Source organism: Bifidobacterium cuniculi, from assembly GCF_000741575.1.
GTDB lineage: Bacteria > Actinomycetota > Actinomycetes > Actinomycetales > Bifidobacteriaceae > Bifidobacterium > Bifidobacterium cuniculi.
Genome location: NZ_JGYV01000017.1, coordinates 57672 through 113413 on the forward strand (window position 1 = coordinate 57672; position 55742 = coordinate 113413).

At 66.4% G+C, this 55742-nt stretch carries 59 protein-coding genes and 5 tRNA genes (2 of these 64 cut by a window edge); 57 read left to right on the plus strand and 7 right to left on the minus strand.

Annotated elements, in window-relative coordinates; translation table 11 throughout:
- The 15 genes from pheT to BCUN_RS08440 all read left to right on the plus strand — a co-directional run.
- Positions 1–2273, plus strand: partial view of a phenylalanine--tRNA ligase subunit beta gene (gene pheT / locus BCUN_RS08370; protein WP_193345982.1) — the 3' portion only. It extends 334 nt beyond the left edge of the window; only the last 2273 of its 2607 coding nucleotides appear in the window; the start codon falls outside the window, past its left edge; it ends in the stop codon at positions 2271–2273.
- Between the two features lie 24 nt (positions 2274–2297).
- Positions 2298–3011, plus strand: a complete 714-nt coding sequence (locus tag BCUN_RS11555; RefSeq protein ID WP_152598099.1) for a DUF4190 domain-containing protein — start codon at positions 2298–2300, stop codon at positions 3009–3011.
- Positions 3012–3100: 89 nt separating this feature from the next.
- Positions 3101–4195, plus strand: a complete 1095-nt coding sequence (gene argC / locus BCUN_RS08380) for an N-acetyl-gamma-glutamyl-phosphate reductase (RefSeq protein WP_033516227.1) — start codon at positions 3101–3103, stop codon at positions 4193–4195.
- On the plus strand, positions 4192–5361 hold the full coding sequence (gene argJ / locus BCUN_RS08385; RefSeq protein WP_033516228.1) for a bifunctional glutamate N-acetyltransferase/amino-acid acetyltransferase ArgJ: 1170 nt from the start codon (positions 4192–4194) through the stop codon (positions 5359–5361). Before argC ends, argJ begins: the two co-directional genes overlap by 4 nt.
- Positions 5362–5369: 8 nt before the next feature.
- The gene (gene argB / locus BCUN_RS08390) at positions 5370–6326 is read left to right on the plus strand and encodes an acetylglutamate kinase (protein WP_033516229.1); all 957 of its coding nucleotides are present in this window, start codon (positions 5370–5372) and stop codon (positions 6324–6326) included.
- A complete protein-coding gene (locus BCUN_RS08395) occupies positions 6316–7590 on the plus strand; it encodes an acetylornithine transaminase (RefSeq protein WP_033516230.1) in 1275 nt (424 codons plus the stop codon). Before argB ends, BCUN_RS08395 begins: the two co-directional genes overlap by 11 nt.
- 55 nt (positions 7591–7645) lie before the next feature.
- The gene (gene argF, locus BCUN_RS08400) at positions 7646–8608 is read left to right on the plus strand and encodes an ornithine carbamoyltransferase (RefSeq protein WP_033516231.1); all 963 of its coding nucleotides are present in this window, start codon (positions 7646–7648) and stop codon (positions 8606–8608) included.
- A complete protein-coding gene (locus BCUN_RS08405) occupies positions 8608–9126 on the plus strand; it encodes an arginine repressor (RefSeq protein WP_033516232.1) in 519 nt (172 codons plus the stop codon). The genes argF and BCUN_RS08405 overlap by 1 nt, the downstream gene beginning before the upstream one ends.
- A gap of 126 nt (positions 9127–9252) precedes the next feature.
- Positions 9253–10491 carry an argininosuccinate synthase gene (locus BCUN_RS08410; protein ID WP_033516233.1) on the plus strand — a complete coding sequence of 413 codons (1239 nt, stop codon included), beginning with the start codon at positions 9253–9255 and terminating at the stop codon, positions 10489–10491.
- A 124-nt stretch (positions 10492–10615) separates the two neighbouring features.
- The gene (gene argH / locus BCUN_RS08415; RefSeq protein ID WP_033516234.1) at positions 10616–12133 is read left to right on the plus strand and encodes an argininosuccinate lyase; all 1518 of its coding nucleotides are present in this window, start codon (positions 10616–10618) and stop codon (positions 12131–12133) included.
- A 2-nt stretch (positions 12134–12135) separates the two neighbouring features.
- Positions 12136–12633 carry an HD domain-containing protein gene (locus BCUN_RS08420; RefSeq protein WP_033516235.1) on the plus strand — a complete coding sequence of 166 codons (498 nt, stop codon included), beginning with the start codon at positions 12136–12138 and terminating at the stop codon, positions 12631–12633.
- A 93-nt stretch (positions 12634–12726) separates the two neighbouring features.
- The gene (gene tyrS / locus BCUN_RS08425; RefSeq protein WP_033516236.1) at positions 12727–14049 is read left to right on the plus strand and encodes a tyrosine--tRNA ligase; all 1323 of its coding nucleotides are present in this window, start codon (positions 12727–12729) and stop codon (positions 14047–14049) included.
- A gap of 135 nt (positions 14050–14184) precedes the next feature.
- The gene (locus BCUN_RS08430; protein ID WP_033516237.1) at positions 14185–15762 is read left to right on the plus strand and encodes a tetratricopeptide repeat protein; all 1578 of its coding nucleotides are present in this window, start codon (positions 14185–14187) and stop codon (positions 15760–15762) included.
- An 8-nt stretch (positions 15763–15770) separates the two neighbouring features.
- Positions 15771–16799 (plus strand): HAD-IIA family hydrolase, encoded by a 1029-nt coding sequence (locus BCUN_RS08435; RefSeq protein ID WP_033516246.1) that lies wholly within the window; start codon positions 15771–15773, stop codon positions 16797–16799.
- A 27-nt stretch (positions 16800–16826) separates the two neighbouring features.
- Positions 16827–17567, plus strand: a complete 741-nt coding sequence (locus tag BCUN_RS08440) for a TlyA family RNA methyltransferase (RefSeq protein WP_033516238.1) — start codon at positions 16827–16829, stop codon at positions 17565–17567.
- 24 nt (positions 17568–17591) lie between these two features.
- Here the strand turns inward: BCUN_RS08440 and BCUN_RS08445 are convergent, their stop codons facing one another.
- Positions 17592–18242, minus strand: coding sequence for a potassium channel family protein (locus BCUN_RS08445; RefSeq protein ID WP_033516239.1), 651 nt, complete (start codon positions 18240–18242; stop codon positions 17592–17594).
- Positions 18243–18299: 57 nt separating this feature from the next.
- Complete coding sequence (locus BCUN_RS08450; RefSeq protein WP_033516240.1) at positions 18300–19763, minus strand: TrkH family potassium uptake protein; 1464 nt, start codon at positions 19761–19763, stop codon at positions 18300–18302.
- Between the two features lie 142 nt (positions 19764–19905).
- Between BCUN_RS08450 and BCUN_RS08455 the strand changes: the two genes are divergently transcribed.
- The 3 genes from BCUN_RS08455 to BCUN_RS08465 are packed head-to-tail and all read left to right on the plus strand — an operon-like array spanning position 19906 to position 23203.
- On the plus strand, positions 19906–20814 hold the full coding sequence (locus BCUN_RS08455; protein ID WP_051920963.1) for an NAD kinase: 909 nt from the start codon (positions 19906–19908) through the stop codon (positions 20812–20814).
- A gap of 14 nt (positions 20815–20828) precedes the next feature.
- Positions 20829–22541, plus strand: coding sequence for a DNA repair protein RecN (gene recN, locus BCUN_RS08460; protein ID WP_033516241.1), 1713 nt, complete (start codon positions 20829–20831; stop codon positions 22539–22541).
- Positions 22542–22546: 5 nt separating this feature from the next.
- Positions 22547–23203, plus strand: coding sequence for an HAD family hydrolase (locus tag BCUN_RS08465; RefSeq protein ID WP_033516248.1), 657 nt, complete (start codon positions 22547–22549; stop codon positions 23201–23203).
- An 81-nt stretch (positions 23204–23284) separates the two neighbouring features.
- Here BCUN_RS08465 and thrC read toward each other — a convergent pair whose 3' ends face one another.
- A complete protein-coding gene (gene thrC / locus BCUN_RS08470; protein WP_033516629.1) occupies positions 23285–24772 on the minus strand; it encodes a threonine synthase in 1488 nt (495 codons plus the stop codon).
- 139 nt (positions 24773–24911) lie between these two features.
- Here thrC and BCUN_RS08475 point away from each other — a divergent pair, with 139 nt between their 5' ends.
- The 24 genes from BCUN_RS08475 (at position 24912) to BCUN_RS08590 (ending at position 45259) form a co-directional block, all read left to right on the plus strand.
- A complete protein-coding gene (locus BCUN_RS08475) occupies positions 24912–26222 on the plus strand; it encodes a glutamate-5-semialdehyde dehydrogenase (protein ID WP_033516627.1) in 1311 nt (436 codons plus the stop codon).
- Positions 26219–26779, plus strand: coding sequence for a hypothetical protein (locus tag BCUN_RS08480; RefSeq protein WP_033516620.1), 561 nt, complete (start codon positions 26219–26221; stop codon positions 26777–26779). The genes BCUN_RS08475 and BCUN_RS08480 overlap by 4 nt, the downstream gene beginning before the upstream one ends.
- A complete protein-coding gene (nadD, locus tag BCUN_RS08485; RefSeq protein ID WP_051920964.1) occupies positions 26776–27483 on the plus strand; it encodes a nicotinate-nucleotide adenylyltransferase in 708 nt (235 codons plus the stop codon). The genes BCUN_RS08480 and nadD overlap by 4 nt, the downstream gene beginning before the upstream one ends.
- Positions 27484–27562: 79 nt before the next feature.
- Positions 27563–28582 carry a ribose-phosphate diphosphokinase gene (locus tag BCUN_RS08490; protein ID WP_033516616.1) on the plus strand — a complete coding sequence of 340 codons (1020 nt, stop codon included), beginning with the start codon at positions 27563–27565 and terminating at the stop codon, positions 28580–28582.
- A 63-nt stretch (positions 28583–28645) separates the two neighbouring features.
- Positions 28646–28716, plus strand: a tRNA-Gln gene (locus BCUN_RS08495).
- Between the two features lie 84 nt (positions 28717–28800).
- Positions 28801–30186: a bifunctional UDP-N-acetylglucosamine diphosphorylase/glucosamine-1-phosphate N-acetyltransferase GlmU gene (gene glmU, locus BCUN_RS08500; protein ID WP_033516614.1), complete on the plus strand. Its 1386-nt coding sequence runs from the start codon at positions 28801–28803 to the stop codon at positions 30184–30186.
- A gap of 1 nt (position 30187) precedes the next feature.
- The gene (rsfS, locus tag BCUN_RS08505) at positions 30188–30568 is read left to right on the plus strand and encodes a ribosome silencing factor (protein WP_033516612.1); all 381 of its coding nucleotides are present in this window, start codon (positions 30188–30190) and stop codon (positions 30566–30568) included.
- On the plus strand, positions 30565–31248 hold the full coding sequence (locus tag BCUN_RS08510; protein ID WP_051920965.1) for a histidine phosphatase family protein: 684 nt from the start codon (positions 30565–30567) through the stop codon (positions 31246–31248). The genes rsfS and BCUN_RS08510 overlap by 4 nt, the downstream gene beginning before the upstream one ends.
- Before the next feature lie 48 nt (positions 31249–31296).
- On the plus strand, positions 31297–32181 hold the full coding sequence (locus BCUN_RS08515) for a hypothetical protein (protein ID WP_033516610.1): 885 nt from the start codon (positions 31297–31299) through the stop codon (positions 32179–32181).
- Positions 32182–32260: 79 nt separating this feature from the next.
- Positions 32261–32333, plus strand: a tRNA-Ala gene (locus BCUN_RS08520).
- A gap of 48 nt (positions 32334–32381) precedes the next feature.
- A tRNA-Ala gene (locus tag BCUN_RS08525) sits at positions 32382–32454 on the plus strand.
- Positions 32455–32592: 138 nt separating this feature from the next.
- Positions 32593–32997 carry a pyridoxamine 5'-phosphate oxidase family protein gene (locus tag BCUN_RS08530; RefSeq protein WP_033516608.1) on the plus strand — a complete coding sequence of 135 codons (405 nt, stop codon included), beginning with the start codon at positions 32593–32595 and terminating at the stop codon, positions 32995–32997.
- Between the two features lie 18 nt (positions 32998–33015).
- Positions 33016–33852 carry a histidine phosphatase family protein gene (locus BCUN_RS08535; RefSeq protein WP_033516607.1) on the plus strand — a complete coding sequence of 279 codons (837 nt, stop codon included), beginning with the start codon at positions 33016–33018 and terminating at the stop codon, positions 33850–33852.
- A gap of 138 nt (positions 33853–33990) precedes the next feature.
- The gene (locus BCUN_RS08540; RefSeq protein WP_033516605.1) at positions 33991–34941 is read left to right on the plus strand and encodes a magnesium transporter CorA family protein; all 951 of its coding nucleotides are present in this window, start codon (positions 33991–33993) and stop codon (positions 34939–34941) included.
- Between the two features lie 6 nt (positions 34942–34947).
- Positions 34948–35781, plus strand: coding sequence for a transporter substrate-binding domain-containing protein (locus tag BCUN_RS08545; protein ID WP_033516603.1), 834 nt, complete (start codon positions 34948–34950; stop codon positions 35779–35781).
- 45 nt (positions 35782–35826) lie between these two features.
- Positions 35827–38796 carry a leucine--tRNA ligase gene (leuS, locus tag BCUN_RS08550; protein WP_033516601.1) on the plus strand — a complete coding sequence of 990 codons (2970 nt, stop codon included), beginning with the start codon at positions 35827–35829 and terminating at the stop codon, positions 38794–38796.
- 87 nt (positions 38797–38883) lie between these two features.
- Positions 38884–39474 (plus strand): ComEA family DNA-binding protein, encoded by a 591-nt coding sequence (locus BCUN_RS08555; protein ID WP_051920966.1) that lies wholly within the window; start codon positions 38884–38886, stop codon positions 39472–39474.
- Positions 39475–39494: 20 nt separating this feature from the next.
- On the plus strand, positions 39495–41150 hold the full coding sequence (locus tag BCUN_RS11560) for a ComEC/Rec2 family competence protein (RefSeq protein WP_051920967.1): 1656 nt from the start codon (positions 39495–39497) through the stop codon (positions 41148–41150).
- Between the two features lie 40 nt (positions 41151–41190).
- Positions 41191–42159: a DNA polymerase III subunit delta gene (holA, locus tag BCUN_RS08565; RefSeq protein WP_033516631.1), complete on the plus strand. Its 969-nt coding sequence runs from the start codon at positions 41191–41193 to the stop codon at positions 42157–42159.
- Between the two features lie 4 nt (positions 42160–42163).
- Positions 42164–42724, plus strand: coding sequence for a tRNA (adenosine(37)-N6)-threonylcarbamoyltransferase complex ATPase subunit type 1 TsaE (tsaE, locus tag BCUN_RS08570; RefSeq protein WP_033516599.1), 561 nt, complete (start codon positions 42164–42166; stop codon positions 42722–42724).
- Positions 42725–42747: 23 nt separating this feature from the next.
- The gene (gene tsaB / locus BCUN_RS08575) at positions 42748–43569 is read left to right on the plus strand and encodes a tRNA (adenosine(37)-N6)-threonylcarbamoyltransferase complex dimerization subunit type 1 TsaB (protein ID WP_033516597.1); all 822 of its coding nucleotides are present in this window, start codon (positions 42748–42750) and stop codon (positions 43567–43569) included.
- A complete protein-coding gene (gene rimI, locus BCUN_RS08580; protein WP_033516595.1) occupies positions 43566–44066 on the plus strand; it encodes a ribosomal protein S18-alanine N-acetyltransferase in 501 nt (166 codons plus the stop codon). The genes tsaB and rimI overlap by 4 nt, the downstream gene beginning before the upstream one ends.
- Entirely contained in the window at positions 44063–45109 is a 1047-nt protein-coding gene (tsaD, locus tag BCUN_RS08585) for a tRNA (adenosine(37)-N6)-threonylcarbamoyltransferase complex transferase subunit TsaD (RefSeq protein WP_033516593.1), read from the plus strand. Before rimI ends, tsaD begins: the two co-directional genes overlap by 4 nt.
- 77 nt (positions 45110–45186) lie before the next feature.
- Positions 45187–45259, plus strand: a tRNA-Asn gene (locus BCUN_RS08590).
- A 167-nt stretch (positions 45260–45426) separates the two neighbouring features.
- Here the strand turns inward: BCUN_RS08590 and BCUN_RS08595 are convergent.
- Positions 45427–46356 carry a transposase-like zinc-binding domain-containing protein gene (locus tag BCUN_RS08595; RefSeq protein ID WP_033518256.1) on the minus strand — a complete coding sequence of 310 codons (930 nt, stop codon included), beginning with the start codon at positions 46354–46356 and terminating at the stop codon, positions 45427–45429.
- 628 nt (positions 46357–46984) lie between these two features.
- Between BCUN_RS08595 and BCUN_RS08600 the strand changes: the two genes are divergently transcribed.
- A tRNA-Asn gene (locus tag BCUN_RS08600) sits at positions 46985–47057 on the plus strand.
- Here BCUN_RS08600 and BCUN_RS11950 read toward each other — a convergent pair.
- Entirely contained in the window at positions 47019–47387 is a 369-nt protein-coding gene (locus BCUN_RS11950) for a helix-turn-helix domain-containing protein (RefSeq protein ID WP_081895643.1), read from the minus strand. The genes BCUN_RS08600 and BCUN_RS11950 overlap by 39 nt on opposite strands.
- Before the next feature lie 116 nt (positions 47388–47503).
- On the opposite strand from BCUN_RS11950, the gene BCUN_RS08605 reads away from it, so the two are divergent.
- Positions 47504–47734 (plus strand): helix-turn-helix domain-containing protein, encoded by a 231-nt coding sequence (locus tag BCUN_RS08605; protein ID WP_238552360.1) that lies wholly within the window; start codon positions 47504–47506, stop codon positions 47732–47734.
- Between the two features lie 88 nt (positions 47735–47822).
- On the opposite strand, the gene BCUN_RS08610 is transcribed toward BCUN_RS08605, so the two are convergent.
- Positions 47823–48023 (minus strand): hypothetical protein, encoded by a 201-nt coding sequence (locus BCUN_RS08610; RefSeq protein WP_033518259.1) that lies wholly within the window; start codon positions 48021–48023, stop codon positions 47823–47825.
- A 603-nt stretch (positions 48024–48626) separates the two neighbouring features.
- Here BCUN_RS08610 and BCUN_RS08615 point away from each other — a divergent pair.
- From BCUN_RS08615 to BCUN_RS08620, 3 genes are all read left to right on the plus strand, one after another.
- Positions 48627–48938: a hypothetical protein gene (locus BCUN_RS08615; protein WP_033518261.1), complete on the plus strand. Its 312-nt coding sequence runs from the start codon at positions 48627–48629 to the stop codon at positions 48936–48938.
- A complete protein-coding gene (locus BCUN_RS12915; RefSeq protein ID WP_274518383.1) occupies positions 48928–49056 on the plus strand; it encodes a hypothetical protein in 129 nt (42 codons plus the stop codon). The genes BCUN_RS08615 and BCUN_RS12915 overlap by 11 nt, the downstream gene beginning before the upstream one ends.
- Before the next feature lie 232 nt (positions 49057–49288).
- Complete coding sequence (locus tag BCUN_RS08620; protein WP_152598215.1) at positions 49289–49516, plus strand: hypothetical protein; 228 nt, start codon at positions 49289–49291, stop codon at positions 49514–49516.
- A gap of 8 nt (positions 49517–49524) precedes the next feature.
- Here BCUN_RS08620 and BCUN_RS08625 read toward each other — a convergent pair whose 3' ends face one another.
- The gene (locus BCUN_RS08625; protein ID WP_051920968.1) at positions 49525–50289 is read right to left on the minus strand and encodes a GNAT family N-acetyltransferase; all 765 of its coding nucleotides are present in this window, start codon (positions 50287–50289) and stop codon (positions 49525–49527) included.
- A 35-nt stretch (positions 50290–50324) separates the two neighbouring features.
- Between BCUN_RS08625 and BCUN_RS08630 the strand changes: the two genes are divergently transcribed.
- From BCUN_RS08630 to BCUN_RS08675, 10 genes are all read left to right on the plus strand, one after another.
- Positions 50325–50513, plus strand: a complete 189-nt coding sequence (locus BCUN_RS08630) for a hypothetical protein (RefSeq protein ID WP_033518265.1) — start codon at positions 50325–50327, stop codon at positions 50511–50513.
- Positions 50510–51790, plus strand: a complete 1281-nt coding sequence (locus BCUN_RS08635) for a helix-turn-helix domain-containing protein (protein ID WP_034258595.1) — start codon at positions 50510–50512, stop codon at positions 51788–51790. The genes BCUN_RS08630 and BCUN_RS08635 overlap by 4 nt, the downstream gene beginning before the upstream one ends.
- Entirely contained in the window at positions 51787–52077 is a 291-nt protein-coding gene (locus BCUN_RS12580; protein ID WP_033518771.1) for a hypothetical protein, read from the plus strand. The genes BCUN_RS08635 and BCUN_RS12580 overlap by 4 nt, the downstream gene beginning before the upstream one ends.
- A complete protein-coding gene (locus BCUN_RS11565; protein WP_051920969.1) occupies positions 52074–53063 on the plus strand; it encodes a WhiB family transcriptional regulator in 990 nt (329 codons plus the stop codon). The genes BCUN_RS12580 and BCUN_RS11565 overlap by 4 nt, the downstream gene beginning before the upstream one ends.
- A gap of 25 nt (positions 53064–53088) precedes the next feature.
- Complete coding sequence (locus tag BCUN_RS08650; protein ID WP_034258597.1) at positions 53089–53496, plus strand: hypothetical protein; 408 nt, start codon at positions 53089–53091, stop codon at positions 53494–53496.
- Positions 53493–53948, plus strand: coding sequence for a hypothetical protein (locus tag BCUN_RS11570; protein ID WP_051920970.1), 456 nt, complete (start codon positions 53493–53495; stop codon positions 53946–53948). The genes BCUN_RS08650 and BCUN_RS11570 overlap by 4 nt, the downstream gene beginning before the upstream one ends.
- 57 nt (positions 53949–54005) lie before the next feature.
- Positions 54006–54557, plus strand: coding sequence for a hypothetical protein (locus BCUN_RS11575; protein ID WP_051920971.1), 552 nt, complete (start codon positions 54006–54008; stop codon positions 54555–54557).
- A 12-nt stretch (positions 54558–54569) separates the two neighbouring features.
- On the plus strand, positions 54570–54884 hold the full coding sequence (locus BCUN_RS08665) for a hypothetical protein (protein ID WP_033518307.1): 315 nt from the start codon (positions 54570–54572) through the stop codon (positions 54882–54884).
- On the plus strand, positions 54881–55411 hold the full coding sequence (locus BCUN_RS11580) for a hypothetical protein (RefSeq protein ID WP_051920972.1): 531 nt from the start codon (positions 54881–54883) through the stop codon (positions 55409–55411). The genes BCUN_RS08665 and BCUN_RS11580 overlap by 4 nt, the downstream gene beginning before the upstream one ends.
- Before the next feature lie 193 nt (positions 55412–55604).
- Positions 55605–55742 carry the beginning of a hypothetical protein gene (locus tag BCUN_RS08675; protein WP_033518309.1) on the plus strand. It continues 537 nt past the right edge of the window, so the window shows 138 of its 675 coding nt (coding positions 1–138); the start codon lies at positions 55605–55607; the stop codon falls past the right edge of the window.

A 55742-nucleotide genomic window follows, 5' to 3' on the forward strand; every position in this document is an offset into this window, starting at 1 on the left:
TCCTGCCCGGCGACTTCAGGATCGAGCCGCGCAAGACCTACGGGCACGTCTCCGACGGCATGTGCGCATCGGAACGCGAACTGGGACTGGGCGACAGCCACGACGGCATCATCCTGCTGGGGGACTACGGCTTCACCCCCGAGCAGGTGGAGGCCCTCAAGCCCGGCGACGACGTGATGCACCTGCTGCACCTCGACCAGCCGATCCTGGAGATCAACGTGACGCCCGACCGCGGCTACGCCTTCTCCTACCGCGGCATCGCCCGCGAATTCCACAACTCCACCGGCGCCGAGTTCACCGACCCGGTGACCGACCTCGAGTCCCGCGCGCCGCACATCGAGGACCAGGAAGCCGGCAAGGGCGACATCGAGGTGATCGTCCAGGACGACAACCCGATCCGCGGCGTGGCGGGCTGCGACCGTTACTACGCGCGTGCCCTGCATGGCTACCGCCCGGGAAGCCCGACGCCCAACTGGATGCGCCGCCGCCTCACACGCGCCGGCATGCGTTCGCTGTCGCTGCCCGTGGACGTGACCAACTACGTGATGATGGACATCGGACAGCCGATGCACGCCTACGACCTCGACAAGATCGAGGGACCCATCGTGGTGCGCCGTGCCCGCCAGGGCGAGACGCTCGTCACGCTCGACGGCAAGGAGCATGACCTCGACCCGGAGGACCTGCTCATCACCGACTCGCCCAATGGCGAGCAGGGGTCGCGCATCCTCGGCATCGCCGGCGTCATGGGCGGCCAGTACGGCGAAGTGACCGACGAGACCACGAACATCCTGCTCGAGGCCGCGCACTTCGACCAGGTGAGCATCGCACGTTCCTCGCGCCGCCACAAGATCCCCTCGGAAGCGGCACGACGCTTCGAACGCGGCGTCGACGACCAGATCCAGCCCGCGGCAGCCCAGCAGGCCGTCGACCTGCTCGTGGAGTACGGCAACGCCACCGCATCCGACACCCCGCGCGACGTGGACGACACGCAGCGGCGCAAGCACATCGTGTTCAAGGCCAGCGAAGTGGAACGCGTGGCCGGCCTGGAGCTCGACCTCAACGAGATCAGCGCCATCCTCACCGACATCGGCTGCGCCCTGGGCGGCGGCGGCAACGGCGAGCTGACCGTGGTGCCGCCAAGCTGGCGCCCCGACCTGACCGAACCGTGCGACCTGGTCGAGGAAGTCGCCAGGATCTATGGCTACGACCGCATTCCCACGCGGGTGCCCAATGCCCCCGTGACCGGTCATGTGGGCCTGACCGCCGACCAGCTGCACCAGCGCCAAGTGGCGGACGAGCTTGCCCAGTACGGCATGGTGGAAACACTGAGCTACCCCTTCGTGGGACCTGCCGACTACAAGGCCTTCTCCATCGACGCACAGCAGGTGGAACCCGTCAGCGTGGAGATCGTCAACCCGCTGGCCGCCGACCGTCCGTTCCTGCGCCGTGAGATCCTGCTCACCCTGGCACAGACCCTGCTGCGCAACGTGCACCGCGGCTTGGAGAATGTCTCCGTCTACGAGCTGGGCCATGTCTACCTGGCCGATCCCGACGCGCCGGCGATCCCGGCCCTGCCCGGCGGCGTGCTGCCGAGTGACGAGCAGCTGGCCGCCCTGGACGCCGGCCTGCCCGAGCAGCCGCTGCACGTTGCCGGCATGTTCACCGGCCTGGTCGAGGACAACGGCTGGTTGGGCGACAAGCGCCCCGCGGACTGGACCGATGCGGTCGAGGCAGTGCGCCGCATCGGCGCATGCCTGGGCGCGGACCTCACCCTCGAGCAGCCCGACGCACAGGCAGTGCCCGCGCAATGGCATCCGGGGCGCATGGCCCATGTGATGGCCGGCGAGGTGCCGGTCGGCATGGTCGGCGAACTCCACCCCCATGTGGACGACGCCCTCGGGCTGCCCCACCACACCGCTGCCTTCGAACTGGACCTGACCACCCTGTTCTCCACGCTGAGCAACAAGCCGGTGCGGGCCAAGCCGATCTCCACCTTCCCGCTGGTTAGGCAGGACCTCGCGTTCACGCTGCCGCAGGACGTCACCGCCGCGCAGCTCAAGGCAGCCATCGAGGAAGGCGCCGGCGACGTGCTCGAATCCATCGAGCTGTTCGACGTATACACAGGCGACCAGGTGGGCGAGGGCATGAAGTCCCTGGCCTACGCCGTCACCTTCCGTGCCCCCGACCGTACGCTCACGGCGCAGGACAACGAGGCGACCAGGGCGCGTATCGTGGAACGTACCGCACTCCTGGGTGCGCAACTGCGCGCCTAGGGCCGATCCGAGCGCAAAGGAACCATGATGAACGAACCGGACGAGACCCAGCCCACCCAGGCCGACGAAGGGAACCGTCCGGTCGTTCCATCGAAGGCGTCGTCCGTCCACGACACCCCGGTGGCCCGGCAGCAACCGGAGTTCGGCCAGTATGCCAAGCGCCCGTACGGCGCCATGGACTCCCAGTTCCCGGACGACTACGACCCCTATCTCTTCGGACGCCCCGATCCCGCGCCCGAGACGCCGACCGCACAGGCTCCCGCCCAAGGTGCCGCGCAGCCTTCTCCCCGGCAGCCTGATGGCAACGGGCAGCAGTGGCAGTCGGGCATGCCGCAGATGCCGTACCGCATCGAGCCCATCGATCCCGACGACCCGCAGCGCAATCCTTTCTATGGTCGTTGGGATGGCTGGGCAGTCATCTCATTCCTGATGGCCCTGTTCATCCCATGCCCGATCCTGCCGGCCGTCCTCGGCGCCATCAGCATGCGCCGCACCAAGGTGCTCCACATGAAAGGCCGCGGACTGGCGATTGCCGCCGTGGCCATCAACGTCCTGTATTCCCTGGTGGTGTTCTACTGCATGGCCAAGGGCATCACCATGGACCAACTGCTCGGGCAGATGGCCCAGTGGGCCGGCTTGCCCGATCCCTCCGCCTCACCCTCGTCCTCACCCAGCACTTCCACGCCCGGCACCACGCCGACGCCTTCCGCCAGCGGCGATGGCGCCCTGAGCGCGTGACGGTTTTCCCGGACGCCATTATGCATAGTTATGCAATGTACTGCATAATGTGTATGCTTGTGGCAACACCTGATTGACCGGGAGCCAACATGAACACATACAGCGTCGCCATTGCGGGAGCCACCGGCTATGCCGGCGGCGAAGCCATGCGCATCCTCGCCACCCATCCGAACTTCCGGGTGACCTGCGTCACCGGGCATTCCACCGTCGGCCAGCGGCTCGGGGAACTCCAGCCGCACATCACGCCCTTGGCGGACCTGGTCGTGCAGGACACCACGCCGGAGAACCTCAACGGCCACGACGTCGTCATCCTCGCGTTGCCCCATGGCGCCTCCGGTGCCCTGGCGGAGCAGCTCGACCCGGACGTGACGGTCGTCGACCTCGGCGCCGACCATCGCCTCGAGGAACGGCGGGCCTGGGACGACTACTACGGCGGCGACTTCCACGAACACTGGACCTACGGCATGCCCGAGCTCATCGTCGGACGGAATGCCGACGGTGGCTATGTGCGGCAGCGCGGACGTCTCGCCGGCGCCACGCGCATCGCAGGGCCGGGCTGCAACGTGACGGCAGTCACCTTGGCTACGCAGCCGGCCGTCGCGCAGGGCATCGTCGATCCCAAGAGCATCGTCGCCACCTTGGCCGTGGGATACTCGGGAGCCGGCAAAAGCCTCAAGCGCACCGACCTCCTGGCCTCGGAGGCATTCAACTCCGCCGTGCCCTACTCGGTCGGCGGCACCCACCGCCACATTCCCGAGATCCTGCAGAACCTGGCGCACGCAGCCGGCCTGGAGGCGGCCGACGCAGACCGCCTCTCCCTGGCCTTCACCCCCGTGCTGGTACCGATGTCGCGCGGCATCATGGCCTGCGTCACCGCCACCTTGGACAACGGGGCGCTGGACATGTCCGACGACGAGATCCACGCCATCTGGGAGCGGGCCTACGCAGGGCAGGGATTCATCACCGTCCTGCCGCAGGGCACCATGCCGGCCACCCAGAACGTACTCGGCTCCAATGCCGCGCACCTGCAGGTGGCCGTCGACCGCCGCAGCCGCACCCTGCACGCCTTCGCCGCCATCGACAACCTCAACAGGGGCACGGCTGGCCAGGCAGTGCAGTCATTGAACCTCGCCTTCGGACTGAACGAGGAAACCGGATTGAACAAGATCGGAGTGGCACCATGAGCGTAACCTTCCCCAAGGGATTCCAGGCAGCCGGCGTCGATACCGGCATCAGCGCGGCCGACAAGCCGGACGTCGCGCTCGTCGTCAACCAAGGACCGCAGTTCGCGGCCGCCGGCGTGTTCACTACGAACCGGTTCTGCGCCGCCCCCGTGCAGTGGAGCCGCAAGGCCGTGGCGGACGGCGACATCCACGCCGTCATCCTCAACTCCGGGGGCGCCAACGCCTGCACCGGCGAGGAAGGCTACGCCCAGTCCGAGCGGACCGCCGACTTCGTCGCCTCGCTGCTCAAGGTCGCCCCGGATCAGGTGGCCGTCTGCTCCACCGGCCTGATCGGCGAGCTCCTGCCACTGGACAAGGTCCTCGACGGGGCCCGTGAGGCTTACGGACGGCTCGCGGATTCCGCCGAAGCCGGCGCGGACGCAGCCCATGCCATCATGACCACCGACACCAAGCCGAAGGTCGCCACCCGCTTGGGTTCGAACGGCTTCCGCGTCGGGGCCATGGTCAAGGGATCGGGCATGATCGCCCCACAGCTGGCCACCATGCTCTGCGTCATCACCACCGACGCCGTGGTGAGCCCCGGACAGCTGCAGGCTGCCCTGGGCGCCGCCGCCGACACCTCCTTCAACCGCATCGACGTGGACGGATGCATGTCCACCAACGATACGGTGCTCCTCCTGGCCTCGGGTGCCTCCGGCCTGGAGCCCGACCCGGACGAGTTCAATGCGCTCATCGCCGACATCTGCGCCGACCTGGCCGGCCAGATCATCGGTGACGGCGAGGGCATGAGCCATACCATCGCCATCACGGTCAAGGGCGCCACCAGCGAGGATGCGGCGCTGGCCTGCGGCCGCGCCGTCGCCGCTTCCAACCTGCTCAAGTGCGCCATCAGCGGAAACGACCCGAACTGGGGGCGCATCGTCAGCTCCCTGGGAACCGTGCCGGAGGACGTAGCCCCCTACGACCCCGACCGGGTGTGCGTGGACGTCAACGGCGTGCGCATCTGCGACGGCGGCAAACCGGGCCGCGACCGCAGCGAGGTGGACATGACGCCCGTCGACATCCACATCGACATCGACCTCAACGCGGGTGACCGTGAAGCGACCGTCTGGACGGACGACCTGACCCACGAATACGTACACATCAACGCCGACTACGAAAGCTGAGTGAACCAATGACTGCCGAACTGCGCGGACCCGGGTACCATCTGGACGTGCATACCGACCTGCGCCCCGACCAGAAATCCGAGGTCCTCATCGAGGCTCTGCCCTGGCTCGAGGAGTTCTACGGCAAGACCATCGTCATCAAGTACGGCGGCAATGCCATGGTCGACGACCACCTCAAGGAATGCTTCGCCGAGGACATGGTCTTCCTGCGCCAGGTGGGGCTGCATCCCGTGGTCGTGCACGGCGGCGGCCCCCAGATTTCCCACATGCTCTCCGCGCTCGGCATCCACTCCGAATTCAGGGGCGGCCTGCGCGTTACCACGCCCGAGGCCATGGACGTGGTACGCATGGTACTCACCGGCAAGGTCTCTCGTGAACTGGTCGGACTCATCAATGCGCACGGCCCCTATGCCGTCGGCCTGTCCGGGGAGGACGCCGCGTTGTTCTCCGCCGCACAGCGCATGCCGGTCATCGACGGCAAGGCCACCGACATCGGCCTGGTCGGCGACGTCACCGCCGTGGACGCATCCGCGGTCGTCGACCTCATCCACGCCGGCCGCATCCCGGTCGTCTCCTCGGTCGCCCCCAACGAGGACGACGCCACCGAAGTGCTCAACGTGAACGCCGACTCCGCCGCGGCCGCCCTGGCCACCGCCCTGGGGGCGCATAAGCTCGTCATCCTCACGGATGTCGACGGACTGTACGCCGACTGGCCCGACCGCAACTCCCTGGTCGGGCGCATCGGCAGCGACGACCTGCGCGACATGCTGCCGGAACTCGAATCCGGCATGCGCCCGAAGATGGAGGCATGCATCCGCGCCATCGAAGGAGGTGTGCAGCAGGCCCACATCATCGACGGCCGCAAGCCGCATTCCATCCTGAACGAGATCTTCACCAGCGCCGGCATCGGCACGATGGTGGAACCGGGCGAAGGCCTGGAGATGAGGAGTTCCTATGCACACTGAACAGCAAGAACGGCACGCGCTGACCCAAGACGAACAGTGGCTGGATGCCTATGACGACGTGCACATGCACGTCTTCGGCAAGCCCCTGCGCGTCCTCGACCACGGCGAAGGCACCCATGTGTGGGACGTCGACGGCAACGAGTACCTCGACTTCCTGGCCGGCATCGCCGTCAACGCACTCGGCTATGCCCATCCGGCCTGGGTCAAGGCGGTCGCCGACCAGGCCGCCAAGGCGGCCCATGTGAGCAACTACTTCGCCACCGTGCCGCAGATCGAGCTCGCCGAACGGCTCATCAGGCTGGCCGGCGCCCCCGAGGGCTCGCACGTGTACTTCGGCAACTCCGGCGCCGAGGCCAACGAGGCGGCCCTCAAGATGGCCAAGCTGTACGGACGTCTCCTGCAGGACCGTCAGGCCGATGACCGGCCCTACCGCATCCTGGCGCTGACCCACGGCTTCCACGGGCGCACCATGGGTGCGCTCTCCGCCACCTGGAAGCCCGTGATCCGCGAGCCCTTCGAGCCGCTGGTGCCGAACTTCGAGTTCGTCGAGGCCAACGATGCCGAGGCCATGGCGGACGCCTTCGGCGACGAGGCCAAGGGGCCGGTCGCCGCCGTCATCATGGAGCTCATCCAGGGCGAGGCCGGCGTACGGCCGCTCGATGCGGACTTCGTGCGCACGGTGCGCGAGCTGTGCGACACGCACGAGGCGCTGCTCATCGTCGACGAGGTGCAGACCGGCATCGGCCGCACCGGCGCATGGTTCGCCTTCCAGCGCGAGGACCTGGGCGGCATCGTCCCGAACATCGTGACCTTCGCCAAGGGAGTGGCCGGCGGCTTCCCCATGGGCGGCATGATCTCCTTCGGGCAGGAGCTCTCCGACCTGTTCTCGCCTGGACGCCACGGCTCCACCTTCGCAGGCAACCCCATGGGTGCCGCGGCAGCCCTGGCCACCCTCGACACCATCGAACGGGAAGGACTGGTGTCCGCGGCCGAGACCCGCGGTGCCTATCTGCGCCAAGGAATCATGGCACTCGACAACACGCTGTTCCGGGCCGTGCGCGGCAGGGGTCTGCTGGACGCCATCGAACTGGCGCATCCCTGCGCCCATGCCGCCATGGCCTGGGCGCTTGACCACGGCCTGATCGTCAACGCCTGCGACCCCTCCACCCTGCGCCTGGCGCCCCCGCTCGTCGTCAGTCCCCAGGACATCGACGACGCCCTGATCATCCTCGGACAGATGCCCTCCGACCTGCCCGACGACTGATAGACTCCAAGCATCGATCCACCACCCGACCGACACGAAGAAGAGGAGAACCACCATGGGACAGCTGCGCCACATGCTGCGCGATGACGACGTCAACCACGAGGAGCAGAAGCAGATCCTCGAACTGGGCATGAAGTTCCGCGAGGACCGCTTCCACCACCAGCCCTTCGCCGGCCCGCAGGGCGTGGCCGTGCTCTTCGACAAGCCCAGCACCCGCACCCGCTCGAGCTTCTCGGTCGGCGTGGCCGAGCTGGGCGGCTACCCGTTGGTCATCGACAAGTCCGGCTCCCAGCTGGGACGCGGCGAGCCGGTCGCCGACACCACCCGCGTGCTCACCCGCATGACCTCCGCCCTGGTGTGGCGTACCTTCGAGCAGTCACGCGTCGAGGAGATGGCCGAATACGCCACCGTCCCGGTGGTCAACGCCCTCACGGACGACTTCCATCCCTGCCAGGTGCTCGCCGACTTCCTCACCCTCGCCCAGTTCAAGGGCGGCGTCGACGCGCTCGAAGGCATGCACATCGCCTACCTGGGCGATGCCGCCAACAACATGGCGAACTCCTACCTGCTGGCCGGCGCGGTCGCCGGCATGCACGTCGCGGTGGCCGGTCCCAACGGCTTCCTGCCGGATGATGACATCGTGCGCGATGCCGAACGCATCGCAGCGACCACCGGCGGTTCCATCACCGTGACCACCGATCCGTTGGTTGCCGTGGCCGGTGCCGACTGCGTCTTCACCGACACATGGGTCTCCATGGGGGAGGAAGCTGAATACGAGGTGCGTTCCAAGCCCTTCTGGCCCTATCAGGTCAACCGGGATCTCATGGATCTCGCCAAGCCGGACGCGCTCTTCCAGCACTGCCTGCCCGCCTATCGTGGCAAGGAGGTCACCGCCGACGTGATCGACGGCCCGCAATCCGTGGTCTGGGACGAGGCGGAGAACCGCCTGCACGCCCAGAAGGCGCTGCTGACCTGGCTGGTCGGCAAGCAGCGCGGCGACGAAAGCCTGCTGTCCTGATGTGCGATTCGAACGGCGCGCTGCACCGACCCACCAGCAGGAACGCACGCCTGCACGCCATCGAGGAGGCATTGGCCGACCATGTGGTGACCTCGCAGTCCCAGCTCTCGCAGATCCTTGCGGACCAGGGCATCGAGGTCACCCAGGCCACGCTGAGCCGTGACCTGGACGAGATGAACGCCGTCAAGACGCGTCTGGTCGACGGCACGGTCGCCTATACCCTCGAGGTGCACGCCCCGGCCGACGAGGCGGCCCAGTTCTCGTTGGAGCGTGCCCAGGCGCAGATGGCCAAGGTGCTGCCCGGCCTGGTCACCTCGGTGGCCCATGCCCGCAATCTCATCGTGGTGCACACCTCGTCGGGTGCCGCGCAGTATGTGGCCAGCGTCGTCGACAAGCATGCCGTGGACGGGATCCTGGGCACCATCGCCGGCGACGACACCGTCATGGTGATCTGCACAGACGACGCGCTCGCCCAGACGCGCGCCGATTGGCTGCTGTCCATCGCCTCCTCCCAGTGAGGGACGACACGCCCGGCAATGCCGGACCGGTTCGCATCGTGGACTTCTCGTTCCATAATGTATATTTATACAGTCTTATGTATATACTTGCATCCAGCAATCGCACCCACGTGAGAAAGGCATGACATGAGCGACAAGAACCGCATCGTGCTGGCGTACTCCGGAGGCCTCGACACCTCCGTCGCCATCCCGTACCTCAAGGACCGCACCGGCAAGGACGTCGTGGCCGTGTCCCTCGACGTCGGCCAGGGCGGCGAATCCCTGGAGACCATCAAGGAGCGTGCGCTGGCCTGCGGTGCCGTCGAGGCCTACGTCGTCGACGCACGCGACGAGTTCGCCAACGAATACTGCATGCAGGCGCTCAAGGCCAACGCCATGTACGAGGGCGTCTACCCGCTCGTCTCCGCCATCTCGCGCCCGCTGATCACCAAGCACCTGGTGCGCGCCGCCCACCAGTTCGGTGCTGACACCATCGCGCACGGCTGCACCGGCAAGGGCAACGACCAGGTGCGCTTCGAGGTGTCCATCCAGTCCATCGACCCCGAGCTCAAGGCCATCAGCCCGATCCGTGACCTCTCGCTGACCCGCGACGTCGAGATCGCCTACGCCAACGAGCATGAGCTGCCGATCGTGCAGACCGAGAAGAGCCCCTTCTCCATCGACCAGAACGTGTGGGGCCGCGCCATCGAGACGGGCTTCCTCGAGGATCCCTGGAACGCTCCTACCAAGGACTGCTACTCCTACACCGACGATCCGGACTTCCCGCCCGTCGAGGACGAGGTCGTCATCGAATTCCGCCAGGGTGTGCCGGTGAAGATCGACGGCCGCGACGTCACCCCGCTGCAGGCCATCGAGGAGATGAACCGCCGCGCCGGGGCCCAGGGCATCGGCCGTGTCGACCTCATCGAGGACCGTCTCGTGGGCATCAAGTCGCGTGAGCTGTACGAGGCGCCGGGCGCCATCGCGCTCATCCGCGCCCACGAGGAGCTCGAGAACATGTGCCTCGAGCGCGAGCAGCACCGCATCAAGCGCGACATCGACAAGCGCTGGGCCGAGCTCGTCTACGACGCGCAGTGGTTCTCCCCGGCGGTCAAGTCCCTCAACGCCTTCATCAACGACACGCAGCAGTACGTCAACGGCGAGATCCGCATGGTGCTGCACGGCGGACGCGCCGTCGTCGTGGGACGCCGCTCCGACAGCTCGCTGTACGACTACAACCTGGCCACCTACGACTCAGGCGACACCTTCGACCAGAACGCCTCCAACGGCTTCATCGAGATTTACGGCCTGCCGACGAAGGTCGCCGCGGCCCGCGACGTCAAGTTCGGCAACGGCATCGAAGTGCCGGATAACGAAGTCGAATGACGCCGCCATGCAAGGCGGGGACGCCGGTCGCGCACGCGACGGCGTCCCCGCCTTGTATGCTCCATGAGTAGAACCGCGTCGGGAGCCGCTCCCGCCGTACCATCGAGAAAGCGAACAGGACAGCATGGCTGAACAGGAAACAAGCACCGAGGAACACCTGGCACTCTGGGGCGGACGGTTCTCCTCCGGACCGTCGCCCGAGCTGGCGCGCCTGAGCAAGTCGACCCAGTTCGACTGGCGCCTGGCCGACGACGACATCGCAGGATCGCGCGCCCACGCCCGCGCATTGGGCCGCGCCGGACTGCTCACCCCCGACGAGCTCGACCGCATGGAGAAGGCCCTCGACGAGTTGCAGTACCAGGTCGACACCGGCACCTTCACGCCCAACGAGGACGACGAGGACGAGGCGACCGCCCTGGAACGCGGACTGCTGGCCATCGCCGGCGACGAACTCGGCGGCAAGCTGCGCGCCGGCCGCTCGCGCAACGACCAGATCGCCACCCTCATCCGCATGTGGCTGCGCCGCCAGTCGCGTACCCTGGCCCACCAGCTGCTGCGGCTGTGCTACGCACTCGTCGACCAGTCCGTCAAGGCCGGCCGCACCGTCATGCCGGGCCGCACGCACATGCAGCATGCCCAGCCCGTGCTCCTGGCCCACCAGCTCATGGCGCACGTCTGGCCGCTGCTGCGCGACGTGGAACGCCTGCGTGACTGGGACAGGCGCTGCGACGCCAGCCCCTACGGCTCCGGCGCCCTGGCCGGCAACACCCTCGGACTGGAACCCATGGCCGTCGCCCGCGAACTGGGCTTCTCCACCGTTACCGAGAACTCCATCGACGGCACCGCCGCCCGCGACCTGGTCGCCGAGTTCTCCTTCGTCATGGCCATGACCGGGGTGGACATCAGCCGCCTGTCCGAGGAGATCATCATCTGGAACAGCCAGGAATTCGGCTTCGTCACTCTCGACGACGCCTACTCCACCGGCTCGTCGATCATGCCGCAGAAGAAGAACCCGGACATCGCCGAACTGGCACGCGGCAAGGCCGGCCGCCTGATCGGCGACCTGACCGGCCTGCTCGCCACCCTCAAGGGACTGCCGACCGCCTACGCGCGCGACCTGCAGGAAGACAAGGAAGCCGTCTTCGACCAGGTCGACACCCTCGAGGTGCTCCTGCCTGCCTTCACCGGCATGGTCGCCACCATGACCTTCGACCACGACCGTCTGGAAACCGAGGCGCCGACCGGCTTCGCCCTGGCCACCGACATCGCCGAATGGCTGGTCAAGCAGGGCGTGCCCTTCCGCCACGCACACGAGCTGTCCGGCGCCTGCGTGAAGGCCGCCGAGACCCGCCACGAGGAACTCTGGGACCTGACGGACGACGACTTCATCGAGATCTTCCACGACTTCCTGCCCGCCGACCAGGCCATCGGAGTGCGCGAAGTGCTCTCCACGGAAGGCTCCGTCGCCGCCCGCGCCGGCAAGGGCGGCACCGCGCCGACCCGCGTGCGCGAACAGATCGTCTCCGCCAAGACGCTCATGGAACAGCTGCGGGCCTACTTCAACGCATCCAGCGACGGCACCGCCTACGTGGCACCTGCCACGCTCATCAAGACCATGCAGGCGCGCCAGGGCGAACACTGACCGTGCTGGACAGGCAGGCAATCAGCCGCATCGTACGCCATGTCGGTGCCGACATCCTGGCACACGGGCACATGCAGCTGGAACGCGAGGCATACCAGCATGGTGCGGTGACCACATACGAGCACAGCGTACGGGTCGCCGAACTGGCGGTATGGCTGGCCGACCGACTGCACCTGTGGCACCGCGTGGACCTGCGCTCGCTGGTCCGCGCGGCATTGCTGCACGACTATTTCCTCTACGACTGGCACGAGCGGGGCGACGGCAGTCACCGGCTGCACGGCTTCCGCCACCCGGCGCGCGCCGAGCGCAACGCGCGTGCCGATTTCGACCTCAACGACGTGGAGGCGGACAGCATCCGCCGCCACATGTTCCCGCTGACCCCCATCCCGCCACGGTATCTCGAAGGGGTGCTGGTCAACGTGGCCGACAAGATCAGCGCCACCGCGGAGACGCTTTCGCCGCAGCGCTTCTCCCGCCATCGAAGCGGTTCCCGACGATAAGGCGGCACCTGTCTGGCAACCGTGCCACACTGGTGGGTTGTGGTAGGCTGCAGCGGCGGCCACCGGAAACACCATCATGAGGAGATAACAGGCATGGCTCACGTCATCGATTTCACGGAGGCCGGCTTCGATTCGGTCCTGGACGAATTGGAATGGCGCGGGTTGATTTCCCAGTCCACCGACCGGGATCGACTCGCCGAGACGCTCAACGGTGATCCGGTCGTCTATTATTGCGGCTTCGACCCGACCGCGCCGTCGCTGCACATCGGCAACCTTGTGCAGCTCATCATCATGCGCCACCTGCAGGCGGCCGGCCACCATCCCATCGCACTGGTCGGCGGCGCCACTGGCCTGATCGGCGACCCCCGACAGTCAGGCGAGCGCACCCTCAACTCCAAGGAGATCGTGGCCGGCTGGTGCGACCGCCTGCGCGGGCAGATCGGCGGCATCCTCGAACAGGACGGCGACAACCCCGTGCGTTTCGTGTCCAACTACGACTGGACGGCGCAGATGAACGTCATCGACTTCCTGCGCGACGTCGGCAAGAACTTCCGCCTGGGCACCATGATCTCGAAGGACATCGTCGCCCGTCGCCTGCATTCGGAGGAGGGCATCTCCTTCACCGAGTTCAGCTACCAGGTGCTCCAGGGCAACGACTACCTGCACCTGTACGACACATACGACTGCGTCCTCGAGCTGGGCGGCTCGGACCAGTGGGGCAACCTCACCTCCGGCCTCGACCTGATCCACAAGGTGCGTGGCGTGGCGGTCAACGTCATGGCAAGCCCCATCATCACCGACGCCACCGGCAAGAAGTTCGGCAAGTCCGAGGGCAACGCCATGTGGCTCGACCCCGACATGCTCAGCCCTTACCGCTTCTACCAGTTCTGGTTCAACCGTCCCGACGCGGAGATGGAGAACCTGCTCAAGGTCTTCACCTTCCTGCCCAAGGAACGCATCGAGGAACTCGTCCGCGCCAGCGAGGAGGACCCGGGCGCCCGTGAGGCGCAGCGTACCCTGGCGTGGGAGGTCACTAGCCTGGTGCACGGCGAGGAGGCGACCCGTGCCGCCATCGAGGCCTCCGGCGCGCTCTTCGGCCGCGGCGGCGACCTGGCCTCCATCGATGAGGCCACCCTCGAATCCGCCCTCGACGGCCTGAAGGTCGAGGACGGGCACGGCGCCAAGGCCTTCGCCGCCGCTGCCGCGGGCGACCGCGTCAGCGAGGCCGGCGTCAAGGCCGGCCTGTTCAAGTCCATTTCCGAAGCGCGCAAGACCATCAAGTCGGGCGGCGTCTACGTCGACAACATCCGCGTGGAGGACGAGGACGCCACGCTCGGCGAGTCCGACTTCCTGCAGGGCCGCTTCGCCATCATCCGCCGCGGCAAGAAGGCGCTCGGCGTGGTCGAGCGCGCCTGACGCCGCCGCTGCCGCCCGTTGCCCCGTGCGGTGAACCGCGGGGCGGCGGGCGACGGCGTCGTAGACTGGTACACATCACACGAATCCGGGGCGGCCGCGTGCCGCCCCGCAACCTGACAAGGAACGGAAAACCACATGGCACAGGAACACAGCGCAGGCCACGGCCCCCATTCGCACGGCAATTCGGGCGCGCCGCGCCGCAACGGCGGATTCAAGGGCCGCAACCAGCATCGGGGCGGCAATTTCCACAAGGGCAAGGGCGGCAACTTCCATCGCGACGGCGGCAAGCGCCATGACTTCCACCGTGACGGCGAGGGCGGCGAGAACCCGCGCTACGACCGTTCCGGCCAGGACGGCCAGCGCGGCCCCGCACGCGGAGGCGAGGGGGAGCGCCGTTCCGGCGGCTTCCACAAGGGCGGCTCCTTCCACAAGGGCAAGGGCGGCGGCAACTTCCACAAGGGTGGACCGCGCCGTGATTTCCGCCGCGGTGACGGCGAGGGACGCGATTGGCGCCAGAAGGACGGCCGCAATGGCGAACGCCGTGATTTCCGCCGTGACGACCGCAAGGATTTCCACAAGGACGGCGACCGCCGTGACTTCCGCCGTGACGACCGCCGCCACGAGGACCGTCGGCAGCACCATGAGCGCAAGCGCCAGGAGTACATGTCCAAGTCGCGCAAGAACTCGGACGGTACGGTGAGCTTCCCCTCCCAGAACCCGTACACCGACCGTCGTCCGGGCGAACCCAAGATGCCGGCCGGCCTCGAGTGGAGCATGCTCAGCAAGGACGAACGCGAACGGCTGCGCGGCCTGGCCAAGGAACACGCCGAGAACATCGGCCTGCACATCCTGGCCGCCTACACCCTGGAGGCCACGGATCCGCAGGCGGCCCTCGAGCACGCCAAGTGGGCCGCCAAGCAGGCATCCCGCGTGGACATCGCCCGCGAGACCCTGGCCATGGTCGCCTACCGCAACGGCGACTACAAGCTCGCGTTGCGCGAGTTCCGCACGGCCTTCCGCATGAACGGTTACCTCGACTACCTGCCCTTCATGGCCGATTGCGAGCGAGGTCTGGGACAGCCCCGCAAGGCCATCGACATCGCCCTGTCGGACGATGCCAAGCACCTGCAGGGCGAGGCGAAGGCCGAGATGTTCCTGGTGTACGCCGGCGCCCTGGCGGACCTCAAGATGTGGAACCAGGCCATCGAGATCACCTCCAAGCTGGTGCACGCCAAGGGCCTGGCCGGCGAGTACCGCATGCGTGCCGCCCAGGCGGAGCAGTACTTCCTGGAGGAGGCAGGCCGCAGCGACGAGGCGGTGGCCCTCGAGGAGCTCATCGACGATCTCGAGCAGCGCTACGCGGACGTCGAACAGGACGAGACCAGTGACGACTTCGTGGTCGACTACGACGTCGAGGACCTGCCCGAGGACCTGCAGGCCAAGCTCGGCGTGACGCCGGACGACGCCCAGTATGCCCCCTTCGACGACGAGTCCGGCGTCAACATGGACGACGAGACCCGCAACGACGAGGAGGAGGAGCTGTCCGGCGCCGAAATGGACATCGAACCCGCCGAGATGGAGGAACGCAACGAACGCCGCGACGAGGAAGGCAATATGGGTGACCCCGACCTGACCGACGCAGAGGAGGACACCGACGAGGAGGACACCGAGATCGGTGATTCCGAGGAAGAGCTCAAGGGCGAAACGGAGTGAGTGCCACGGTGCTGAAAGCCACTGGACAGGCGTTGAGCCAGGCCTACCGCCTGGCCCTGCTGGACCTTGACGGCGTGGTGTACTACGGCAAGCAGCCCGTGGACCACGCCGCCTCCAGCATCCGCGAAGCGGAACGCCTGGGAATGACCATCGAATACACCACCAACAACTCCTCGCGCATGCAGGCCACCGTGGCGCAGCAGCTGCGCGGCTTCGGTTTGGACGTGGAGCCCTGGCAGGTGATCACCTCCTCGGTGGTCGCCGCCCGCATGGTGGCACGGCATGTGCCGCAAGGCTCCAAGGTCCTGGTGCTGGGTGCCGAACACCTGCGTCAGGAGGTGGAACGCCAGGGCCTCAAGGTGACGGACCGTGCCGAGGGCCGGCCGGTTGCCGCCATCCAGGGCTGGTATCCGGACATGAGCTGGCAGCAGATGGCGCAGGTCGCCTTTGCCGTGGAGGCGGGCGCGCAGTACTTCGTGACCAATCGGGACCTGACAATTCCACGCGAGCTCGGCGTGGCACCGGGCTGCGGTTCCATGATCCAGGCGGTCGTCAACGCCACGGGCGTCGAACCCCTGGCGTCGGCAGGCAAGCCGGAATCCGCGATGTACGACGAGGCGCGCATGCTCGCCGCGCACGACGGCGAGGACATGGTGCCCTGCGAGGCGGCCCTGGCCATCGGCGACCGGCTCGACACGGACATCGAGGCCGGCAACCGCGGCGGCTACGACTCGCTGCTGGTGCTCACCGGCGTGACCGACCCGGACATCCTGCTGCGTGCCGTTCCCGGGCTGCGTCCCACCTACGTGAGCGCGGACCTGCGCGGCCTGAACGTGCCGCAGCCTGCCGTGGAACGCATGCCCGACGGCGACTGGCGCTGCGGCGGCATGACCGCGACCTTCGACGGCAGCCGCGTACAGGTGAGCGACAGCGGGAGCATCGACGCGCTGCGCGCCGCCTGCGCCCTGTGCTGGACGCTCATGGACACAGGCACCGACCTGTCCGGGGTCGAGCTGCCGCAGTTCCGCATCGCCTGACCGGCGGCCGATGGGGGAGAGACTTCGATGAGCGAGCGACTCGATGCGCGCATGGCCGCCGACGGCCTGGCCAGTTCGCGTACCAACGCCCAGCGGCTGATCCGCGAGGGACTGGTGCGCGTGGACGGCAAGGTCGCGGCCAAGCCTTCCATGAAGGTGGATGCGGGCATGCGCATCGACGTGCACGACCCCGACGGCTACGTCTCGCGGGGCGCCTACAAGCTGGTAGGCGCCTTCGAGGCCTTCGCCCGGGCCGGACTGCCATCCCCGGAGGGCCTGCGGTGCCTCGACATCGGCGCTTCCACCGGCGGGTTCTGCGACGTGCTGCTGCGCAGGGGAGCGGCGCAGGTGATTGCCCTGGACGTGGGCCACGGCCAGCTCGATGCGCGCATCGCCGGCGACGCGCGCATCATCGAGATGAGCGGCACGAACATCCGCGACGTACGGCCCGCGGACCTGTCCTATGCGCCGCAACTGGTGGTGTCCGATGTCTCCTTCATCTCCCTGACCTACGTGCTGCCCGTCATCGCGCGCATCGCCGCGCAGGGCGCCTGGGTGGTGCTCCTCGTCAAGCCGCAGTTCGAGGTGGGGCGGGCCGGCCTCGACCGCCACGGCATTGTCGTGGACGCCTCCCTGCGCGAGCAGGCGCTGCACAAGGTCGTCGCGTGCGCCCGCGACTGCGGGCTGGACGTGGTGGCCACGGCGGATTCGCCCATCGAAGGCACCCATGGCAACCACGAGTACCTGCTGTGTGCCAGGATGCCGTGACGGCAAGCCCGCCGCGGCATCGGGTCAGCCGCGGATGAAGTGGTCGATCTGGTCCTGCTTGCCCATGATGATCAGTTCGTCGTTGCGATGCAGCTCCAGGTCGTTCGAGGCGTACTGGAACTCGTGGCCGGGGGACTTGACGCCGACGATGGTGATGCCGTAGCGATCATGGATCTTCGCGTCGCCGATGGTGTATCCGACGAACTGCGGGGGCGTGTGGATCTTGACGACGTTGTAGGCGCCTTCGAGCTCGATGTAGTCGAGGTAGTTGCCGGACACCAGATGCCCGACGCGCTTGCCCGCGTCGGTCTCCGCGTTGATGATGTGCCGTGCGCCGATGCGCTGCAGGATGCGCGCATGTTCCTTGGACACGCTCTTGGCCCAGATGTCCGAGATGCCGGCGTCCAGAAGGTTGCCGGCGGTGATGACGGATGCCTCCACGCTATCGCCGATGGCCACCACGGCGATGTCGAAATCCGAGGCGTTGAGCTGTTCCAGGGCGAGCACGTCGGTCATGTCGGCCTGGACCGTGGGAATCTGCGAGCTCCACCGGTTGACGAGTTCGGAATCCTTGTCCACGGCGAGCACGTCCTGGCCCATGGCGTCCAGGGTGGTGGCGACGGCGCTGCCGAAGCGGCCCAGTCCCACCACGAGTATGCTGCGGCTCTCTGCCATATGATGAACTCCTTTGTCGGAATGCGGATGCCTGAAGGGATTGAGGTTGAACATGGCTCAGCCCACCACGATCTGGTCGGTGGGGTAGCGCACGACTTCCACCTGGCGAGGCCGGCTCACCGCATAGGCGAGGGTCATGGGCCCGAGGCGCCCGACCACCATGCTGGTGGCCAGGATGTACAGGGAGGCAGGGTTGGTCTCCTGGGCCACGCCCACGGAGTAGCCTCCCAGGCCGAAGGCCGAGCAGGCGTCGAAGAGCGCATGGCTGAAGGAGGCGCCGGTGATGAGCATGAGCGCGATGGAAGCGACCAGCACCAGGGCGAAGCATGCGGTGGTGATGCTGGTCGCGGTCATGATCACTCGGGTATGGATGCGCCGGTGGAAGGCGTTGACGTCGGTGTGCCCGCTGAAGGCTGCCTTGCATACCAGCAGGATCACCGCGAAAGTGGTCACGCGGATGCCGCCGGCAGTCGACGTGGAGCCGCCGCCGATGAACATGACCACGCTCATGAACACCTTGGTGGCCTCGCTGACCTGGGGCACCCACGACAGGTCGAAGCCGGAGCTGCGCGGCATGACGGCGGCGACCATGGCGCGGCGCATGCGCGTCTCGACGTCGGCGTCCTTGAAGAGCGCGGGATTGTCCCATTCGACGGCGAGGAACCAGCAGAGGGATGCCAGGACGATGGCGAAGGTGGTCACGAGGGTCACCTTGGTGTGCAGGTTCCACCGTCGTACGCCCTGGTGGCGCCGGGCGCAGCGGAAGATGTTGAGGATGACCGGGAACCCGAGGGTGCCGCAGAAGGCGGAGAGCATGATGGGCATCCCGACCGCCCAGTTGTTCACGTACAGGCCTGCGCCGTCGGGCGTGAAGCCGGCGTTGTTGTATGCCATGACCGCGAAGAAGAGCGACTCCCAGAGCGTGCTGCCGACGTTGCCGTTGTTGACGTGGAAGAGCCCGGGGAAGAGGGCGCCGAAGGTGATGGCCTCGATGACGAAGGTGGTGGTGAGCACCACGGCGAGCACGCCGCGGATCTCGCTGAGCTTGTTGGTGCCCAGCTCGCTGGCGGTGAGCAGCCGTTGCGTGGCCTTGAGGTGGTGGTTGACGGCGAGCGCGATCATCGAGGCGAAGGTCATGACGCCCAGTCCGCCCATCTGCACCGATATGATGAGGACGAGCTGGCCGAACATGGACCAGTGTGTGGTGGTGTTCACGATGGAGATGCCGCAGGTCGACAGCGCGGACACTGCGGTGAAGAACGCGGTCGAGAAGCTGGTCTTCTGCCCGGCGTGCGTCGCGGCCGGCAGCAGCAGCATCGAGGTGGAGAGCACGACCAGGGTCAGGAAGTAGATGATGGTCAGTCGGCCGGGATGCGAATTGATGCGGTAGGACAGTGAGCGCCTGAGCGGTTGGCGTTCCTCGGTGGCGGCCTTCTCGAAGGTGTCGCCCGAGAACCACCAGCCGTAGCCTCTCGAAGCGTCGCTGTTCGACGCGGACTCGTCGAACAGGAGATGCGCCATGGCTGCCTCCCGTACTTGGACCGATGGACGGATTACCACACCATTGTAGGGGTGCGAGTGACTTTGTGCGCCCATTCAGCCGCCAACGGCAACGCATGTATTAGTATGGACGCGAACACGATCCGGTAAGGAAGGGGTTGTGATGGAAACCAACCGACGGGCGACGGTGGTCACGCATGCCAGGCTCATGCGTGACGGCAACGTCGTGGAGTCCGCGATCCGCCAGCTGTGCGAGGCCGGCTTCGACGTGGATGTCGTGGACAATGTCGATGCCCCTGGTTTCGGACGCCCCTCCCCGACGGTGTCCGAGGACACGGAGATCGTGGTGGTGCTGGGAGGCGACGGCACCATCCTGAGAGCAGCCGAGCTGGTCCACTGCACCAACGTGCCCATCATCGGCATCAATATGGGGCACGTGGGCTTCCTGGCCGAGTTCGAGAGCTTCCAGATGGACGAGGCCATTGCGCGCATCGCCGCGCGCGACTATACCATCGACGAACGCATGATCGCGCACGTCGACGTGTGGCTGCCCGGCGAGGACACGCCACTGGGGGACTGGGCCCTGAACGACATCACCATCGAACGTGCCGACCGGGGCAAGATGATCGGCATGTCCATCGGCGTCGACGGCGTGGCCATGAGCTCATTCGGGTGCGACGGACTGATCGTGTCGACACCGACCGGTTCGACCGCCTATGCCTTCTCCGCCGGCGGTCCCGTCATCTGGCCGGACGTGGAGGCCCTGCTGATGGTGCCGCTTGCGGCGCATGCCCTGTTCGCGCGCCCCATCGTCATCGGGTCGGGCTCCACCATGCAGTTCCGCATCGACGAGGATTCGACCGCCGACGGCTGGATCTGCTGCGACGGGCGCCGCCAGCGTGCCCTGCCGAAGGGCGCCCGCATCGACGTGCGCCAATCCTCGGACCGGTTGAGGTTGGCCCGGCTGAGCGACGCGCCGTTCACCAACCGACTCGTGACCAAGTTCAACCTGCCCGTGGTCGGATGGCGCGACCTGCACGCCGCCGCACCGCACGCCCGCAAGCAATCCTGAAGGACCGCGATACCTTGCTCGAAGAACTCGAAGTCCATGACCTCGGCCCCATCCATGAGGCACGTCTCGAACCCGCCGTCGGCATGACCGCCATCACGGGCGAGACCGGGGCCGGCAAGTCCATGCTGCTCAACGCCATCCGGCTCATCTCGGGGAATGCCGCCGATGCGGCCCGCGTCTCACCGGGCGCGGATGCGGCGTGGGCGCAGGGCGTGTTCGCCGTAGGGCAGGACCCCATCCTGGAGGGCGTGCTGGAGGAAGCCGGCGTCGAGGTACAGGACGGGGAGCTCTTCGTGTCACGCAGGGTACCCGCCAAGGGACGGTCGCGTGCGGTGGCGTGTGGGCGGACCGTGCCGCGCGCCGTCCTGGCCGAGCTGAGCCGTCGCCTCATCACCATCCACGGGCAAAGCGACCAGTTGCACATCGCTTCGGCGGCACGCCAGCGCGAAGTGCTCGACGGCTATGCCCAAGACGATGCCGAACGCGAGGCCTATGCACATGCCTGGCAGGAGCTGCGTGACATCGAAGGTCGCCTGGAACGACTGGAACGCCAGGAGGCCGGCATGCGCCAGCAGGCGGACTACCTGACGGAGTCGATCGCGCGCATCGACCGGGTCGATCCCCATGCGGACGAGCTCGACGAGCTCAAGGCGCGCCGCGACCGCATCGAACATGCGGCACAGATCGCCGAAGGCGTCCAACGCGCCGTGCTGGCCCTGGACGGCAGCGGGGAGGGAGACCTGCCCGGTGTGGCGGACAAGGTCGGCGATGCGGTGCACGCACTGCGCGCCATCCGGCTGGATGGCATGTTCGACGAGGACATCGCACGTCTCGAAGCGGCTGCCGAGGAGATCCGCGACGTATCCTACTCATTGGCGTCGCATATCGACGACGAGGTGGGGGAACGCGATCTGGACACCATCAACGGGCGCATCCACGACCTCGACGAACTGGCACGCCGATGGGGGCCGACGCTCAGGGACGTGATCGCATGGCGCGACCAGGCCCGCTTCGACCTGGAGGACCTGGACGCATCCCCGGAAAAGATGGCCGAACTGCAGACGCTGCGCACCAAGGCGCTCGACCGGGCACGCCGTGCCGCGGCCGTGCTGTCCAAGGCGCGCATGGCGGCAGCCAAGACGCTGTCCGGCGCGGTGGACGGCGAACTGGGGAACCTGTCGATGCCGGGCGCTTCCTTCCATGTGGACGTGCATCCCCGCCAGGGGGCGGATGCCCTGGACGCCCACGGCTGCGACGACATCGCCTTCATGTTCCGTCCCTTCCCGAACGCCAAGCCCATGCCCATGGCCAGGAGCGCCTCCGGCGGCGAACTGAGCCGCCTCATGCTCGCCATGGAGCTCTCCCTCGCCGCGCGGGACACGGCAGACGGCGACCGGACCCCCATGACCTTCATCTTCGACGAGGTGGATGCCGGCGTCGGCGGCGTCGCCGGCGCGGAACTCGGGCACCGCCTGGCGATGCTCGCCACGCATGCGCAGGTCATCGTCGTCACCCACCTGCCCCAGGTCGCTTCCTGGGCCGACGTCCAGTACGTGGTCGGCAAGGCCGACGAAGCCGGATTCACCCGGACCCACGTACGCCAGGTCGACGGCGACGAGCGTGCCATGGAGATCGCCCGCATGCTCTCGGGCAGCGATTCGGAAACCTCCCTGGACCATGCCCGCGAACTGCTGGCGTCTTCGACGCTCGCGAAGGAGGGACAGTGACCGCCATGAACGCCGGCACCGCGGCGATCTTCGACCTGGACGGCACCCTGCTCGACTCGATGGGCGTCTGGGACCGCGTGGACACCGAGTTCCTGGCACGCCGGGGCCTCGACGTGCCGTCAGACTACATGGAGACCATCGCCGCCATGCAGTTCCGTGACATCGCCACCTACACCATCGAACGGTTCGATCTGGTGGGGGAGCGCGAAGAGGACCTCATGGACGAATGGACCCGACTGGCCCTGCACGACTACACGACCATGGTGGAACCGAAGGCCGGCGCCCTCGACTACCTGCACCATCTGAGGGATACCGGCGCGAAACTGGCGGTGGCGACTTCCATGATGCCGCAGCTGCGCGGCCCGGCACTCGAGCATGCCGGCATGGCCGACCTGTTCGACGCGGTGGTCGGCGTGGAGGAAGTGGCCCACGGCAAACAGGACCCCGACATCTACCTGGAAGCGGCAGCCCGGTGCGGCGTCGACGCCACGCAGTGCACCGTGTTCGAGGACATCCTTCCCGGCATCGAGTCCGCGAGGCGCGCCGGCATGCAGGCCTGGGGCGTGCAGGACGACTCCTCGCGGCGACAGTGGCGCCGCATCTGCGAGGTCGCGGACGGGGTGCTGTCCGATTTCACGCAGGCACCGCGTGCCCTGCGCTGACGTGCCGCGCAATCGGATATGGGAAGGCCCCGGCACGCCGTCTCGACGGCGTGCCGGGGCCTTCCCATATCCGATTGCGCCTTAGATGTTGCCGGCGCACTGCTCCACGTAGTGGCCCATGTCGGACACCTCCACGCAGTCGCGGAACCGCACGGGTGCCTCGTCAAGCTCGCGCAGCATCGGCGGCACCGTGGTGCCGGTGGCTTCGCTGAGTCCGTCCATGCACTCGAAATCGGTGCCGTCGGACTCCAGGCCCAGCGCCTCGTTGACCGTGCGCGGGAACTTGTACGGGCTGGCGGTGCTCAGCAGCACGCGCGGCGTGCCCGGTTCGGCCGGCATCTGCGTCATCACGAAGTAGCCGCAGGCGGTATGCGGATCGAGCACGTAGCCGTGGTCCTTCCAGCAGTCGGCGATCATCCGGGAGACCTGCGCCTCGTCGGCCCATCCCGTCGCGAACAGTTCGCGGATGCGCATCAGCAGCTGCGGCGGCACCTCGTAGGCACCCCACTGACTGAGGTCGTTCATCAGGTAGGTGACCAGGCGCGGATCCTTCTCGCTCATGTAGTACAGCATGCGCTCCAGGTTCGAGGAGACCAGGATGTCCATCGACGGGGAAGTCGTCTCGTAGAACGGGCGCTTGCGGTTGTACGTGCCCGTGGTCAGGAAGTCGAACAGCACGTTGTTGCGGTCGGAGGCCACCACCAGCTGGCGCACCGGCAGGCCGAGCATCTTCGCGTAGTAGCCGGCCAGCACGTCGCCGAAGTTGCCCGTCGGCACCACGAAGTCCACCTCGTCGCCCACGTTGATGGCCTGCCGCTCCAGCAGCTGCGCATACGCGGAGAAGTAATAGACGACCTGCGGCACCAGGCGGCCCACGTTGATGGAGTTCGCCGAGGACAGCACCACATGGTCCTCCTGCGCGATGCACGCATTGAGCTCGGTGTCGGCGAAGATCTCCTTGACAGTCGACTGCGCGTCGTCGAAATTGCCCCTGACCGCGCACACGTGCACGTTGTCGCCGGACTGCGTGGTCATCTGCAGTTCCTGCACCTTGCTGACACGTCCCTCGGGATAGAAGACGGTGATGCCGGTACCCGGAGCATCAGCGAAGCCCGCGAGCGCCGCCTTGCCCGTGTCGCCGGACGTGGCCGTGACGATCATGATCCTCTCGTCCGCGTCGCCGTCGGCAGGCGTGGTACGCGCCATGAACCGCGGCAGGATCTGCAGGGCCACGTCCTTGAAGGCGCAGGTGGGGCCGTGGAACAGCTCCATCACGTAGTCGTCACCCAACGGCTTGAGGGGGGTGATGCGCTCGTCATCCCATTGCGCACCGTAGGCCTCGGCAATGCATTCCCCCAGCTCCTGCGCGGTGAAGTCGGGCAGCAGCAGACCCAGCACGTCCTGCGCGATCTGCTGGTAGGTCTTGCCCTGCAGGGTGGCGATGTCCACCTTGCTCTCGCCGAGCTGGTCGGTCACGAACAGGCCGCCGTCGTCGGCGATGCCCTTGCGGATGGCCTGCTTGGATGTCAGGGCGTCGTCCGTGCCCCGGGTGCTGTGGAAGGTAGTCACTCTTCTCGATCCTTACCGAAATGTCGTACGGATGTTGCGCCACCCAGTGTACCGGCACAGGGGGTCGTGCAGGCAGGGGGCGTCCGTGCTGTGGGATGCCCCGCCGGCGGTGTAGGCGCTCTCGGCTAAGGTGCTCACTATGAGTGATGCAACCGAAGGTACCCAGGAATCCCATGACGTGTTCCGCGCGGTATGCGAGCGCGCACGGGCGGCCGCCCTCGCCCAGCGCAAGCTGGCCGCCGCCACCGCGGATGTCAAGAACGGGCTGCTCGCCGCCATCGCCGACGCACTCGACGAACGCGCCGACGAAATCGCCGGCGCCAACGCGCTGGACATGGAGCAGGCCTTCGCCGAAGGCATGGACGCCGGCAAGCTCGACCGCCTCAAGTTCGACGTGACCCGCGTGGCCGCCTCCGCCCAGGACATGCGCAAGGTGGCCACCCTGCCCGACCCCGTCGGCCAGGTCGTGCGCGGTTACGAGATCCCCAACGGCATGCGGCTCGAACAGGTGAGGGTCCCGATGGGCGTCGTCGGCATGATCTACGAGGCGCGGCCCAACGTCACCGTCGACGTGGTCGCCCTGTGCCTCAAGTCCGGCAACGCCGCCATGCTGCGCGGCGGCCACGCCGCGGCACGCACCAACGCCGCCACGCTGTCCATCGTGCGCGACGTGCTCGCCGAGCTCGGCTTCGACCCGGCACTGGTCGCCTCCGTCGACGACTTCGGCAGGGAAGGCGCCAACGCGCTCATGGAGGCCCGCGGCTACGTCGACCTGCTGGTGCCCCGCGGCAGCAAGCGCCTCATCCAGGCCGTCGTGGAGCATGCCAAGGTGCCGGTCATCGAAACCGGTGCCGGCAACGTGCACATCTACGTGGACCGCACCGCGGACCTCAAGCAGGCCATCCCCATCGTGATCAACGCCAAGACGCAGCGCGTCGGCGTATGCAACGCAGCCGAGAAGCTCATCGTGCACCGGGACGTGGCCGAGTCCTTCCTGCCGATGGTCGCCCAGGCGCTCGCCAACGAGCACGTGGCAATCCACGCGGACGAGGCATCATACCGCATCATCCAAGAGGCCGACATCCGCGACATCCAGCTTCTGGTGGCGGACGAGGCCGACTGGGACACCGAGTACCTGGCCCTGGAGATCGGGGTGCTGGTCGTGGACGGCGTGGACGAAGCCATCGAGCACATCAACCGTCATTCCACGCACCATACGGAGACCATCCTCGCCGAGGACTACCGCACCATCGAGAAGTGCACGAAGGCCATCGATTCGGCCGTCATCATGGTCAACGCGTCGAGCCGGTTCACGGACGGCGGCATGTTCGGCTTCGGTGCGGAACTGGGCATCTCCACGCAGAAGATGCATGCCCGCGGGCCGATGGGCCTGCAGGAGATGACCACCATGAAATGGATCGGCTACGGCGACGGGCAGGTGCGTCCATGAGCGAGCCGAACGCACCGCGCCTCGAGCTGTATCCCAACCCGTGGGGCGTGGACCTGACCGACCATGCCAACACGCTGAAGATCGCCGCGGAGCGTCTCAGCCTGGTGCGCTACGTGTTCCTCGTGCAGATCGAGGACGGCATCGCGACCGCGGAGCAACGAGCATCGCTGGAATATGCCGACGCCGTGCTCATCGGATGGCCCGACCCCAGCTCCACCGACCTGGCGGACGTCGAGGGCGACGCTTACGGGAACATGCTCGACCAGATGCGCCTCATGGAGGACTACATCGGCAAGTTCACTGCCATGGAACGCACCTGCGACATCGACGGCATGACGGACACCCTCATCCGCATCACCGAACGTGTAGCGCATGTACGGCGCATGTTCCAGCCGGACTTCCTGCTGCCGACCTTCGCGGAGATCCGCCGGGTGGTCCAGGACGAATGGGACGAGGACATGGGCCGCATCGACCATGACGGCGGCGGCGGCAGTGCGCTCCAGTCGCTGCAGGAGGAATTCGAGACCATGGTCGATGCGGACGGCGGTACGCAATGAGCGATGTGCAGGGGCAGCGGCGCATGTCAGAACTTTCGCCGGGCAACGGCGGCGCAGTCAACCTGGTCACGCCGCCCGGGCGTCGTTCCGAACGGGGCAACTGGCATGACCGGCCGCGCATCGGGATCATGGGCGGCACCTTCGACCCCATCCACAACGGCCACCTGGTTGCCGCGTCGGAAGTGGCCTGGGAGTATGACCTCGACGAGGTCCTGTTCGTACCCACGGGACGTCCGGTCTTCAAGCTCGACAAGCACGTGACCAATGCGGAGGACCGTTACCTCATGACGGTCATCGCAACCGCCTCCAACCCCAAGTTCACCGTGTCGCGCGTGGACATCGACCGGCCGGGCGTGACCTACACCATCGACACGTTGCGCGACATCCGGGCCCAGCATCCGGATGCCGAGCTGTTCTTCATCACCGGCGCGGACGCCGTCGCGGAGATCATGCAATGGAAAGACGCCGACCGCATGTTCGACATCGCCCATTTCGTGGCGGTGACCCGTCCCGGGTACACGGGCACGGACGCGCTGCCCGAAGGCAAGGTCGACCGGTTGGAGATCCCCGCATTGGCCATCTCCTCCACGGACATCCGACGCCGGGCCACGGACGGCGAGCCTGTCTGGTACCTGGTGCCCGATGGCGTGGTGCAGTACATCGGCAAGCACGGATTGTACCGCGGCGGCGAGCGGAAAGGCTGATCCGCCACGGGCGTCGGGCAGTCAGCTGCCGTCGTTACACTATGGAATCGACCATAACGAACTGACGTTTGGAGATACGGTGAGCGCAATCCTCGAAGGCAAGCCAGACAAAAACCTCATTCTCGTCACGGGCAGGGCGCATCCGAAGCTGGCCGCCGACGTAGCCGACCAGCTGGGCATCGACGTTCTGGAGACCACCGCCTACGATTTCGCCAACGGTGAGATGTACGTGCGGTACACCGAGTCGGTGCGCGGCGCGGACGTCTTCGTGCTGCAGAGCCACAACGAGCCGGTCAACCAGGCCATCATGGAACAGCTCATCATGATCGACGCCCTCAAGCGTGCCTCGGCCCGCTCCATCACCGCCGTCAGCCCCCTGTTGGGCTATTCGCGCCAGGACAAGAAGCACCGTGGCCGCGAACCCATCTCCTGCCGCCTGGTCTTCGACCTGCTCAAGACCGCAGGCGCAGACCGCATCATGAGCGTCGACCTGCATGCGGCACAGTCCCAGGGCTTCTTCGACGGGCCGGTCGACCATCTCATCGCCATGCCGGTGCTCGTGGACTACATTCGTGACCGCTTCGCTGGCAACCTCGACAACGTGACCGTCGTCTCCCCGGATGCCGGACGCATCCGCGTGGCCGAACAGTGGGCCGCACGGCTGGGCGGCGGCCCACTCGCCTTCGTGCACAAGACCCGCGACATCACGCGTCCCAACCAAGCCGTAGCCAACCGAGTCGTCGGTGATGTCAAGGGCAAGGACTGCGTCCTCGTTGACGACCTCATCGACACCGCCGGCACCATCGCCGGTGCCTGCAAGGTGCTGCAGGACGCCGGCGCCAGGTCCGTGACCGTGGTGGCCACCCATGGCGTACTGTCGGGCCCGGCCGTCGAACGGCTCAAGAACTGCGGCGCACGCGAGGTCGTCCTCACCGACACCGTGCCGATCCCGGACGAGAAGCGCTGGGACGGCCTGACGGTCCTGTCCATCGCGCCGCTCCTGGCAAGCGCCATCAAGGCGGTATTCGAGGACGGGTCCGTCGCCGAGCTCTTCGACACCTATCCGGAGCACCACGGCAAGGGATTCCTGTTCGCCTGACGGTGATGCCCCAATGTCAAGGACTATGGCATAATGGTCCCTTGGCGGGATTCGTTCCGCCGTTCCCCCATGGTGTAATGGCAGCACACGGGTCTTTGGAACCCTTTGTCTTGGTTCGAGTCCAGGTGGGGGAGCGCATCGCGTCCGATTCCATGCGAGCCATGGGGTCGGACGCTTTTCGTAAGACCGGTCGATGAATGTGTCTGGAGGCTTTTCTCATGACAGTAACCGCAGCGATCGTGCTCGCCGCGGGCGAGGGGACGCGCATGCGTTCCTCCATGCCCAAGGTCCTGCACCAGTTCGCAGGCAAGACCTTCCTGGAGCGCGTGATGGCATCGGTCGGCGCCCTCGAACCGGCCACGCTGGCAGTGGTGGTTCGCCACCAGGGCGAACGTGTCGCGCAGGAAGCCCTCGCCCATGACCCCGACGCCCTCATCGTGCACCAGGACGAGATCCCGGGCACCGGGCGTGCCGTGCAGTGCGCGCTCGCGGAACTGGGGCAGGACGGCGTGCCGGACGGCCCGATCGTCATCGTCGCTTCCGACATGCCGCTCCTGGACGCGGACACCCTTGAATCCCTCCTCGACTACCACCGCACCAGCGGCGACGACGCCACCGTGCTGACCACCGTGCTGGACGACCCGACCGGCTACGGGCGCATCATCAGGGACCATGACGGCGACGTGCTCAAGATCGTCGAACAGAAGGACGCCAATAGCAGCGAACTCGCCGTCCACGAGGTGAACACCTCGGTATACGTCTTCGAGGGCAAGGTGCTCAAGGAAGCCATCGCCGACCTGGACGCGGACAACGCGCAGGGGGAGTTCTACCTCACCGACGCGCTCAAGGCCGCCAAGGACAGCGGCAAGGTCGGCGCCTTCGCGGCGCCGGACGCCCTGCGTGTGGAAGGCGTCAACGACCGCGTCCAGCTCGCGGCCCTCGCCAAGGCCTACAACCTGCGGGTGTGCGAGGCATGGATGCGCCGTGGCGTGACCATCCTCGACCCGGCCAACACCTGGATCGAGGACGACGTGACCATCGGCCGTGACGCCGTCATCCTGCCGGGATCCTTCCTGCAGGGGTCGAGCGTCATCAGCAAGGGTGCGGTCGTCGGCCCCTACACCACCCTCATCGATGCTGTCGTGGACGAGGGCGCCACCGTGGAGCGTTCCCGCGTCCAGTCGTCGCATATCGGCGCACACGCCACCATCGGACCGTGGGCCTATCTGCGTCCGGGCAACGAACTGGGCCGGGAATCCAAGGCCGGCGCCTTCGTGGAGATGAAGAAGGCGCACATCGGCAACGGCACCAAGGTGCCGCACCTGAGCTACGTGGGCGACGCCGACCTCGGCGAGCACACGAACATCGGCGGTGGCACCATCACCGCCAACTACGACGGCGTGCACAAGAACCACACCACGATCGGTTCGCGCGTGCATATCGGCGCCGGCAACCTCTTCGTCGCACCGGTCGAGGTCGGCGACGACGTGACCAGCGGCGCCGGCTCTGTGATCCGCCATGACGTGCCCGACGACGCCATGGTGTACTCCGAGAACGCGCAGCACGTCGTGGACCATTGGAAACCAGCCTGGGAGCGTGACTGACATGACCGCATTGCAGCAATCCATCGACGAGACCCGCATCGCGGCGGCTGCCGCCGACCGCATGAAGGCAGAGGACATCGTCGCCTTCGACGTATCCAACCAGATGGCGATCTGCGACACGATGCTCGTCGCCAGCGCATCCAACGAACGCCAGGTGTTGGCCGTCGCCGAGGAGATCGAAAAGGACCTGGCGCTCAAGGCGCAGGTGCACCCCAAGTCCCGTGAGGGCATCGCCGAGGCCCAGTGGATCCTCCTGGACTACGGCGACATCATCGTGCACGTGATGCATGAGGAAGCCCGCGGCTTCTACAACCTCGAACGCCTGTGGCGCGACTGCCCGCAGGTGGACCTCGAACTGCCACAGGAGGCCACGCAGGAATGAGCGCGGCCTCCGTACTGCTCGTGCGCCACGGCCGTACCGGCTACAATGCGGCCGGCCGGGTACAGGGCAACATCGACATCCCGCTCGACGAGACGGGGCTCTGGCAGGTCGAACAGACCGGACAGGCCCTGCGCGAGCTGTATGTGCGCCCCGGGCGGCGTCAGCTGGTGATCTCCTCGCCGCTGGAACGGGCCCTGCAGACGGCCCGTGCCTTCGCGGACCCGCTGGGACTGCCGATCCACCGGGACGAGCGGTTGCGTGAACGAGCCTTCGGCGATTTCGAGGGCAGGAGCGCCGAGGAGCTGCGCCAGGCATGGCCCGAGGATTTCGCGCTGTGGTGCCGTGGTCTCGGAGGCGAGATGAACCACCATGCCGAATCCCACGAGCACGTGGGTGCCCGCGGGGCTGCCGCGGTCAGCGAATGGTCCCGGCAGGCCGACGAGGACACGGACCTGTTCGTCTTCGCCCACGGTGCGCTCATAGAGAACACCCTGCAGGCGATGTTCGGCATTGCGCAACGCTTCCCGGACTTCATCTCGGTGACCACCATGGACAATGCCCACTGGGCCCGGCTCCTCGACGCCGGACTTGAGGATCCCGACAGGTGGATCCTCAAGGATTACAACCACGGTCCGGCCCTGGCGGATACACCCTTGTGGGAACATCCGCAATCATGCTAGGTTGAGTGCCAGCCCGTCCAGTCGGGGACACGCGCGGGAAAGGACAACGTGAGGAATTTTTTCAAGGGACTGTCATTCTCCCAGCTGCTGGCCGGCGCGTTGGCCGCGGTCACCTCGTTCTTCCTGTCATCGAAGATCGGCATCGCCGGCTCGGTGATCGGCGTCGCGGTCGCATCCATCGTCTCGACCTCGGCATCGCAGATCTACAAGAACGTCCTGGACGCCTCCAGCGAAAAACTGCAGACGGCCGCCCAGATGCAGCTGGTCGCCAAGAAGCACGGCGAGGACGGAACCGACGACCAGGCTGAGGACGGCGTTGAAGACAAGGACGGCGCCAATCTCGACGACACCCAGGACATCCCGGTCGAGGACGGCCACCGCATCGGCAGGACCGTCTCCTCGGACGGCACCTCCCATGCGTCGGGCGGTGCCGGTGCGTTGACCAGGCATGACCGCCGCGTGGCCATCGTGATCGCAGTGGTGTCCGCCCTCGTGGCCGTCGGCGTCACCGCCGGCATCATCCTGGCCCTGACCGACGGCAAGGGCACGGACAGCGTGGTGCGCGACATCGTGCATCCCACGGTGACCACCCCCGCCACCACGCCGTCGCAGTCCGGACAGGGCACCGTGCAGGACGGCAACGGACAGGGCGACGGCCAGATCGTGAACCCCACCGAGACCCCCTCCCCATCCGCCTCCTCGTCGCCGTCGCCGACAGCGACCTCGGGCACCGCTACTCCCACGCAGTCCACCGGCACGGACAGCGGCACCGCCACGGACGGCGGCGACAGCGGCACCACCGACGGTTCGCAGGATGCCGACAGTGGCAGCACCGGCCAGGATGCCACGACCAACCAAGGCTCGGACAGCGGCACCGCCAAAAAGGACGACCAGACGTCCCAGGACGGTGGCCAGACGGGAGCACAGCCCTAGGAACCAAAGGCGACACGCCGAAGACTTGCGCGGTGAATCGTTTCGTGTATTATTAATCGAGTTGCGAGAAACCGCACACGGGGCTATGGCGCAGCTGGTAGCGCATCTCCATGGCATGGAGAGGGTCAGGAGTTCGAATCTCCTTAGCTCCACTCGGACCGCTCGTGGTGCGAATGGACCACGCACGGTTTCCCGTACACGGGGCTATGGCGCAGCTGGTAGCGCATCTCCATGGCATGGAGAGGGTCAGGAGTTCGAATCTCCTTAGCTCCACTTTCATCCCATCCGCATCTGCGGATGGGATTTTTCGTTCCACGGCACCCGCGTCGCGACTACCAGCGTAATGGACATGGGGAGGCCTGCAATCGCGTAGAGTGGGGGTACCATCCGTTCAGTGAAAGGACACAGACCATGGCAACCCTTACCGAAGACATGAAGCAGTTCATCGACGACAACCTTGCGTTCGTCGCCACCGTCAGCCCCGACGGCCAGCCCGACCTCGGCCCGAAGATGTCGATGTTCGTACTCGACGACAGCCACCTTGCCTACCATGAGCGCACCGGCGGGCAGACCTACCGCAACCTCGAGAACGGCAGCCCGCTGGTCGTCGCCTACGTGAACCTGGCCGAGAAGAAGGGCTACCGCTTCCGTGGCGAGGTGGTCCTGCACGCGGACGACGACATCTACGACGAGCAGGTCAGGATCGCCAAGGAGAAGGGCACGAAGGTGCCCGCCTGCGTGCCGGTGCTCGCCATCACCGACATCGAGGACCTGTCCGCCGGGGCCCACGCGGGCACCACCATCGCGAAGGACTGAGCCGCGCGGAAGGCACCCATGATCGACGAAGTCATCATCCAGCGCCACGGGCGCACCAGCTTCAACCTGGCACGACGCCTGCAGGGGCAGGTCGACATCCCCCTGGACATCGTCGGCCAATGGCAGGCCGACCACAGCGCCTATGCGCTGGCGGCGCGCCTGTACTGGGCCAAGGTCGCCAACATCGCGCGCCATCCCGACCTCCTGCCCCAATCGGACGACCCGGAGGTACGCCGCAGCGACATCGAGGAATACCGTCTGGCACCCGCCTCGGACCGCACCTTGGACATCGTGTGTTCCGATTTGTTCCGCGCCAGGCAGACGGCCCATGCCACCGCCGACATCCTCGGGCTGCCGGTACGGCTCGACCCGCGCCTGCGTGAACGCAGCTTCGGGCAGTGGGAAGGCATGACCCGCGAGGAGATCCGCGAGCGCTACCCGCAGGGTTTCGCCTCCTGGACCGCGCACGAAGGCGGGGAGACCGACTACGGCGTGGAAACCAGGCAGGCCGTGGGGGAACGCGGGGCCCGGGCCATCGAATCCCTGGTCGTCGAGGCCCGCGAAACTCCGGGACACGGTACCTTGCTGGTGGTGTCCCATGGCTCCTGGACCGTGGCGACGGTGGCCACCCTGCTTGGCATGGACGTGGATGACCTGAGCACCCTCGGCGCCATGCGCAACGCCTTCTGGTGCACCCTCCACGTCAGCGAGCACGACGACGGCTTCCAGTGGCTGCTCGACGAATACAACCAAGGACCCGCCCTGGCCTCGACCGTGGACTGGGAGAACGGCCCCGACACCCTGCACAACCCCGCCATGGGCAGCTGGAAGGCCGTGAAGGGAGCCAAGGCCTAGGAGACTCCTGTCACACCGGTGCGACTACACTGTTGATGGTTTGCTGGTGGGCTGCCCCGTGTGCCGGGATGTGCCCACCATCCCGCTCCATGGCTTGCCATGGCGCCATTCACACGGGTACGAGAGGCAGGTGAGGCCATGCTGCGCATGTTCAGTACGATCAACGGGCAAGTCGAACGGATCGAGCATCCGGAAAGCGGGTCCTGGCTGTCCTTGTCGGACCCCACCGACGTGGAGCTGACCACCGTGGCGCAGGATACGGGCATCGACCTCGCCGACCTGCGCGCGCCCCTCGACGACGAGGAACGATCCCGCGTGGACGTCGAGGACGACTACACCATGATCATCGTCGACATCCCCACCGTGGGGGAGCGCTCGGGACGCAACTGGTACGAGACCATCCCGTTGTCGATCATCGTCACGAAGACCATGATCGTCACCGTCTGCATGCAGGACACCCCGGTGCTCCACCCCTTCATGGAGGGCACCATCCGAGGCTTCAACACCTTCATGCGCTCGCGCTTCATCCTCCAGATCCTGTACCGCAACGCCACGATGTACCTGCGTTACCTGCGCATCATCGACGGCGAGACCGACAAGCTGGAGCTCAGGCTGCGCCATTCCATGCAGAACCGCGAGATCCTGCTGCTGCTGGAACTGAGCAAGACACTGGTGTATTTCAACACGTCGCTCAAGTCGAACGAGATCGTCATGGAGAAGCTCATGACGCTGTCGCGCATCAAGCAGTACCCGGAGGACGAGGACCTGCTCGAGGACGTCATCACCGAGAACAAGCAGGCCATCGAGATGGCGAACATCTACAGCGGCGTCCTTGCGAACATGACCGACGCCTTCTCGTCGGTCGTGTCGAACAACCTGAGCAACGTGATGCGCATCTTCACGATCATCTCGATCACCCTGTCCGTGCCCACGCTCATCTTCTCCATGTACGGCATGAACTTCCAATCGGGCATGCTCGGCATGCCGCTGAGCGGCTCGCCTTTCGGCTTCGTCGTCATCGTCGTCATCGCCGTGGCGCTGTCCTTGGCGGCGGCATGGATTCTGACCCGTTCCCGGTTGTTCAAGTGAGGTAGCATGCGTCGATCCACGAAGTGCGTCGCGTCATCGGCGGCTGTCGCCCTCCTGGTGTCGCTGTCGGCATGCGGCACCGACATCCGGGTGGAGACGCCCGGGCAGGCGAACGGTCCCATGGTCACCATCGGGGTGCCCGCCGACGAGCCGGGCATGAGTTGGTACCATGATGGCTCCTATGCCGGCTTCAGCATCGACGTGGCCACCCAGGTCGCGAAGACGATGGGGTATTCCAGCAAGCAGATCGTCTTCAGGTCCGTCGAAGCCGGCCAGCGCGGCCAGATGCTGGCGGACGGGCAGGTGGACATGGTCCTGGGCGCCTATCCGCGCCCCACGGACGGCAAGGCCGTGGTAGTGGACGACGTCGCCTACACGGACCCCTATCTCGTGACCGGCGAAGCGGCACTGATGCGGGCAGGGGAGGAACGACCGGACACCTTGAGGGGACGGGTCGCATGCGTGACCGAGGGAAGCGTGGCGGCACGGACCCTCGCGGAGGATGCGTCCGGCGTCAAGCTCGAACGGCGCTCCTCCTTCCAGCAGTGCATGTCCTCCCTGCTGGCCGGGGTTTCCGACGTCGTGGCCGCGCCCGAGCCGGTCGCCTTGGGTCTGCGCCAGCAGACCGGTGACCACTATGTGGATGTCGTGGACGAAAGCTGGCACCAGGTGGCCTTCGGCATCGGGGTGCGTCCCGATCAGACGATGCTGGTGGACTCCCTGAACAGTGCCATCGCCCTCATGGTCAAGGACGGTTCCTGGCAGGACGGCATCGACGCGTTGCACGCGCAGGTCGGCTTCGACGCAGACATGTCGGCCAACCCGCCGGTGCAGCCATAGTCGGCGGAGTGACGCCTGTCCACCAACCTCACGATAATCGTGCCCATGAATGACACCGAGACCGGCGCGAAGCGTGCCGTACCCACAACCGAAGAAGCACCTTTCCGCTACGATGCCTCGATGGCGCAGGCCATCGAGGAGAAATGGCAGAGGCGGTGGCAGGAGGAAGGCACCTTCTGGGCCGCGAACGTCAGCGGCGACCTGACCGACGGCCAGGGAAGGCATGCCGACGGGCGTCCTTCCTTCTTCGCCATGGACATGTTCCCCTACCCGTCCGGCAAGGGTCTGCATGTGGGACACCCCCTGGGGTACCTGGCGACCGATGTGGTGAGCCGTTACCACCGCATGAAGGGCGAGAACGTGCTCCACGCCATGGGCTATGACGCGTTCGGCCTGCCGGCGGAACAGTACGCGGTGCAGACCGGCCAGCATCCCCGCATCACCACGGAGGCGAACATCGCCAACATGCGCCGCCAGCTGACCCGCATGGGCCTGAGCTTCGACGACCGACGTTCCTTTGCCACCATCGACCCGGAGTACGTACGGTGGACGCAGTGGATCTTCTCGCGCATCTTCGACGCCTGGTACGACCCGGACAAGGCCAACCCGAGCGGCTCCATGGGTTGCGCACGCCCCATCGCCGAACTGGTGGAGGAATTCCGGTCGGGCGTGCGTCCCATCGACGGCCACGAAGGCCGGGCCTGGGACGAACTGGACGACTCCGAACAGGAGGAGGTGCTCAACGGGTACCGTCTCGCCTACATCTCCAAGTCCCCGGTGAACTGGTGCCCAGGCCTGGGCACCGTGCTCGCCAACGAGGAGGTCACCGCCGAGGGACGTTCCGAACGTGGCAACTTCCCGGTCTTCCAGCGTGAACTGCGCCAGTGGTCCATGCGCATCACCGCGTACGGCCACCGCCTGGCCGAGGACCTCGACAGCATCGACTGGCCGCAGAAGGTCAAGCTGATGCAGCGCAACTGGATCGGCGAATCCCATGGCGCCTCCGTGCATTTCCGCGTGGACACCGCGGACGGCCCGCAGGACATGGAGGTGTATACCACCCGCCCCGATACCCTGTTCGGCACCACCTTTGCCGTGGTCTCCCCGGAACATCCCCTCCTGACGCATGTGCCGGCCGCCTGGCCGGAAGGCACCGACGAATCCTGGACCGGCGGCTACGCCACGCCGGTGGAAGCCGTGCAGGCATACCGCAGGGCAGCCGAGTCGAAGACCGCCAAGGACCGCGTGGAACAGGCCGGTGCCAAGACCGGCCTGTTCACCGGCCTGACCGCCACCAATCCCATCACCGGCGCGCAGCTGCCGCTGTTCACCGCCGACTACGTGCTCATGGACTACGGCACCGGCGCCATCATGGCCGTCCCGGGCGGCGACCAGCGCGATTACGATTTCGCGCAGGCCTACGGACTGCCCGTGATCTACACGGTCGAACCGCCGGCATCCTCCGGCGAGACCCTGGCCGACTATGAAGGCAAGGCGCCCTACACGTCCCATGACGGCACGGTCATCAATTCCTCCGTGGACGCCACATGGGCACGCGGCGACGCACTCAGCCTCGATGGGCTGGGCGTCGACGACGCCATCGCGGCAGCCACCGCATGGCTCGAAGAGGCACAGGTGGGTCACGGCACCACCAGCTACCGGCTGCGCGACTGGCTCTTCAGCCGCCAGCGCTACTGGGGAGAACCCTTCCCGATCGTCTACGACAAGGACGGCGTCCCGCACTTGGTCCCGGATGACCAGCTGCCCATCAACCTGCCGGACGTGCCCGACTACAGCCCGAAGACCTTCGACCCGGACGACGCGCAGTCCAACCCGGAAGCGCCGCTGAGCCGCAACGAGGACTGGATCGAGGTCACCATGGACCTTGGCGACGGTGAGCAGACCTATTGGCGCGACACGAACACCATGCCCAACTGGGCCGGTTCCTGCTGGTACTACATGCGCTACCTCGATCCGCACGATGCCGAGCACATGGTCGAACGTGATGAATACGACTACTGGATGGGACCCGACCACAGGCCCGACTGCGGCAAGGCCGGCGGCGTCGACCTGTATGTGGGCGGCGTGGAGCATGCCGTACTGCACCTGCTGTATTCGCGCTTCTGGCACAAGGTGCTCTTCGACCTGGGCTACGTGGATTCCTTCGAACCCTTCCACAAGCTCTTCAACCAGGGCATGATCCAGGCGTACGCCTACACCGACGACCGCGGACAGTACGTGCCGGCGGACGACGTGCAGGAGCGGACGGGCGAGGACGGCACCGTCACCTACACCTACGACGGCGAACAGGTCAACCGTGAGTTCGGCAAGATGGGCAAGAGCCTGAAGAACATCGTCACCCCGGACTACATGTACGACCACTATGGCGCGGACACCTTCCGCCTGTACGAGATGAGCATGGGCCCGCTCGACGAGTCGCGTCCCTGGAATACGCGCAACGTGGTCGGCGGCATGCGCTTCCTGCAGCGTCTGTGGCGCAACGTCATCGACGAAGCCACCGGCGAGGTCACCGTCACGGATGACGCGCCGGACGAGGCCACGCTCAAGCTGCTCAACAACACCATTGCCTCCGTCACCGAGGAAATGGAGGCCATGCGTCCCAACACCGCCATCGCCAAGCTCATCGTGCTCAACAACCACCTCACCGGCATGGGGCGGGTACCCCGCGCGGCCATCGAACCGCTGGTGCTCATGGTCTCGCCCATCGCCCCGCATGTCGCCGAAGAACTGTGGGCACGCCTTGGGCATGACGAGTCCCTGGCGCACCACTCCTGGCCACAGGCCGACGAACGTTACGTGGGGCAGGACAGCGTGACCGCCGTGGTGCAGATCAAGGGCAAGGTGCGCGCCCGACTCGAGGTCTCCCCGGACATCGATCCCAAGGAACTCGAGGCAAAGGCGCTTGCCGCCGTGGCCGACCGCCTCGGCGGTGTGCCACCGCGCAAGGTGATCGTCAAGGCGCCGAAGATCGTCTCCATCGTGCCCGGCCAGTGAGTTGTGCGCACGGCTGAATGCAGTGCGTGCGACCACATCAGGCCATGAAAGTGGACGGCTGCCCATCGCATCATGTGTAGTGGTGCCATGAGCAGCCGTCTTCATCAATACGCACCCGGCGACGCGCCGCCCCCGCCGCCGCGGGCAGGTGCCAAGCCGTCGACCGCGGATGTCCTGCACCGCTACGCGGGGGTGCGCGAATCCGACCGCGAGGACGGGGAACGCGACCGTCCCCGCCTGTCCATCAAGCCGTTCCATGCCATCCTGGTCATCCTCATCCTCCTGTGGGCCCTGGCGACCAGCGTCACCCTGCTGGTGCAGCAGTCCATGGAGCTGGCAATGGATGACGGCACGGTGTTCTCCGCATCCGGTGCGACGCCGACGTCCGCGCCGCCATCCCCGGAACGGACCACGCCGCCGACCGCCCAGGCGCAGGAGCCTTCCACCTCACCCATGCCGTCGACGACCCCGACGCACACGCCGGAAGCCATCGACCTGAACACCGCGGACCAGGAGACCCTGGAAAGCATCAAGGGCATCGGTCCGGTGACCGCGTCGAGCATCATCGCCTACCGTGACGCCCGGGGACCCTTCTCCAGCGTGGACGAATTGGTCAACGTGGACGGCATAGGCGAGAAGACCCTGGCCAAGATCCGCGACCACCTCACGGTACGATGAGCAGCCCGCATAGGACGCCCATGCCGCCATGGGAGATACGGGAACGGGGAAGCCTGGACCTGCGATGGTTCCTGGCGGCCGTATCCATGTGGGTGGGTGTGCTGGCGGCATCATCCGAACCGTTCCGCACCGCGGTGCTTGTGGCGGCACTGTGCTGCGTCCTGCCGCTATCGGCGGCGGCCGCATGGCGGCGCACCATGGCAGGGGCGACATATGCGGCGACACTGGGCGTGTGTGCCGCCGCCATCGCGGCCGGCATGGGCGTAGGGGCGGCCCATGTGCTGCACCGGATGGCCGACCCCGTGATGACGGCCAGCGCAGCCTCCGGGACGACGGCCACGCTGCGCATGCGCCTCGACTCGCCCGTGCAGGCGTCCTCCATGCGCGGCGCAGCCTGCAAGGCGCAGGCGACCGTGCTGGCACTGCACCATGACGGCGTGGCCGAAGCCAGTGGCCTGCCGGTGCTGGCCATGCTGCCCCAGGAAGCCTGCTCCACGCTCGGCCAGGGTGCGACGGTCATGGCGGACGCCACCGTGGCCCGGTCACCCTACGACGCGCAGGCGGTATGGGTGACCGTCTCCGACGTGCATGACCGCGAACCAGCACCCTGGTGGTGGCGCACGGCGGATTGGGTGCGCTCGCGGTTCTTCGCCGTTGCGGCACGACTCGACGCGGACAGCCGCATCCTCGTACCGGGTGTCACCCTCGGGGTACTCGGCCAGGATACGGTAGGCGCCTGGGCTCTCGACGTGGACACGGAACGTGCCGACCAGCTGGAGGAGCAATGCAAACGGGCCGGCATCCTGCACCTCATGGCGGTCTCCGGCGGCCACTACGCGCTCCTGGGACCCTTGGTGCACGCCCTGGGCGCCTGGCTGCGCACCCCATGGCGTCTCACCGCACTGTGGCGCCTGCCCCTGGCCGGCGCACTCACCATGGTGCTCGTGCCCAGCCAATCGGTCACCCGCGCCGCCATCGGCGCACTGCTGGCCATGGGGTTCGAATGCTGCGGGCGACGCCCCCAGACCCTGCACATCCTCGCCTTGACCGTGATCCTCGCCCTGATGCAGGATCCCGGTCGCGCCACCCATGTCGGATTCGCCCTGTCCTGCGCCGCCGTCGCCGGCATCGCACTGCTCGCACCATCCCTCACCGCCGTCCTGGGCCGCATGATGCCACGAGGCGTCGCCCAGGCACTGGCCGTCACCATCGCCGCACAGGCCTTCACGCTGCCCATCCAGATGGTCATGGACCCGTCCATCGCACGATGGGCCCTGCCGGCCAACCTCCTGGTCGGCCCCTGCATGGACGTCGCCACGGTATTCGGTCTGCTCGCCTGCGCATGTGCCATCGCCAGCCCCGAGCTGGCCATCCTGCCCGCACAGGTCAGCGCCTGGGGCACCAAAGGCATCGCCATGGTCGCCGGATGCTTCGGCGCCGACCCCTCGGCCGGCATCCCCTGGGTCTCCGGGTGGGCAGGCATCCTCGCCATCATCGCCGTGGAATTGGCCTCCGGTGCATCCCTGTGGTGCCTGGCCCAACTCGTTCGCGCATGGCGACTCCTGCGCGGCGGCGAAGACTTCCGGGACACCACCCCTCCCACCGTACGCACGGCACGCTGGATACGCGACACCATCCGCACATGGGACCGTCTGCCATGGTGGCACCATGGGTGACGTCCGCACCGATGTCCAGCGATGCGCCGACATTGGAACCATGGCAGCACGCGCAACGCACATCACCCTCGTGGTCGGCGGGGACGAATACCTCAACAGCCAGGAGGCGCGCTCCCGGACGCACCACCTGCTCGAAACCCACCCCGACCTCGACGACGTGACCCTGGACGCACGCCACGCCACCGGATACGACCTCGAACAAGCCACCAGCCCCTCCCTGCTCAGCGCCGGCGCGGTCATCCGCATCGACAACCTGGAAGACGCCGACGAAAGCCTCGCCCAGGCACTCCTGGACTACGCGGCACATCCGGACGTCTCCCTCATCGTGGCCCGGCACAACGGCACCACCAAAGGCAAGGCACTCCTGGACCGGCTCGCCAAGAACGGTGCGGCACGCGTGGAAGTACCCCAGCTGGACAAGCCGCAAGCCAGACTCAACTTCACCCTGCAACGCTTCGAAGCGAAAAACCGACGCGTCGACCCCCAGGCCGCCCAGCAGCTGACCGGCGTCCTCGGCGACCGCCCCGGCGAACTCGCCGCCATGGTTGACCAGCTCTGCTTCGACTTTCCCGACGGGGCCATCACCCTCGACCAAGTGGACACCTATCTCACGGGCAACCCCCAGGTCACCGGGTTCGCAGTCGCCGACCAAGCGCTCGCCGGGCACGCCCCGCAGGCAATCACGATGATGCGCGACGCGCTCGCCCAGGGCATGGAGCCCATCGCCCTGATCGGAGCCCTGGCCATGAAATGCCGCACCCTGGGCAAGGCGGCCGCGGTGCGTGCGGGCGACATCACCCAGGCGGAGGCGCGCATGCAGCCATGGATGGTGCGCAATGCGCAACGGCAACTGCCCGGATGGACCTCGGCCGGACTGGCACGCTGCATCCGGCAACTGGCCTGGGCGGACGAACAGTGCAAGACCAACGGAGCCGACCCCATCTACGCGCTGGAGCGGGCCATCGTGCTGATGGCCGGCAAAGGCAACGACACCATGCAAGCGAGGTGACACCATGACAGACCTGCGATTCCAAGCACCCCACGCCGAGGACATGCGCACCCTGGGACAGGCCGTCGCCCAATGCGTCCGAGGCGGCGACGTCATCCTCCTGTCCGGTCCGCTGGGAGCCGGCAAGACCACCTTCGCCCAGGGATTCGGGCAAGGCCTGGGCATTGCGGAACCCATCGTCTCGCCGACCTTCACCATCGCGCGTGAACTCGACGGACACCGGCACGACGGCACCCCCATCCACCTCATCCACGTGGACGCCTACCGCCTCGGCGGAGCCGCATATGCGCCGGGACAGGACGGCGCCGACCGTCTGCTGGACGAACTCGAAAGCCTGGGCCTGGACGAGGAACTCGACGACCCCGGCGCCAACACCGTCATCCTCATGGAATGGGGCGAGCAAATGGCAGCCGCCTTGGCGGACGAACGCCTCGACATCCACATCGAACGACCGTCCGCGACCACGGACCATGACGCCCAACCCACCAGTGACGGCATGCGCACCGTCACCATCCACCCCGTCGGCGCGCGCTTCAAGCACCGCCTCGACCGCATCAGCCAATGACCACACCCAGCGGAAGCAGACCCATGCACACCCTCGTCATCGACACCTCATACGGATCGACCGTCGGCATCGTCGGCCACGAACCCATCAGCGAAAGCGATTCACGCACCCACGTCGAACGCCTCCAGGCGGACATCGCCGCCGCGTTCCGTCACGCATCGGCCGGCCCCCACGACCTCGAACGCATCATCGTGGGCACCGGACCGGCACCCTTCACCGGCCTGCGCGCCGGCATCGTCACCGCCCAGGCACTCGCCTTCGCCACCGGAGCCATCATCATCCCGCAAGACGACCTGACACCCAACGCCGCACTCATGCACGCCGCCCACCGGCACGACCCACGGCTGCGCGACGTCCTGGACTACAACGCCATCAGCCGGTTCACCGGCCGCGACATCGGCGTCACCCTCGCCCTCAACGACGCACGCCGCAAACAGCTGTACTTCACCCTCACCATGGACCACGACGGGCTCGAAACCCCCACCGTCCTGATCGACATGGACATCGACCGGCCAGACGCCATCGCCGACCGCGTCCAGGACGCCCTGGACGAACTGCGCGAACGACACCCACAGCATGCCATCACCCTCGACATCATCGGCCACGGCGCCCGCAAATACGCCGACGCATGGCAATCCCTCGACGCACAGAACATCCTCGACACCTCCCCGCTCGACCTTGGCGCCTCCGGCATGGAACTCTTCGCACATACCGCCATCCGCCACAACCAGGCCACGGACCCCGCCGGCATCGAACCGCTCTACCTGCGCCGCCCCGACGTCAGCGTCCCCAACCCGCTCAAACACGTCCTCGGACACGCCCCCACCAAGGGGAACGCCGCATGATCGTCCAAGCCGACCAACTGTCCACCGAGGCGCTCGCCACCTGCATCGCACTGCTCGAACAAGACCTGTTCGGCACCGGCGCATGGAGCGAACACGCCGTATACGAGGAGCTCACCGCGGCTAACCGCTACTACGTCGTCGACACCGACAGCCGCACACCACCCACCATCCGCGGATACGCCGGCTTCTGGTTCGACGGATACGACGCCCAGGTCATGACCATCGGCGTGCATCCCGCACACCAAGGCAAAGGCATCGGCGGCGCCCTCCTCGACGAACTCATCCGCGAAGCACGCGAGCGCGGCGCCGAACGCGTCCTCCTGGAAGTACGCGTCGACAATGCCGCAGCCATCCACCTCTACGAAACCAAGGGCTTCACCATCATGGGACGGCGCAAACGCTACTACCAGCCCGAAGGCGTCGACGCACACACCATGAGCCTCACTCTCAGACCGCACATCATGGGTTTCACACCACAGAAGGACCACGCATCATGAGCGCACCCATCATCCTCGGCATCGAATCCACCTGCGACGAGACAGCGGCAGCCATCGTACAGGGCGACACCCTGCGCTCCAACGTCGTCGCCTCCTCCATGGCCGAACATGCACGCTACGGAGGTGTCATCCCCGAAATCGCCTCACGCGCCCACCAACAGGCATTCGTGCCCGTGGTATCCAAGGCACTTGCCGACGCCAGGCTCGAACTGGCGGACGTGGACGCCATCGCCGTATCCGCAGGCCCCGGACTGGCCGGATGCCTCGCCGTGGGCGTATCCGGCGCCAAGGCGCTCGCATGGGCGGCCGGCAAGCCCATCTACGGCGTCAACCACGTCATCGGACATGTGGCGGTCACCCAGCTGCAGTTCGGCGCCATCCCGCCCAACACGATGGCACTGATCGTTTCGGGAGGACACACGTCGCTGCTGCACGTCAAGGACATCGCCCGTGACGTGACCGTGGTGGGCACCACCCTGGACGACGCGGCAGGGGAGTGCTTCGACAAGGTGGCACGCCTGCTGGGATTCCCGTACCCGGGCGGTCCCTACATCGACCGTCACGCGCAGCGGGGCAACCCCGAGGCGGTCAAGGTGCCGCAGGGACTGACACAGGGACGTGCCGGCAAGGAACACCCCTACGACTTCAGCTTCTCGGGAGTCAAGACGGCGGTCGCCCGATGGGTCGAGCAGCGTCAGGCAACAGGACAGGAGATCCCCGTGGACGACGTCTGCGCATCCCTGGCACATTCCGTGGCGCAGGTACTGGCGCGCAAGGCCATCGGCGGATGCGTCGCCAATGGTTCGGACACGCTGATCGTGGGCGGCGGATTCTCCGCCAATTCCCAGCTGCGCGCCCAGCTGCTCCTCGAAGGGCAGGCCGCCGGAGTGGAGGTGCGTCTGCCGCGGGTGGCGCTGTGCACGGACAACGGCGCAATGGTGGCCATGCTGGGGTCGAACCTCGTGGATGCCGGCGTCTCGCCGTCGTCGCTGGACTTCTCCATCGACTCGTCGATGCCCATGGATGTCATCAGCCGACAGTAGCGACACGCCGAGTTGCACAATTCATGGAAGTTGCTAAACTGTATGACTTGTGCGCTGGTTCAAGCCAGTGACAGCATTCCTGCGTAGCTCAGTTGGCAGAGCATCCGACTGTTAATCGGACGGTCGCTGGTTCAAGCCCAGCCGCAGGAGCGAATCGGGGTCCCCACGGCGTGTCGCCGTGGGGATTTTTGTTACGTTCTCGTCTATGTCGAATTGACGCATGAGGCCCATCGTACGGCCTGCCGTAGCCACGTCATGCACGGTCCCTTGTGGGTTAAGTAAACGAATGTGTGTCTATCGGCCGGGCGTCGTGTCGTTTACCGGACCCATCCTTTCCTGATGCCGAAGCCGTCTTCGTAGGCATCGATGTTGTCCGGGTTCGCCCCGGGCATCTGGATGCCGGTGCCCAGCCGGTCGTCGGTGGCGGGTCGCGGTTCCGGCGCCGTGCCGTCCCCCGCGGCGGGATGGCCGGCGAGCACGCGGTACGGGTCGGGATTCCTGGAATGCAGGTAGAGGTACCATTCGGCGGCCCGGCGCATGTGGTCCTGTGACAGGCCGCGGTGCAGGTCGAGCAGGCGTTTGAGGCCCGCGTTGATGCCACCCTCGATCATGTTGGCCGTCGCGCCGATCGTCCCGGGCACCGTGGCTTGCGGGTCGAGGAACGCGAAGAGCATCGCGTCGCCGGTCAGGTGCTCGAGCCGGAAGCAGGCGCGCCGTACCCGCAGGTGGGTCCACCACCAGGTGTGTCCCTCGAGGGCCCTGGGATGGGTCGGGTCGTCGGTCGCCCAGCTGCGTTCGAGCAGGAAGTCCCGGTGGCGTTCGTGCCAGTCGTGCAGGTCCACCGCCCATTGGGCCGCGTCCTTGATGCCCCGGATGCCACCCAGGCGCAGGCAGGGTTCGCGCAGTTCCCGTCCGGGCACGGTGCGCGGGTGCGCGGTCAGGTCGCGCCGTCCATCACGCTGCACGTGCACCAGGCAGCGTTGGATGCGTGCCTTGGGCCAGCGGATCCGGATCGCGCCGATCGCGCCCGCCGCCCCGTCGCAGCACACCGCGTCCGCGCGGCGTACGTGGCCCGGCAGCGCCTGGTATGCCTGCGTGTTCCCGCTTGCGGCCCATTGCCATGACAGCACGCGGCCCTGCACGTCGCAGCGCCATCGCTGCCGGCCGGCACTGGTATGCCCGTTCTTGCGCATGGGTCGTTCGCAGATGGGGCACTTGGCGGCCCGTGATGATTTTCGCCTGTTCATGCAACAAGCAAAACCGCAAATGTCAAATCACACGCCCGATTAACTCCCCAACCATTAATGACATCCCGACACGCTACTGATACCAACAGCTCACCAGCACATTGAGACACACATTTGTTTACTTAACCCAGACATGCAAGGCCCCACGGCGTGGAACCTGAGCCTCGGACAGCCGGGAAGGCAGTCGTCCACGGAATGCGGGGCCGTATCGGGAAACTGCCGTTGCCTGCGGCCTGTTGCCTTCCTGCTGGGATCCGCGATGCGGGGATGCGAATCATGCCCTTGGTGGATTTATGTAGGTTGTGTGAGGGAATGCCCCGGAATCTCGCACAATGCTTCATTGTTGCGTACCATCGTTCTTGTTGGCCTGGACCGTGTCGACCTTCCCGCATGGAGGGAGACGAGTCAAGGACGACGATCGTACACCTTGCAAGGTTGCGGTTGGCGTGCGTCCATCGCCGATGCAGTTAAGGCGATGGGTGAGCGTGCGCTTCGGTCCGCTGGGGACAACGAGGGAGAGACAAGTCGGCGTGCCGCATCGGGGGGATGCGACACGCCGACTTGCTTTTTATGTATGGTCCGCGTATATTGACTTCTCGTTGTGCTGGAGCAGTTCAGCCTGCAGCATTCCTGCGTAGCTCAGTTGGCAGAGCATCCGACTGTTAATCGGACGGTCGCTGGTTCAAGCCCAGCCGCAGGAGCTCACCATCATTGCCCACGGCGTGTCGCCGTGGGTTTTTTGTTAATTCTGTGTTAACGCCCAGCTGCTGCATCAAATTCGGATCAAGCAACTTCTCGGGAGAAGTGTTTAGACAGGCAGCTGCTCTAACGAGATCTGCGATAGACCATGCAATCCGTCCATTCAGTTTATTGGTCAAAGTAGGCTGCCGTAGGCCCATTCCTTCCGCGAGGGTTTTCTGGGTGAGTCCCTGTGCGGTAAGTTGCATTCGGATGTTCCATGCAATGACCGCTTCAGTGAGGTCAACCTCGTTCTGCACGAGATCGCTACGTTCTAGTGTGACAGTGCTCATTTCCTTCGCCTCTCAATAATTTCTGATGTGTTCGTACTAATTCTCACACACGATTTGCATTTCGTCAAAAGAAACCATATGATATTCGTTAGACGAAAGAAAGGACTGTTCAGAGAATGCCTACAAAGATGTCTCAGTGGATGCACACACAGTTGCTGACCTATCGTTCTCTTGCGGAGCATATGGAACAGTCACCTTCCAACGTTTGGAAAAAGGTTAACGGGAAGATGGCTTGGAGCGCAGAGGATTTACGCCTTCTTCATGATGAGTTTGGTTTGTCTGCCGATTTTGTGCTTGGTCTCGATGGTGAGGCTGAGTGTGCGGACGTGGAGTTGGAGGTGGCGTGATGACTGGCGTTGACGAGTGTGCGGGTGCCGTGGCAGATGTGGCCCGCACGTGTGCGCGGACCACATCTGCCACGTCCGCTGACATGATTTACTTACGATCGGTTTCGATGGTCCAGGCTTGGAGCCGTGCCGGATTGAGGGTGATGCGTTCGCCCTTGACGCCGGTGACGTCTACCGTCTCACCGTTCCGGGCGCGCAGTGCGAGCTCGTCGTGCAGTGCTTGTGGATCGGTGTCGTCGGCGAGGGGCCTCTTGCGTTGTGGTTCCCATGTGATGAGTTCAATGCTCATGGTTGTATCCTTCCCCGCCACGTTCGTGGCGAGTAATCGGGGGGTCTGGATCATTGACCCGGTTGCTGGTTGTGGTGGGGTCGCGGTGCCGGTCGTATCCCTGCCGGTTCCGTGCGTCTTCTCCTGCCCGACGACTTGCACTCGTCGGGCAGGAAGAGACGCATTTCCTGCCACCTTTGTCACGCTATGCGGTCTTGGCGCATGTCACGGCCCACGCATGCGGCGGGGTGTGTCCGGATGTGGTCTACTTGCGGTTGGTTTCGATGGTTCAGGCTTAGAGCCGTGCCGGGTTGAGGGTGAGTTTCTCACCCTTGGCGCCAGTGGCGAATTCCTTTCCCGCCATGTTCATGGCGAGCATTCGGGGGACTCTGCTAGTCAAGTCCCGATTGTTTTCGTTGCGGCGGGAGGTGGCATCGGTTGTAATTCCTTGCCGATGCTATTGCGTCCTTCCCGCGTCCGGCGACTGGTACTCGTCGGGCGTGGGTGGGGGCGTGTTTCCTGCCACGGTCGCATGGTATGCGCGTTTCGTGTGGTCCGCGGGCCGCATGGTGCGTGTGGTCGTGTGCGCGGTGGCTTTGTATTGGTTTGTTGAAAGGTTGGATCATGTCCAATGAGAATCGTTTCGAGATCCCGTTGTATGCGGGGTATTCGTATCGGATCGTCCAGGATGGCTACAACGCGGACCCGCAGTGGGTGTTCGTGGTGCCCGAACCTCGCGGATACGGCAGAGACGTGGAGTATTACCGTCATGCCAAGGAGCGTGTGGACGCGGTGCTCGACGAGTTGATCGCGTCGAGCGAGCGGATCGAGGGCGAGCGTAAGCACAAGCGGGCGGCGCAGTGCCGTCGGGAGCTGGAGCGGATCGGCGGCGAACTCACGGAAGCGCCGGCCGTTGGGGGTTCCGATGGTGTCTGAGATCGTCGGGCGTGTCCGTGCGGCTTTCGGACGGATTGCGGATCTGGCGGTGTGGTGGTTCGCGGTGGCGGTCCTGGCGGTGGCGTCGTTGCTGGGCGTCGAGGATCTGGACCGGTGAGGCCCGATGGGAATGAAAAAGGACCGCCGGGTTCATGTGGGTATGGTCTTCGGCGGTCCGAGAAGGAGAGAGGATTCCCGGAACGGTTCGGTACGCGCGTGGATGCGCCGCCCGGCTCGTTCCCGGCTCTTCCCGTCGTTTCAGCGTATCGGGTTGGGTCGTGGATGTCAATGCGGTGTCTTCCGAGAGCGTAGACGGGCCGCGACGGAGACGAATGGAGAGAGGAGGACTTATGTCCAGGAAATCAAGGAGACGCCGGGCGGTGGAGGCGGCGAAGGCGCAGCACCCGTCGTCCGGGGGTGGCGCGGATGCGCGGGTGAACGAGGATCTGCTCTTCCCGCCATCGGACGCGACGCCCGGTTCGCGGGGTCGCGAGGCCCGTTCGAAGGCACGGTTCGATATGACGGCGATCATGCGCAAGCCGGTCATCGACCCGTTCGCACGGAAGGAGACGTGCTGATGCGTGGTTCAGGTCCCGATATGGGCTATCCATGTGATGTCGTCCGGGCCCCGAGGCGGGTCTTCGGTCGCGCCGTATTGTCCGAGATGGACGGTGAGCCCGTGCGTCTGGCCGATTACGCCGATCGACCATTGGCTGTGCCCGGCTGTCTGGTCACGGGGGCCGAGGTCGATCAGGCAGCCGGTTCCCGTGGCGTCGTCGTGGATCTGTATCACGGGGACGACGTCCGTTGGCAGGATGTGGTGGCCGGTTTTCTGGTTGAGTCCCAGCGCCTCGTGGGCCGTGATGACGGACAGCATGAGGCAAGCGTGGTGTTGTGCCGCCCAGGCGTCGCAGAAGCGCTTGATCTTGAGTCCGACGCCTTCACGCCGGTGTTCCGGTGCGACGGCGATGCCTTGGGTGACGGCTACCGCGCGCAGGGTCATCTGTGCGGCGTGCTGGACGCCGTTCGCCATGAAAGCGTCGGCTGTCTGTTCGTCTGGCATGACGAACGCGCCTGCTATGAGGCCGTCTTGTCCCCACGCGCCTATCAGCGTAGGCCGGAACGCGTCGTCGTCGTGGGCGAGGGGCTGTGGCAGGCAGTCGTCCCAGCCATGCTCGATCTGTTCGGACAGCAATGCCCAGACTTCGTCTGCCTCCATCTGCGTTTCGACGGGCCGGATGTCGATGGCGGCGGCTGGATGTGCCGTGAGTACGGGCCCGCCCGCGTCCGTCGTTGGCTGGTGTCCGGCGCGCCGTGCGCGCAGGAGGTTCTTGATTCGTTCGAACGTCATATCGCCGATTCTACCGGCGGGAAGGGGAAGCGCTGATGCGTGTTGTCGATGATGGTGCGCCGCGTCGGTATGCGCGGTGGCAGGTGCGTCTGATCGTGTCGTCGCCGCCGGACGGCAGCCAGGATTTCTATGTGTCGGTGATGGTGGGCATGCCGTTGCCGATGGTCGCGGTGGAGCGCGCGCGTCTGATGGGCGCGGCGCATGAGCGGGGGAGTCTGAGATGACGGCGGGTACTGCGGAGCGGGTGTATCGTCTGCGTGACGGGCGAGTCACGCCGGCGATGGGCGCGGTGCTGACGTATCTGGCGTTCAGGGCGTATTACGAGGACGGCCGGTGCGCGTGGCCCTCGGTGGATACGATCGCGGCGTCGACGTTCCTGTCGAAGCGCACGGTGACCCGCGCGCTCGGCGCGCTGATCGATCTGGGGTACGTGCGCCAGAACCCGAACCAGGCATGGAACCAGATGGATCCCGAGACGGGCGAGTGGAAGCGCAAGGGGTACAGGACGGTCGTCTATGACGTGCTCACCGAGCGTTTCGAGCGTGTGGAGGACGTGTCCGCCGAGCGTGTCCGTGACGAGCGTGAGGCCGTCACGGGTCAGGGGCGTCAGAATGTCACCCCTGACGAAACCGTTGGAAACACGCCGTTTGTTCAGGGGTGTCAGAATGTCACCCCTGAACCGGATGCGTCGGGCAGGGGTGACATTGTGACCGGGCAGGGGTGTCACAATGTCACCCAACCAACTAATAACCAACAATTACCCCCTACCCCTACGGGGTATCCCCCCGCAAGCGGGGAGAGCCCCGAAACGGAGCGGGAGGGGGACGGGCCGGATGCGGACGCGTGTCCGGACGCCGAGGCGCGCCGGGTGTGCGACCATCTGGCCGAGGCGCGTCGGGCCGTGTCGCTGACCTGTCCCGAGGCCACGGGCCGTGACCTGCGTGCGGTGGCCCGTCTGCTGGGCCGCCTGCGCGCCGAGGGCGTGGCCGATCCGGCGGCGCGGGCGTGCGCCGCGGTCGACTGGGCGATGGGAGGCGACGGCATGTCCGGCGGCGAGTACTGGCGGCGCCGGCTTCGTTCGGGACGCCGGCTCGCCGACGGGTTCGACGAGCTCGTCGACGACATGACGCTGGCGAGGGGCCGGTCCGGTGCGCGCACGCCGTCGCCCGGCGCGACGTGCGCCGCCGGGCACCGCGAGGATTGCCCGCATGTACGCGGCGTCGGCGAGGCGGCCGAGTTCACGCAACGCTATCCGTCGTTCGCGGTGCGCCATGCGCACGACCGCCGTCTGGTCTCCCTGGCCGACGACGGCCTGTCGCAGACGGAGCTGCGCGCGGTGCTGCGCGGCCTGCTGTGCGAGGACGCGCAGGCGCAGCGGGTGCAGGCCGAGCAGGCGGCCCGGGAGAAGGCGCGCGTCCAGCAAGAGATCGCGGCCGAACGCGCCCGCCGTGGCGGATCGATGTTCATTGGCGCCCGCGAACGTCGGGGAGGTGCGGCATGAACGCGCTCATGCACGTATGGCTGCGGCTGACCCTGCCGGCGCTGTCGGCCGAACTGCGCTACGGACAGCGCATCCTCGCAAGGCTGGACGGGCCGTGCGATCCCGGCGAGGCCGGGGTGCTGCGCCTCATGGCGCGCGGCGCGTACGAGACGATCGACCGGCTGCTGGCGGACGTGACGGCCGGCTACCCAAGCGCCGGCCCGTTGGGCAGGCGCGCGATCATCGCCGTGGAGGCGTACACGTCGCGCGTCCTGCGCCGGCTGCGCGAGCAAGGCGGCGCGTCGTGAAGGGCGTGTGCTCGGGGCTGCATCCGCGCATCCAGGACTACATGTGGGGCCCCGACCGGCTCAACGACCCCGCCCGGCAGCGGGCGTTGACGGCCGCCGCGCAGGTGCTGTGCGACATGTGCCCCATCCGCTCGGCCTGTCTGGCGGACGCGATCGGCGCGGACGACCAATACGGCGTGTTCGGCGGCCTGACGGTCAAAGGCCGTCGCACGCTCGCCCGGTTCGCCCAGACCGAGGGCGTCGTGCCCGACGGCAGCGAGCTGTCGCGCAGCAGGTTCGTCGCGTGGCTCGACATGCATCCCGAGGCGATCGACCAGGCCCGCATCGTGCAGACCGAACGCCGTCGCGGCGAACGCGGCGACCGGCGCAGCCGCGCGGTCGAGGCGTTGGGCGGCAGGGCGCGCACAGTCGCGTTCCTGTCCGCGCTCTCGGGGGCGGGCAAGACCATCAGCGTGGTGTGCACCGCGTGGGCGTTGGCGTCGGACGGCGCCCCCGTGCGCGTGGTCGACATGGCCCCCGACGGGCATCTGTGCGCGTGGGCGCGCACGGCGGAACGGTCGGGGCGCACGTTGCCGTTCGACGTGGTCGACGCGGCGGCCTTCGAGGAGTCCGGCGCCGGCCACGACGGGGGCTGGACGCTGCTGGACGCGCCGCACGGCGCCTCCCGGGGCACACGTCGCGCCCTGGAATGCGCGAGCCTGGCGATCCTGGTGTCGCGCACGGACGAGGAATCGCTCAAAGCGACCTGGCAGATGAGCCACCACCTCGCCGTGGCGTCGTCCGTGCTCATCGCCGACGCCGCGGACCGTCGCGAGGGCGACCGTGCGCAGGCATGGCTCGACGAACACCGCCTCGCGCACACCGTGGCGGCCATCGGCCACGACGACGGGCTCGCCGCCCTGCCCGAACCGGGGGAGCGGCCGCCGGCCGGCACCGGCTACGGCACCCTGGCGAACGAGCTCAGGGACGTATTCAGAACACACTAGGCATCCAAGGAAAGAGAGAGAAAACATGGATATCAACACGCCGGTGCTGGACCGTTCCAGACTCGACCGGATCGACCGCGAGGAGCGTCCTCGCGTCCCGCTGCGCCTGCCGCTGCCGCTGCACCACGCCCTGTCCGAGCATGCGTACGCCGCGGGGACATCGCTCAACTCGCTCATCGTCTCCGTGATCCGCTCCAGGCTCGACCAGGCCGCGGGCGCCACGGCCGGCGTCGGGCCGCGCCGGCAGGCGGCGCCCTGCGCCACCGTGCGCATCGGCGTGCGCATGCCCGCCGCACTGTGCGCGCGGCTGACGGAACACGCCCGCCGCCAACGGTCCAGCGTCAACGCGCTCGTGACCGACTGGCTGCGCGACGACCAGCCGGCGCTCGGCACGCCGGACGCGCACGCGTCGAAAGGAGTTGATCGGCGGTGATCGTCCGTGAGGGTTCCGAGGTGTGGCTGTATGTGATCCTGTGGCTGATGATGATCGCCGCGGCGGCGAGCTGCCTCGGCATGATCGTCTCATTGGTCGGCTGGTTCGTCGGACGGCGCCGGCGCGGGAATGCCGATGATGCGCCATGGCGGCAAAGCGACCTGTATGTGGACGGGGATGATTGGGAGCTGTGGGATGTGCAATGGCGGCGAACAGGCGGCCGGATCGAGGTGGAGTACGGTGTCGCCAACTGGTTGCCGGGACAGCATGAGTACCGCAACGATTTCATCCGCGTGTTCCAGCGCGGCATCGGACTGACGGAAAAGGGAGGCCGCGTGTCGCGTGTCCTGCTCAAGGGCGCCGAGATTCGGTTCATGCAGACCTTCCTAATGCGGGATGGTTCGACGCCCGTCATACAGGCTGATTCGTCGTACACGGAAACTCACCGGTGAGATACTCACGCCCGACGTATCCTGCAACGCCGGTGAGGCATCGAAAGGAGAGGAAAGATGACTGAAAAGATATTCGACATGTTTGTGGCCGCAGAACCCTTCCTGCTGTGCATACTGCTGCTGGTCGGGCTTGCCGCCGCTGCCGGGCTCGTGGGTCTCATGGTGTATGCCCTCGCTTACACGCTGCGGGCGGGGCTGCGGGAGCTCCGGCGGCGGAAAGCCCCCTGGCGTCAGGATGGCTTGTACGCGGAGATGGATGATTGCGATCTGGGGGATGTGCGGTGGCGGCGCGGGAATGCCGATGATGCGCCATGGCGGCAAAGCGACCTGTATGTGGACGGGGATGATTGGGAGCTGTGGGCTGTGCAATGGCGGCGAACAGGCGGGCGGATCGAGGTGGAGTACGGCGTCGCCAACTGGTTGCCGGGACAGCATGGGTACCGCAACGATTTCATCCGCGTGTTCCAGCGCGGCGTCGGACTGGAGGAGGAGGGCGACCGCGTGTCGCGTGTCCTGCTCAAAGGCGCCGAGGTCCGGTTCTCGCAGACCTTTCTCGCACGAGACGATTCGACGCCCGTCATCCAGGTTGATCCGTCATACATGGAATAAGGAGGGTGAATCGTGTCCTTGAGCATTATCGCGGCGGCGGCTTGGTTCGTCTTGTGCTCAGCGATCGCGCTGACTGAGGCCGATCTGGCTGTTCACATGCATGACACGGGACATCCAGGCATGTACCGGTTGCACATGCTTGCCGCCCTCGTACAGGCCGGTCTGGCGGCCGTGAATCTCATCATCGCCCTCAGCGGAGGATACGCGCAATCGACATCGACATGGCTCTATTGGGGTCTCGATGCAACCCTGTGGATGCTGTTATTACTGGCGCGGAAAGTTGAGGACGGGCCGGCTTGCGACCCGGAGCAAGGAAAGGAATCATGATGGAGGAGCACATTACGAATACGGATCCGGCGGCGCGCATCGTCGCCATGGCGATGGATGCGGGCAAGGGCGGTGAGGCGTACTTGTTCGATCTGCGGCAGAACGGCGAGGAGTTCACGCTGGGCCTGTCTACGGTGCTCGCGTGCCTGCGGTTCGCGGAGCTTGCAGGTGCGGTGCCGCGCGTCAGCGCCGCATGGTGGGAGCGTGCCGCGTCGATCGTGTGTGATGGGGGTGTGTTTCGCAAGCGGCTGCGTTCGGAGCGGCCCGTAGGCACGGATCCGGGGACGCTGCCCGAGGCGCAATTGCGTGAGCCCGGTATCTTCGACCATGACAGTGATCCGATGCATGATTGTATGGAGCAGTATGAGTTCCACATGAGCCGGCGTGCGCATGGTTTCGACATGGGCTTGTCCCTGGTGCTCACATGCCTGTCGTTCGCGGGGGCCCAGGGCGCGTTGCCCCAGCTTGCGCCCAATTGGTGGGTTGATGTATGTTGCAGGTATCCCGCAGAGACGGTGGGGTGCTGAGGAACCGTGTGTTCCAGTGCGGCCTCGGCCTAATGTAGCCGATCTCATGCATGACGTGGACCGTCCTGGCATGTACCGAATGTGGATGGCTGCAGGCGATTCGGGCTGTGACCCGGGGCGGGAAAGGGGTGGTGTGCCCTAGTGTCATAGGGCAATGGCGAATTGCTGTAGTCGCTTAGAGAAAGGCAACCTCATGTCAAATGGGAAAAACAAGGTTGAACGCATCGATGCATGGTTGGTACGTCACAAGCTGAAGGATCCGTTCCTTCCGATGGGCCAGTATATTAGTTATTTGGTGATAATTGCATGTTTGTTTTGTACGTTCATTGGG

Excerpts from the sequence above, each read along its gene's own strand:
- BCUN_RS08630 (WP_033518265.1), top strand. The coding sequence starts at position 50,325 with ATGCGTGTTGTCGATGATGGTGCGCCGCGTCGGTATGCGCGGTGGCAG.
- BCUN_RS08650 (WP_034258597.1), top strand. The coding sequence starts at position 53,089 with ATGGATATCAACACGCCGGTGCTGGACCGTTCCAGACTCGACCGGATC.
- BCUN_RS08555 (WP_051920966.1), top strand. The coding sequence starts at position 38,884 with ATGAGCAGCCGTCTTCATCAATACGCACCCGGCGACGCGCCGCCCCCG.
- BCUN_RS08620 (WP_152598215.1), top strand. The coding sequence starts at position 49,289 with ATGTCCAGGAAATCAAGGAGACGCCGGGCGGTGGAGGCGGCGAAGGCG.
- BCUN_RS08455 (WP_051920963.1), top strand. The coding sequence starts at position 19,906 with ATGGAAACCAACCGACGGGCGACGGTGGTCACGCATGCCAGGCTCATG.
- BCUN_RS08445 (WP_033516239.1), bottom strand. The coding sequence starts at position 18,242 with ATGGCAGAGAGCCGCAGCATACTCGTGGTGGGACTGGGCCGCTTCGGC.
- BCUN_RS11555 (WP_152598099.1), top strand. The coding sequence starts at position 2,298 with ATGATGAACGAACCGGACGAGACCCAGCCCACCCAGGCCGACGAAGGG.
- BCUN_RS08475 (WP_033516627.1), top strand. The coding sequence starts at position 24,912 with ATGAGTGATGCAACCGAAGGTACCCAGGAATCCCATGACGTGTTCCGC.
- nadD (WP_051920964.1), top strand. The coding sequence starts at position 26,776 with ATGAGCGATGTGCAGGGGCAGCGGCGCATGTCAGAACTTTCGCCGGGC.
- BCUN_RS11580 (WP_051920972.1), top strand. The coding sequence starts at position 54,881 with ATGATGGAGGAGCACATTACGAATACGGATCCGGCGGCGCGCATCGTC.
- argH (WP_033516234.1), top strand. The coding sequence starts at position 10,616 with ATGGCTGAACAGGAAACAAGCACCGAGGAACACCTGGCACTCTGGGGC.
- BCUN_RS08440 (WP_033516238.1), top strand. The coding sequence starts at position 16,827 with ATGAGCGAGCGACTCGATGCGCGCATGGCCGCCGACGGCCTGGCCAGT.
- argB (WP_033516229.1), top strand. The coding sequence starts at position 5,370 with ATGACTGCCGAACTGCGCGGACCCGGGTACCATCTGGACGTGCATACC.
- BCUN_RS08405 (WP_033516232.1), top strand. The coding sequence starts at position 8,608 with ATGTGCGATTCGAACGGCGCGCTGCACCGACCCACCAGCAGGAACGCA.
- BCUN_RS11950 (WP_081895643.1), bottom strand. The coding sequence starts at position 47,387 with ATGAGCACTGTCACACTAGAACGTAGCGATCTCGTGCAGAACGAGGTT.
- BCUN_RS08480 (WP_033516620.1), top strand. The coding sequence starts at position 26,219 with ATGAGCGAGCCGAACGCACCGCGCCTCGAGCTGTATCCCAACCCGTGG.
- BCUN_RS08635 (WP_034258595.1), top strand. The coding sequence starts at position 50,510 with ATGACGGCGGGTACTGCGGAGCGGGTGTATCGTCTGCGTGACGGGCGA.
- BCUN_RS08615 (WP_033518261.1), top strand. The coding sequence starts at position 48,627 with ATGTCCAATGAGAATCGTTTCGAGATCCCGTTGTATGCGGGGTATTCG.
- argJ (WP_033516228.1), top strand. The coding sequence starts at position 4,192 with ATGAGCGTAACCTTCCCCAAGGGATTCCAGGCAGCCGGCGTCGATACC.
- tsaB (WP_033516597.1), top strand. The coding sequence starts at position 42,748 with ATGCACACCCTCGTCATCGACACCTCATACGGATCGACCGTCGGCATC.
- BCUN_RS12580 (WP_033518771.1), top strand. The coding sequence starts at position 51,787 with ATGAACGCGCTCATGCACGTATGGCTGCGGCTGACCCTGCCGGCGCTG.
- argF (WP_033516231.1), top strand. The coding sequence starts at position 7,646 with ATGGGACAGCTGCGCCACATGCTGCGCGATGACGACGTCAACCACGAG.
- leuS (WP_033516601.1), top strand. The coding sequence starts at position 35,827 with ATGAATGACACCGAGACCGGCGCGAAGCGTGCCGTACCCACAACCGAA.
- rimI (WP_033516595.1), top strand. The coding sequence starts at position 43,566 with ATGATCGTCCAAGCCGACCAACTGTCCACCGAGGCGCTCGCCACCTGC.
- BCUN_RS08430 (WP_033516237.1), top strand. The coding sequence starts at position 14,185 with ATGGCACAGGAACACAGCGCAGGCCACGGCCCCCATTCGCACGGCAAT.
- BCUN_RS12915 (WP_274518383.1), top strand. The coding sequence starts at position 48,928 with ATGGTGTCTGAGATCGTCGGGCGTGTCCGTGCGGCTTTCGGACGGATT.
- BCUN_RS08450 (WP_033516240.1), bottom strand. The coding sequence starts at position 19,763 with ATGGCGCATCTCCTGTTCGACGAGTCCGCGTCGAACAGCGACGCTTCG.
- BCUN_RS11560 (WP_051920967.1), top strand. The coding sequence starts at position 39,495 with ATGCCGCCATGGGAGATACGGGAACGGGGAAGCCTGGACCTGCGATGG.
- BCUN_RS08395 (WP_033516230.1), top strand. The coding sequence starts at position 6,316 with ATGCACACTGAACAGCAAGAACGGCACGCGCTGACCCAAGACGAACAG.
- argC (WP_033516227.1), top strand. The coding sequence starts at position 3,101 with ATGAACACATACAGCGTCGCCATTGCGGGAGCCACCGGCTATGCCGGC.
- tsaD (WP_033516593.1), top strand. The coding sequence starts at position 44,063 with ATGAGCGCACCCATCATCCTCGGCATCGAATCCACCTGCGACGAGACA.
- BCUN_RS08540 (WP_033516605.1), top strand. The coding sequence starts at position 33,991 with ATGCTGCGCATGTTCAGTACGATCAACGGGCAAGTCGAACGGATCGAG.
- BCUN_RS08545 (WP_033516603.1), top strand. The coding sequence starts at position 34,948 with ATGCGTCGATCCACGAAGTGCGTCGCGTCATCGGCGGCTGTCGCCCTC.
- glmU (WP_033516614.1), top strand. The coding sequence starts at position 28,801 with ATGACAGTAACCGCAGCGATCGTGCTCGCCGCGGGCGAGGGGACGCGC.
- BCUN_RS08465 (WP_033516248.1), top strand. The coding sequence starts at position 22,547 with ATGAACGCCGGCACCGCGGCGATCTTCGACCTGGACGGCACCCTGCTC.
- BCUN_RS08605 (WP_238552360.1), top strand. The coding sequence starts at position 47,504 with ATGCCTACAAAGATGTCTCAGTGGATGCACACACAGTTGCTGACCTAT.
- BCUN_RS08610 (WP_033518259.1), bottom strand. The coding sequence starts at position 48,023 with ATGAGCATTGAACTCATCACATGGGAACCACAACGCAAGAGGCCCCTC.
- holA (WP_033516631.1), top strand. The coding sequence starts at position 41,191 with ATGGCAGCACGCGCAACGCACATCACCCTCGTGGTCGGCGGGGACGAA.
- tyrS (WP_033516236.1), top strand. The coding sequence starts at position 12,727 with ATGGCTCACGTCATCGATTTCACGGAGGCCGGCTTCGATTCGGTCCTG.
- BCUN_RS08535 (WP_033516607.1), top strand. The coding sequence starts at position 33,016 with ATGATCGACGAAGTCATCATCCAGCGCCACGGGCGCACCAGCTTCAAC.
- BCUN_RS08595 (WP_033518256.1), bottom strand. The coding sequence starts at position 46,356 with ATGAACAGGCGAAAATCATCACGGGCCGCCAAGTGCCCCATCTGCGAA.
- BCUN_RS08510 (WP_051920965.1), top strand. The coding sequence starts at position 30,565 with ATGAGCGCGGCCTCCGTACTGCTCGTGCGCCACGGCCGTACCGGCTAC.
- BCUN_RS11575 (WP_051920971.1), top strand. The coding sequence starts at position 54,006 with ATGACTGAAAAGATATTCGACATGTTTGTGGCCGCAGAACCCTTCCTG.
- BCUN_RS08530 (WP_033516608.1), top strand. The coding sequence starts at position 32,593 with ATGGCAACCCTTACCGAAGACATGAAGCAGTTCATCGACGACAACCTT.
- tsaE (WP_033516599.1), top strand. The coding sequence starts at position 42,164 with ATGACAGACCTGCGATTCCAAGCACCCCACGCCGAGGACATGCGCACC.
- rsfS (WP_033516612.1), top strand. The coding sequence starts at position 30,188 with ATGACCGCATTGCAGCAATCCATCGACGAGACCCGCATCGCGGCGGCT.
- BCUN_RS08410 (WP_033516233.1), top strand. The coding sequence starts at position 9,253 with ATGAGCGACAAGAACCGCATCGTGCTGGCGTACTCCGGAGGCCTCGAC.
- BCUN_RS08625 (WP_051920968.1), bottom strand. The coding sequence starts at position 50,289 with ATGACGTTCGAACGAATCAAGAACCTCCTGCGCGCACGGCGCGCCGGA.